We start from the raw sequence: 56,468 nt of genomic DNA, 5'->3' as shown, positions 1-56,468 counted from the left end.
GCACCGCGATGCTGGCCCGCCGCATTCCGGGCGGCAAGGAGCCGGTGCGCATCGAGGAGCTGGCCGCGCTGCTGCCGAAGGTCCTGGAGGAGGACCAGGCGCTGCTGCTGAGCCAGTCGCGCGAGCGCCGCGAGTCCCGTACGACCGATGTGCAGACGATCGAGGAGGCGGCCGAGGCCGCTGTCGCCGGTGGCTGGGCCCGCATCCCGTGGGCCACGCTGGGCGCGGAGGGCGAGGCCAAGCTGGCCGAGCAGGCCGTGACCGTGCGCTGCCTGGTCGCGGAGGACGGCTCGGTGCCGGAGTCCGACGACGCCCCGGGCGCCATCGCCATCGTCGCGCGCGCCTACTGATTCATCCGCCCCTGGGCGTGCGCTGCACAGCGCACGCCCAGGGGTGCACAACGGCCCGTCCGACTTACTCATGGGTCAGTACGTCCCACCTTACGAACAGGTGAGCTACTCATCCGGCTTCGCCGTACCCGCCCTCGTCGGGGCGGATCGGTCGGGAAACTGACTGGTACGTGCAAATTATTTGGGATGGCCCGGTATCGGAACACCGGGCGGCCCCGGCTCGTTGTCACGACGTGAGCACGACACCACCTGTTCTCGCCGCAGAGCTGGCGCAGGCGTGGGCCGACATTCAGCGGTTCCACCCCGAGCTGCCGGATCTAGCCGCGCCCGAATCGTTGATCGGGGAGTCGTCGTCCGCCTGCGGCGCCGAGCTCTCCTTCGAAAGGCTGCTGCACGAGGCAGTGCACGGCATCGCGGCCGCCCGCGGTGTCCGGGACACCTCTCGTGCCGGCCGCTACCACAATCGCCGCTTCCTGGCGATCGCCGAGGAGTTGGGGCTCGACCACAGCGATGAGCCGCATCCCAGCAGTGGCTTCTCGCTGGTCGTGCTCAATCCGGAGGCGCGCAAGCGCTACCGCACCACCATCGACAGACTCCAGCGCGCGCTCAAGGCGCACACCGTCGCCACGACGGCCGACACCTCGCGCACGTTCCGCGGGCCGGCGGCGCGGCACGGCTCGTCGGGCGGCGGGGTGCGGGTGAAGGCGGTCTGCGAATGCGGGCGCAACGTCCGCGTCGTGCCCTCCGTGCTCGCCCAGGCGCCGATCATGTGCGGCGGCTGCGGCCAGCCGTTCCGCATCCCGGAGGCCGTCTCGGTCGGCTGAGGTCGGCCGGGGTGGATCGGTGTGGCACAATGAGTGGCTGTACTCGACAGTCGCATAGGACCCCTCTCTCCTCCGGCTGACGCGTCCATCGGGCACCCCGGGTACCGCAAACCCCACGTGGCATCTCGTTGTGCCCAACCACGTCAAGACCAGGAGACACCACTCCAGTGGCAGTCAAGATCAAGCTGAAGCGTCTGGGCAAGATCCGTTCGCCTCACTACCGCATCGTCGTCGCCGACTCCCGCACCCGCCGTGACGGCCGTGCGATCGAGGAGATCGGTCTGTACCACCCGGTGCAGAACCCCTCGCGCATCGAGGTCAACAGCGAGCGCGCCCAGTACTGGCTGAGCGTCGGCGCCCAGCCGACCGAGCCCGTCCTGGCCATCCTCAAGGTCACCGGCGACTGGCAGAAGTTCAAGGGTCTGCCCGCCCCGGCCCCGATGCTCGTCGCCGAGCCCAAGGACAAGCGCGCCGCGTTCGAGGAGTTCACCAAGGCTCTCGAGGCCGGCGAGGCGAAGGGTGAGGCCATCACCCCGAAGGCCAAGAAGTCGGAGAAGAAGGACGAGGCCGCTCAGGCCGAGTCCGCCGAGTCGACCGAGGCCTGAGGATGCTCGAGGAGGCCCTTGAGCACCTCGTGAAGGGCATCGTCGACAACCCCGACGAGGTGCAGGTCGCTTCGCGCAACCTGCGCCGCGGGCGCGTGCTGGAGGTCCGGGTCCACCCCGATGACCTCGGCAAGGTGATCGGCCGCAACGGCCGCACCGCGCGGGCCCTGCGCACCGTCGTGGGCGCCATCGGCGGCCGTGGCATCCGCGTCGACCTCGTCGACGTGGATCAGGTCAGCTGATCGGCGGCAGAGCACCGGCACGGGCCGGGAAGGAATCTCCTTCCCGGCCCGTTGTCGCGTTCGTGCGAAAATGTGAGAAGGATTAGGGACGTGCAGCTCGTAGTCGGCAGGATCGGCCGCGCCCACGGCATCAAGGGCGAGGTCACCGTAGAGGTGCGTACGGACGAGCCCGAGCTCCGGCTCGGACCCGGGGCCGTACTGGCCACGGACCCCGCGGGCGTGGGGCCGCTGACCATCGAGGCGGGCCGGGTGCACAGCGGCCGCCTGCTGCTGCGGTTCACCGGGGTGAACGACCGCACCGCCGCCGAGGCGCTCCGCAACACCCTCCTCGTCGCCGAGGTGGACCCGGACGAGACGCCCGAGGACCCCGAGGAGTTCTACGACCACCAGCTGATGGACCTCGACGTCGTCACCGTCGACGGTGCCGTCGTCGGCCGGATCGCGGAGATCTCCCACCTGCCCTCGCAGGACCTGTTCATCGTCGAGCGGCCCGACGGCAGCGAGGTCATGATCCCCTTCGTCTCCGAGATCGTCACGGAGATCGACCTGGACGAGCAGCGCGCCGTCGTCGACCCGCCGCGCGGCCTGCTCGACGTCGAGCAGGCCGAGGTGGCGAGCTCCCGCGAGGCCAAGCAGGGCGAGGGTGACGCCTGATGCGCCTCGACGTCGTCACGATCTTCCCCGACTACCTCGAGCCGCTGAACGTCTCGCTCGTCGGCAAGGCCCGCGCCCGGGGGCAGCTGGACGTCCGCGTGCACGACCTGCGCGAGTGGGCGCACGACAAGCACAACACGGTCGACGACACGCCCTACGGCGGCGGGCCCGGCATGGTCATGAAGCCCGAACCGTGGGGCGAGGCGCTCGATGCGGTCATCGCCTCCGGCGAGGGCCGGCCCACGATCGTCGTCCCCACCCCCAGTGGCAAGCCCTTCACCCAGGCCCTCGCCGTCGAGCTGTCCGAGAAGCCGTGGCTGGTCTTCACCCCGGCCCGCTACGAGGGCATCGACCGCCGGGTCATCGAGGAGTACGGCGACCGGCTGGACGTCCGCGAGGTCTCCATCGGCGACTACGTCCTGGCCGGCGGCGAGGCCCCCGTGCTGGTCATGGTCGAGGCCATCGCCCGGCTGCTGCCCGGCGTCCTCGGCAACGCCGAGTCGCACCGTGACGACTCCTTCGCGCCCGGCGCCATGGCCGACCTGCTGGAGGGCCCCGTCTACACCAAGCCGCCCCAGTGGCGCGACCGCGGCATCCCGGACGTGCTGCTCAGCGGCCACCACGGGAAGATCGCCCGCTGGCGCCGCGACGAGGCGTTCCGCCGTACGACCGCGAACCGGCCCGACCTCATCGAGCGCGCCGACCCGGCCGCCTTCGACAAGAAGGACCGCGAAATGCTCTCGATCCTGGGCTGGGGCCCGGGCGAGGACGGTCGATTTGGGCCAGTGGCCACGGACGTGGAAGAATAAGCCGTTGCCTTGCGTCCGGCGCGCGCCCCTGCCACAGGGGGAACGACGCCCGCCCGGCGCCTCGGCACCACTCCACTTCGGCACGATTCCGCTGATGACCTGTGGCATCGGCGAGGAAGCAGACACGCATGTCCTCCCTGCTCGACAACGTCAACTCCGCGTCCCTGCGCACCGACCTCCCGGCCTTCCGTCCGGGTGACACCGTGAACGTCCACGTTCGCGTCATCGAGGGCAACCGCTCCCGCATCCAGCAGTTCAAGGGTGTCGTCATCCGCCGCCAGGGCGCGGGCGTCAGCGAGACCTTCACGGTCCGCAAGGTCTCCTTCTCCGTCGGCGTCGAGCGCACCTTCCCGGTGCACAGCCCGATCTTCGAGAAGGTCGAGCTCGTCACCCGCGGTGACGTCCGTCGCGCCAAGCTGTACTACCTCCGTGAGCTCCGCGGCAAGGCCGCGAAGATCAAGGAGAAGCGCGACAACTGAGCTTCCTGCCGGCGTCCCGGCCCGGCCGGATAGGCTCTGGACCCGATGGACACCGACGCACAGCTTTCGGAGCGCGACCGCTCTTCCGACCCCGACGAGGGGGAGGAGCGGTCGCGCTCCGCGCGTTTTCCGCGCCGTTTGCGGCGCCCGGTACGCGCCGCACGGCAGTGGCTCACCGGCGGCGGCACGCTGCGCCAGGCCGGGGTGCTGCTGGCCGTCTGCCTCGTCGTGCTGCTGCTCGTCAGCAATTACCTGGTCCAGCCCTTCCTCATCCCCAGCGGCTCGATGGAGAACACGCTGCAGGTGGGGGACCGGGTGCTGGTCAACAAGCTGGCCTATGACTTCGGCCGTGAGCCGCGCCGGGGCGACGTGGTCGTCTTCGACGGCACGGACTCCTTCGTGCACGACGCGCCCGCCGAGAACCCGTTGACCGCGCTGGTGCGCAAGGGCGCCTCGGCCGTCGGCCTGATGCGGCCCGCCGAGACCGACTACGTCAAGCGGGTCGTGGGCATCGGCGGCGACCGCGTCACCTGCTGCGACAAGCGCGGCCGCCTCGCGGTCAACGGCGTGCCGGTGATCGAGGACTATCTGCATCCGGGAGACGAACCCTCGCAGGTGCCGTTCGACATCGTGGTTCCGGAGGGCAAGCTGTGGGTCATGGGTGATCATCGCAGTGACTCCCGGGACTCCCGTGACCATCTGGGCGAGCCGGGCGGCGGCACGGTGCCGGTGGACCGGGTGATCGGCCGGGCCGACTGGATCGGCTGGCCGTTGCGCCGGATGACCTCGCTGGACCGGCCGGATGCCTTCGCACACGTACCGGGCCCCGGCCATGGGGCCCATGGGTAGCCGGGGGCGCACGCACGCCCGCACGCGCCCGGCCGAGGCGGTCGTCACCGGACCGGTGAGCGGACCGGCGACCGGCGGCCGCGCCGCCCGGCGGAAGGCGGCCCGCAGGGTCAAGCGGCGGCGCCGCAGGTCCATGGTCAAGGAGGTGCCGATCCTCATAGGGGTCGCGGTGCTGATCGCCCTGGTGCTCAAGACGTTCCTGGTGCAGGCGTTCGTCATTCCGTCCGGTTCGATGGAGCAGACGATCCGCATCGGCGACCGGGTGCTCGTCGACAAGTTCACCCCTTGGTTCGGCTCGAAGCCGCACCGAGGCGACGTGGTGGTCTTCAAGGACCCGGGGGGATGGCTCGCCGGGGAGCAGTCCAAGCCCGGCGCCGACCCGGTGGGGATCCGCCAGGGGAAGCAGGCGCTGACCTTCATCGGCCTGTTGCCGTCCGCGAACGAGCAGGATCTGATCAAACGAGTGATCGGAGTCGGTGGCGATACGGTCAAATGCTGCGACAAGGACGGCAAAATCACGGTCAACGGAACGCCGCTCCTCGAGCCGTACGTTCATCCCGGAAACCCCCCTTCGCAGCTGGCGTTCGAGGTGAAGGTCCCGCAGGGCCGGATCTTCGTGATGGGCGACCACCGCTCCGACTCGGCCGATTCCCGCTACCACTTGACCGAGCCCGGGCAGGGAACGGTCTCCGAAGACCTGGTCATCGGGCGTGCGTTCGTCATCGCGTGGCCGTTCGGGCACTGGCGGGGGCTGGCCGAACCGGACACGTACGCATCCGTGCGAGACGCGCCGCAGGTACGAGCGCAAGGGGACGCTTCGCCGCATAGTGTGTCCCCCACGGATCAAGAAGGAATGGTCCGGCTCCCGACCCCTGCGGAACTCCCGCTCGTTATGGGAGTGGTGGGCCTGCGTCGTATGTACGACAGGCGGCAGCGTGGAGTAAGGAGTGGATGTGGGGGATTTGGCGGTCGGCGCGCATTCCGGTCACGGAGAGCCCGAGAAGCGGCCCGGGAGGACTGACGAGCCGGCCGGGCAGACGCCCGGCGGCGCGCCGGACGAGGCCATGTCCCAGGGCGTCCACGGCCAGGCCGGTGCCCGGCGCGAGGGCGCGCCCGCGGTGCCCGGCCCGGACGCCCGGCACACGGAAGGCGTCGACGGCGCGAAGGAGGAGGGCGGCGGCCGAGGCGGCCGTGGGAGCGAGCCGAAGAAGCAACGTTCCCTCTGGAAAGAGCTGCCGATCCTCATCGTCGTCGCTCTGGTTCTCGCACTGCTCATCAAGACCTTCCTGGTGCAGGCGTTCTCCATCCCGTCCGAGTCGATGCAGAACACCCTGCAGCGCGGCGACCGAGTTCTGGTCGACAAGCTGACGCCGTGGTTCGGGTCGAAGCCCGAGCGCGGCGAGGTCGTGGTCTTCCACGATCCGGGCGGCTGGCTCGGCGAGAGCCCGGCCACCGACAACGGCCCGGTGGCAGGCGGCATCCAAAAGGTCCTCAGCTTCATCGGCCTGATGCCCTCCGCCGAGGAGAAGGACCTGATCAAGCGCGTCATCGCGGTCGGCGGCGACACGGTCGAGTGCAAGGGCAACAACGACCCCGTGGTCGTCAACGGCAAGCCGCTGAACGAGCCGTACATCTTCCCCGGCAACACCCCCTGCGGTGACAAGCCGTTCGGCCCGATCAAGGTCCCCAAGGGCCGGATCTGGGTGATGGGCGACCACCGCCAGGACTCCCTGGACTCCCGCTATCACCAGGACCTCGACCGCTTCCAGGGCACGGTCTCCGAGGACGAGGTCGTCGGCCGTGCGATCGTCGTCGCCTGGCCGCTGAACCGCTGGTCCACCCTGCCCGTCCCCTCCACCTTCGACCAGAAGGGGCTCGGGGCGGCGGGCGCCGCAGCACCGCCCGCGCTCGGCCTCGCCGGCGCCGTGCCGCTGGTGCTGTGGCGCCGCAGGAGGCTGCTCAACCAGGCGGGCGAGTCGGCGAAGGCGTCCCGAAGGGCTGACTGATCCCGTACCGCCGGGTAGTGTGCGCGCAAACCTTCTCGACGACCGGGGGCGCGCCATGGCCAGAGCGGGACACGACGGCGACGGCCACGGCCGCGCGGGCAGAGTGCTGTCCGGGCTGGCCGTGGCCGTCGGCGCTCTGCTCTTCCTCGGCGGCTTCGCATGGGGCGCCGTGCTGTACAAGCCGTACACCGTGCCCACCGACTCCATGGCGCCCACCATTGCCCAGGGCAACCGGGTCCTCGCCCAGCGCATCGACGGCGCCGACGTCCGGCGCGGGGACGTCGTGGTCTTCCAGGACAAGGTCTGGGGCAATCTCCCCATGGTCAAACGCGTCGTCGGCACCGACGGCGACAAGGTCTCCTGCTGTGACGCCAAGGGCCGGCTGACGGTCAACGGTCAGCCGATCGAGGAGCCGTATCTCGAGGACGGCTCCCGCCCCGCCTCCCCGACCGGCTTCTCCGCGACCGTCCCCGAGGGCCAGCTCTTCCTCCTCGGCGACCACCGCTCCGACTCGGTCGACTCCCGGGTCCACCTCGCCGACGGCGGCCAGGGCTCGGTGCCGCGCAGCGCGGTCCGGGCGCGCGTGGACGCCACGGCCTGGCCCATGGCCGGCTGGGGCATGCTCGGCCGGCCGCGCTCCTTCGCCGCCCTGCCCGGCGGCACCTCCAGCCCCGGCCCGCTGCCCTGGGTGGTGAGGTGCGTCCTGGCCGGAGCAGCGCTCATCCTGGGAGGTGCGGCGTACGGGCCGGTGGCACGGCTGCGGGCGGGGCGGGCCGCGCGAGGCGGAAAGGCGGCGATGGCCGGTGGATGATGCGGCCGGCCCGGGCACCGGACGGCGCAAGGCCGCGCGGGTGATCCTGCTCGACCCGTACGACCGCGTCCTGCTGCTGCACGGCTACGAACCCGGCGACCCCTCGACCACCTGGTGGTTCACCCCCGGCGGCGGTCTGGAAGGGGACGAGAGCTGGGAGGAGGCGGCGCGCCGCGAGCTCGCCGAGGAGACCGGGATCACCGAGATCGAGCTGGGCCCGGTGCTGTGGACGCGCACCTGCTCCTTCCCCTTCGACGGCCGGCGCTGGGACCAGGACGAGCGCTACTACCTGGCCCGCACGGAGCAGATGCCGATGTGGACGGGCGGCGGGACGGACCTGGAACGGCGCAGCCTGGCGGGGCTGCGTTGGTGGACCTGCGAGGAACTGCTCGCGGCCCGTGAGACGGTGTATCCGACCAGACTCGCCGGGCTGCTGCGCACGCTGCTCGACGAGGGACCCCCGAGTACGCCGGTGCTCCTGGAGACCGAGCGTGCCTGACGCACAATGGGGGGACGCACGGCTGAAGGGGAACATGCCATGAGCGCCGAGGACCTCGAAAAGTACGAGACCGAGATGGAGCTGAAGCTCTACCGGGAGTACCGCGATGTCGTCGGTCTGTTCAAATACGTGATCGAGACCGAGCGGCGTTTCTACCTCACCAACGACTACGAGATGCAGGTCCACTCCGTGCAGGGGGAGGTCTTCTTCGAGGTCTCCATGGCGGACGCGTGGGTGTGGGACATGTACCGCCCGGCGCGCTTCGTCAAGCAGGTGCGGGTGCTCACGTTCAAGGACGTCAACATCGAAGAGCTCAACAAGACGGACCTGGATCTGCCGGGGGGCTGAGCGCGGGGGCGGGCCTCGGGTCTCGGGGCCTAGGGGCCAGGGGTCCGCTTCACCCTTGGGGGTGAGCGGGTTTTCCACATCACGCCGGTTATCCACCAAGATCCAATGGATCCGGGCGGAGGCGTCACAGTCGGTGCCGGAGGTGGTGCCGATGAACGCCCGACGGGCACTCGGACGCTACGGGGAAGACCTGGCGGCGCGGCGGCTGGTGGAGAGCGGCATAAGAGTCGTGGCCCGCAATTGGCGGTGCCGGGCCGGTGAGATCGACATCGTCGCGCTCGACGGCGACGCCCTGGTCGTCTGCGAGGTCAAGACCCGCCGCCAGGGGGTGTACGAGCATCCGATGGCCGCGGTCGGCCCGGTCAAGGCCGGCCGGCTCAGGCTGCTGGCCGGGCACTGGCTGGAGCGGCACGGCGGCCCGCCGCCGGGCGGGGTGCGCATCGACCTGGTGGGCGTGGTCGTCCCCGAGCGGGGCGCTCCCGTCGTCGAGCACGCCAAGGGGGTGGCGTGATGGGCTTCGCCCGTACGTGCTCGGTGGCCCTGGTCGGAGTCGAGGGCGTGGTGGTCGAGGTCCAGGCCGGGCTGGAGCCGGGCGTCGCCGCCTTCACGCTGGTCGGGCTGCCCGACAAGAGCCTCAGCGAGAGCCGCGACCGGGTGCGGGCGGCGGTGGTCAACTCGGGCGGCGAATGGCCCCAGAAGAAGCTCACCGTCGGGCTGAGCCCGGCCTCCGTCCCCAAGGGCGGCAGCGGCTTCGACCTCGCCGTGGCCTGCGCCGTGCTGGCCGCGGCCGAGCGCATCGACCCCCGGCGGATCACCGATCTGATGATGTTCGGGGAGCTGGGCCTCGACGGCCGGGTCCGCCCGGTGCGGGGCGTCCTGCCCGCGGTGCTGGCCGCCGCCGACGCGGGCTACCGCCACGTGGTCGTGCCCGAGCGCACGGCGGCGGAGGCGGCGCTGGTGCCCGGCGTCTCCGTGCTCGGGGTCCGAAGCCTGCGCCAGCTGATCGCCGTGCTGGCGGACGAACCGGTGCCGGAGGAGGAAGAGGACGCGCCCGGGGAGGGGCGGCCCGATCCGATGCTGGCGGGGCTGGCCGTGCCGGGGGCGGGCACGGGAGCCCTCCCCGAGGAGTGCCGGCCCGACCTCGCCGAAGTCGCCGGGCAGCTCCGGGCCCGGCGGGCGTTGGAGGTGGCGGCCGCGGGGCGCCACCACCTCTTCTTCCAGGGCCCGCCGGGTGCGGGCAAGACGATGCTCGCCGAGCGGCTGCCCGGACTGCTGCCTCCCCTGACGCCCCAGGAGTCACTGGAGGTCACGGCGGTCCACTCGGTGGCCGGCACGCTGCCCGCCGGACAGCCGCTGATCGACCGGGCGCCCTACTGCGCCCCGCACCACTCGGCGTCCATGCCCTCGCTCGTCGGCGGCGGCTCGGGACTGCCCCGGCCCGGGGCGGTGTCGCTGGCGCACCGCGGAGTGTTGTTCCTGGACGAGGCGCCGGAGTTCTCCGGCCGGGTCCTGGACGCGCTCAGACAGCCCCTCGAATCGGGACACGTGGTAGTTGCCCGCACCGGCGGCGTGATGCGGCTGCCCGCCGCCTTCCTGCTCTGCCTCGCGGCCAACCCCTGCCCCTGTGGCAGGCACGGCATGACCGGCGAGGGATGCGACTGCCCGCCCAGGGTGGTCAGGCGCTATCTGGGCCGGCTGTCGGGACCGCTGATGGACCGGGTGGATCTGCGCGTGACGGTGGAGCCGGTGGCCCGCTCCGAGCTCACCGGCGGCGCCAGGTCCGAGCCGACCGCCCACGTCGCCGCGCGGGTCCGCACCGCCCGCGAGCGCGCCGCCGCGCGGTACGTGGGCACGCCCTGGCGCACCAACAGCGAGGTGCCGGGACACGAGCTGCGCACCCGCTGGCGCGCCGCGCCCGGTGCCCTGGCCGAGGCCGAACGGGACATGGGGCGCGGACTGCTGACGGCCCGGGGGCTGGACCGGGTGCTGCGCGTGGCCTGGACGGTCGCGGATCTCGCCGGGCACGGCCGGCCCGACGAGGGGGATGTGGAGCAGGCCCTGGAGCTGCGCACCGGTGTCCAGCGCGGTGCGGTCCTCGCGGGCGGCTGGTCATGAGCCCGCCCAGTCGCGAGGAGGAGCGCCTGGCCCGGGTGGCCCTGACGCGGCTGGCCGAGCCGGGGGACGAGTGCATCGGGAGATGGCTGAGGCAGATGGGGCCGGTGGCGCTGGTGCGGGGCCTGACCGGGGCCGGGCCGCCACCGGCGGGGGCGAGGGCGGACCGCCTCGAAGGATGCCGGGCGCGCGCCGAAGGCCTCGACCCCGTCGGCGATCTCGCCACCGTCGCCCGGCTCGGCGGGCGCTTCCTGTGCCCGGGGGACGCCCAGTGGCCGCGGCAGCTGGACGATTTGGGGGATGCCCGGCCCGTCGGCCTGTGGGTGCGCGGCGCCGCGGACGTCCGGCTGTGGGCGCTGCGGTCGGTGGCCGTGGTCGGCGCCCGGGCCTGCACGGGCTACGGCTCGCATGTGGCGGCCACCCTCGGGGTGGGGCTCGCCGAGCGGGGGTGGGTGGTGGTCTCCGGCGCGGCGTACGGGGTCGACGGGGCGGCGCATCGGGGAGCGCTGGCCGCGGGCGGGGCCACGGTGGCCGTGCTGGCCTCGGGGGTGGACGTGCCCTATCCGCGCGGCCACGCCGAGTTGCTGGAGCGGATCACGGAACAGGGCTTGGTCCTGGCCGAGTTGCCGCCGGGCGGGCATCCGACGCGCAGCCGTTTTGTCCTGCGCAACCGCGTCATCGCCGCCCTGACGCGGGGGACGGTGGTGGTGGAGGCCGAGTACCGCAGCGGGTCGCTGGTCACGGCGCGGCGGGCGCTGGGGCTGGGGCGGCACACCATGGGGATTCCCGGGCCGGTCACCTCGGGGCTCTCGGCGGGGGTGCACGAAATCCTGCGCGAGGGCGCGTGCCTGGTGACCGACGCCGACGAAGTCGCCGAGCTGGTCGGCGGCATGGGCGAACTGGCGCCCGAGCGGCGCGGCCCCGTCGTGCCCCGCGATCTGCTGGAGCCCATGGCCGCCCGAGCGCTGGAAGCCGTGCCGGGTCGCGGTGGTGCGGATGCGGGCCTCATCGCCCGTCAGGCCGGGATGAGCGGGCCCCGGGCGCTCGCCAAGCTGTACGAACTCCAGGCCCTGGGCTTTGTGGAACGGCAGGGTGATCTCTGGCAGTTGGCTGACGCTGCGTCAACATCCGGCATCCCCAAGCCCCCCGGACGGCGCCCCGGTGTGCGGCGAGGCGGTGCTTGACCTGGGGTGATCGGGTGAAAGGGTTAAGGCGACGACCGCGGCCGCCGATACGGCGTGCTCCATGCGGCCGACGGGCGCCCCCGCGGCCGCTGCCGCGGGGCACCGGCAGAGGAAACGCAGCCAGGCAAACCGAAGGGGTTTTCTCCTCGCTCACCGCATCGCTTCAGTCACGCTACGCTCACCGGATTCCCTTCCTTCGTACCACCCGATGCGCATCACCCGATCCAACGCCACAGCAGAACGGCTCAAGACGACGAATGCCCCAGCACACATCCGGTTCCGACCGCGCGGCGGCGCCGCCCGCCGCCCGCGGCGCCGTGCGCCCTCCCGCACCCTCGACGCTCGACGAGCTGTGGCGGTCGTACAAGGCATCGGGTGACGAACGGCTGCGGGAGCAGCTGATCCTGCACTACTCGCCCCTGGTGAAGTACGTGGCGGGGCGCGTCAGCGTGGGCCTGCCGCCCAACGTCGAACAGGCGGACTTCGTCTCCTCCGGGGTCTTCGGTCTCATCGACGCCATCGAGAAGTTCGACCCCGACCGTTCGATCAAGTTCGAGACGTACGCCATCACCCGCATCCGCGGCGCCATGATCGATGAACTCCGCGCGCTGGACTGGATCCCCCGCTCGGTCCGGCAGAAGGCCCGTGCCGTCGAGCGCGCGTACGCCACCTTGGAGGCGGCCTTGCGCCGCACCCCCTCCGAGGCCGAGGTGGCCGCGGAGATGGGCATTCCGCTCGACGAACTGCACTCCGTGTTCAGCCAGTTGTCGCTGGCCAACGTCGTCGCCCTGGAAGAACTGCTGTACTCCGGTGGCGAGGGCGGCGACCGGCTGAGCCTGATGGACACGCTCGAGGACACCGCGGCGGACGACCCGGTCGAGGTGGCCGAGGACCACGAGCTGCGGCGGCTGCTGGCCAGGGCCATCAACACCCTGCCCGAGCGCGAGAAGACCGTGGTCACGCTCTACTACTACGAGGGCCTCACCCTCGCCGAGATCGGCCACGTCCTCGGTGTCACGGAGAGCAGGGTGAGCCAGATCCACACCAAGTCGGTACTCCAGCTCAGGGCGAAGCTGGCGGACGTAGGACGCTGAATCGTCCCTCCAGCGTCGTCCCGGCCGGGGTGGGTCCGTAAAGTGGGAACGTGCCCAGGATTCGAGCGGCCTCCGTGGCCGAGCACCGGACGATGCAGCGCGGCGCCCTGCTGGACGCCGCCCGTTCCCTGCTGTCCGAAGGCGGTACGGAAGCACTGACCTTCCCCGCTCTCGCCGAGCGCACCGGACTGGCGCGGTCCTCCGTCTACGAGTACTTCCGCTCGCGCGCGGCCGTGGTCGAAGAGCTGTGCGCCGTGGACTTCCCGGTCTGGGCGGCGGAGGTCGAGGCCGCCATGGAGCGCGCCGGCACCCCCGAAGACAAGATCGAAGCGTATGTGCGCCGACAGCTCGCCCTGGTCGGCGACCGCCGCCACCGGGCCGTCGTCGCCATCTCGGCGGGCGAGCTCGACGAAGGCGCCCGGGAGAAGATCCGCGCCGCGCACGGCGGGCTCGTGGCGATGCTCGCCGAGGCGCTGATGGCGCTCGGACACGACGAGCCGCGGCTGACGGCCATGCTGCTGCAGGGCGTCGTCGACGCGGCCGTCCGCCGCATCGAGCTCGGGGCGGCCGAGGAGCCGGACCGCATCACGGAGGCAGCCGTGGCCATGGCCCTGCGAGGCGTGCGGGGCTGAAACCGGCCCACCCGCCGCCCGTCAGCGGCAGCAGGCGCGATGGCCCGCGCCGCAGCATCCACGGCGGCAGCAGGCTGAGCGGGTCCAGATACTCCTCCCCGCGCAGCAGGCCCCAGTGCAGGCAGCCCGCCGGACAGTGGGACAACGGCCCGGGCTCCAGCACGCCCACCACGTCTCCCGCCGCCACCCGCTCGCCCTCGCGCACCCCCGCGCGCACCGGCTCGTACGTCGTGCGCAGCGGCGGGCTGCCCGTGCCCGTCAGCTCCACCGAGACCACGCCCCGCCCCGCGACCGTGCCCGCGAAGGACACCGTCCCCGGCGCGGCCGCCCGCACCGCGGTGCCCGCGCCCGCCGCGAGGTCCACTCCGCGGTGCCCCGCCGCCCAGCGCACCGGGGGCGGCTCCCACGCCCGTAGGACCAGCGGCCGGGCGCCCCGCACCCCCGGCACGGGCCAGGATCGGTCGCCGCGCACCGGAGCGGGCGCCGCCCGGGCCCCGGCGACCACAGAAGCACCGGCGCTCGCAGGAACACAGAGCGTGAGCGCGCACAGAAGTGCCATGACCGTCACGAGTCGTCGCATGCCGTCACCGTGCCCCATCCCGCCCCGCCGGGTGGATCTTGCTCGGGATCTGTGGACTACTCGCGGGTTGTGGACAACGCCGTCACCCGGTGGTTCTCCGGTCCCGTACACTTCTCATGGCGATCCGGGTCACCGGGTCGACTTCGCACGCCCCGCCACCGGCGCGACAGCCCCTTTCCGGGTACGCACGGTGGCCGTGTCTCTCGGTCCGTGAAACGGCTCCTCGCAAGGGCGCCGTCAGCGGCAGGCGCGTCGGGGCGTCAGGAGCGGCGGCCGCCCGGCCGTCGTGGAACCGAGTATTTCAAGGAGCGCGGCCATGGCCGTCGTCACGATGCGGGAGCTGCTGGAGAGCGGCGTCCACTTCGGTCACCAGACCCGTCGTTGGAACCCGAAGATGAAGCGTTTCATCTTCACGGAGCGCAACGGCATCTACATCATCGACCTGCTCCAGTCGCTGTCGTACATCGACCGCGCCTACGAGTTCGTCAAGGAGACCGTCGCGCACGGCGGCTCCATCATGTTCGTCGGTACGAAGAAGCAGGCCCAGGAGGCCATCGCCGAGCAGGCGACGCGCGTCGGCATGCCCTACGTCAACCAGCGCTGGCTGGGCGGCATGCTCACCAACTTCTCGACCGTCTACAAGCGCCTGCAGCGCCTGAAGGAGCTCGAGCTCATCGACTTCGAGGACGTGGCCGCCTCCGGCCTCACCAAGAAGGAGCTCCTGGTCCTCTCCCGCGAGAAGGCCAAGCTGGAGAAGACCCTCGGCGGTATCCGCGAGATGCAGAAGGTGCCCAGCGCCGTCTGGGTCGTGGACACCAAGAAGGAGCACATCGCCGTCGGTGAGGCGCGCAAGCTCCGCATCCCGGTCGTCGCCATCCTCGACACCAACTGCGACCCCGACGAGGTCGACTACAAGATCCCGGGCAACGACGACGCGATCCGCTCCGTCACCCTGCTCACCCGCGTGATCGCCGACGCCGTCGCCGAGGGCCTCATCGCCCGCTCCGGTGCCGCCACCGGTGACGCGAAGGCCGACAAGGCCGCCGGCGAGCCCCTCGCCGAGTGGGAGCGCGACCTGCTCGAGGGCGAGAAGAAGGCGGAGTCCGAGGACGCCGCCGAGAAGCCGGCCGAGGCCGCTGCCGAGACCCCGGCCGCGGACGCCGAGCAGGCCTGACGCCCTGCCGTACCGGACGGCGGGGGCATGGCCTTCGCCGTCCGCGGTGTCGACCGCCGGTGGCTCCCCGGGAGCCCCGGCGGCCGTGGTGACCTCAAGACGGACAGCCTGCCCGGTGTTCACTGGCACCGCCAGGCGTAGTGCACAAGAAGGATTCAAGGATGGCGAACTTCACCGCCGCTGACGTCAAGAAGCTCCGTGAGCTCACCGGCGCCGGCATGATGGACTGCAAGAAGGCGCTCGACGAGGCCGAGGGCAACCTCGAGAAGGCCGTCGAGCTGGTCCGCGTCAAGGGCCTCAAGGGCGTTGCCAAGCGCGAGAGCCGCACCACCGAGAACGGTGCCGTCGTCTCCGTCATCGCCGACGACAACACCTCCGGTGTCATCGTCGAGCTGAAGTGCGAGACGGACTTCGTCGCCAAGGGCGAGAAGTTCATCGCCGTGGCCGAGACCCTGGCCGCCCACGTCGCCAAGACCGCTCCGGCCGACGTCGAGGCCCTGATGGCCTCCGAGATCGAGGCCGGCAAGACCGTCCAGGCGTTCGTGGACGAGGCCAACGCCACCCTCGGCGAGAAGATCGTCGTCGACCGCTTCGCCCAGTTCGGCGACGGCCAGGTCTACGCCTACATGCACCGCACCGCCGCGGACCTGCCCCCGCAGGTCGGCGTGCTGGTCGAGCTGGACAAGGCGAACGCCGAGGTCGCCAAGGACGTCGCGCAGCACATCGCCGCCTTCGCGCCGAAGTTCCTCTCCCGTGACGCCATCCCGGCCGACGTCGTCGAGAACGAGCGCCGCGTCGCCGAGGCCACCGCTCGCGAGGAGGGCAAGCCCGAGGCCGCCCTGCCGAAGATCGTCGAGGGTCGCGTCACCGGCTTCTTCAAGGAGCAGGTCCTGCTGGACCAGGCCTTCGCGAAGGACAACAAGAAGACCGTCCAGAAGATCCTGGACGAGGCCGGCGTCACCCTGAAGCGCTTCGCCCGCATCCGCGTCGGCGCCTGAGCCGACGCAGGGCAGCGAACGACCCGCGACCCGCTAGGGTCGTATGCAGCCGACCGTCCACCGGCCGGCCGCTGATGTGACGAGGAGGCCATTGCCGCAGAGGAACCGCAAGGATCCATCCGGCAATGGCCTTCTTCGTATGTGCACGAGGAGAACTCCAATGAATCAGGGCGCGGACGCCAAGAAAGCCGACGACAAGGGCACCGGCCTCGGCAAACGCCGTCGGTTCCTGCTGAAACTGTCGGGCGAGGCCTTCGCCGGCGGCGGAGGGCTCGGAGTCGACCCCGATGTCGTGCACGCCATCGCCCGTGAGATCGCGGCCGTGGTCCGCGACGGCTACGAGATCGCCGTGGTCATCGGCGGCGGCAACTTCTTCCGTGGCGCCGAGCTCCAGCAGCGCGGCATGGACCGGGCCCGCTCGGACTACATGGGCATGCTCGGCACGGTGATGAACTCCCTCGCGCTCCAGGACTTCCTGTCCAAGGAGGGCGTCGAGACCCGGGTCCAGACCGGCATCACCATGGGCCAGGTCGCCGAGCCGTTCATCCCGCTGCGCGCCGTGCGCCACCTGGAGAAGGGCCGCGTCGTGATCTTCGGCGCGGGCATGGGCATGCCCTACTTCTCCACCGACACCACCGCCGCCCAGCGCGCTCTGGAGATCCACGCCGAGGCGATCCTGATGGGCAAGAACGGCGTCGACGGGATCTACGACTCGGACCCGAAGAAGAACCCCGACGCGGTGAAGTTCGACGCCCTCGAGTACAGCGAGGTGCTCGCCCGCGGCCTCAAGGTCGCCGACGCCACCGCCATCAGCCTGTGCATGGACAACAAGCTGCCGATCCTGGTCTTCGAGCTGCTGGCCGAAGGCAACATCGCCCGTGCCGTCAAGGGTGAGAAGATCGGCACGCTCGTGAGCGACCAGGGCACGCGGGCCTGACGGGCCCGCCGCCGTCCGCACCGGCCCGCCGAGGGCCGCCGGGCGGCAACTCCGTGCCGTGGGAAGACCTCGGCACGGGGATGGACAACTGCCTGCCGGTCGGACACCGTGCAGGAGAAGACGCGCGCAGGGGCGAGGCTCTGCTTACTGATAACACCAGGAGCAAGTGGTGATCGAAGAGATCCTCCTCGAGGCCGAGGAGAAGATGGAGAAGGCCGTTGTGGTCGCCAAGGAGGACTTCGCGGCGATCCGCACCGGGCGTGCGCACCCGGCGATGTTCAACAAGATCGTGGCGGACTACTACGGTGCGCTGACGCCCATCAACCAGCTGGCGTCGTTCTCCGTGCCGGAGCCGCGCATGGCCGTGGTGACCCCGTTCGACAAGAGCGCCCTGCGCAACATCGAGCAGGCGATCCGCGACTCGGACCTCGGCGTCAATCCGAGCAACGACGGCAACATCATCCGGGTGACGTTCCCCGAGCTCACGGAGGAGCGCCGCCGGGAGTTCATCAAGGTCGCCCGCGGCAAGGGCGAGGACGCCAAGGTCTCGATCCGTTCCGTCCGCCGCAAGGCCAAGGACACCCTGGACAAGCTCGTCAAGGACAAGGAGTCCGGCGAGGACGACGTGCGCCGCGCGGAGAAGGAGCTCGACGACACCACCGCCAAGTACGTGGCGCAGGTGGACGAGCTGCTCAAGCACAAGGAATCCGAGCTGCTCGAGGTCTGATGAACGACGCATCCTGGGGAGCCGCGCCGAGCACCGGGCACCGGCGGGCCGCCGACCGGGGATCCGCCCCCGGCTACCGCCGCGAGGTGCCTCCTCCGGCGGGTCCTCTGCACGAGGCGGGCGCCGCGGCGCAGACTCGGCCCATGCCCATCGTGCCCGACGCAGGCGGAGACCAGGACGACCGTGAGCGGGGGGCCGCTCATGTCGGCGGTCCCCTCTTCCGCGATGAACAGGAGCCCGACATCCGGCCGCAGCAGCCTGACGCCCCCGAGGCGCCCAAGGCGAAGAAGAGCGCGGGCCGTGACCTGCGGGCCGCGATAGGGGTGGGGGTCGGCCTCGGCGCCGTCATCCTCGCCTCCCTGTTCATCTACAAGCCCGTCTTCCTCGGCGTCATCGTGCTGGCCGTGGTCGTCGGGCTGTGGGAGCTGACCTCCCGGCTCGCGGAGCGCAAGGACATCAAGGCTCCCCTGGTGCCGCTGGCGGTCGGTGGCGCCGCGATGATCATCGCGGGCTACGCCAGCGGTGCGGAGGGCGCATGGGTGGCCATGGCCTTCACCGCGCTCGCCGTGCTCGTCTGGCGGATGACCGAGCCGCCGGACAACTACCTCAAGGACGTCACGGCGGGCCTTTTCGCGGCCTTCTACGTGCCGTTCCTCGCCACCTTCGTCGCGCTGATGCTGGCCGCCGGAGACGGCGCCTGGCGGGTCCTGACGTTCCTGATCCTCACGGTCGTCAGCGACACGGGTGCGTACGCGGTCGGCTGGCGGTTCGGCAAGCACAAGCTCGCGCCGCGCATCAGCCCCGGCAAGACCCGCGAGGGCCTGGTCGGCGCCGTGGTCTTCGCCATGGTCGCGGGCGCGCTGTGCATGCACTTCCTGATCGACGACGGCGAGTGGTGGCAGGGCCTGCTGCTGGGTCTTGCGGTGGCGGTCAGCGCCACCCTGGGCGACCTCGGCGAATCCATGATCAAGCGGGACCTGGGCATCAAGGACATGGGCGCCCTGCTGCCCGGCCACGGCGGGATCATGGACCGACTGGACTCGCTGCTGCCCACCGCGCCGGTGGTGTGGGTGCTGATGGTGGCGTTCGTCGGCAGCGCATAACGTCGCTGACCTGCGGTTTTCGGCCGAGGGCCCGCTTGTCCACAGGGACGAGCGGGCCTTTGCCGTACATCTGCGACACTGGATGAACCATGCCTGCACCTGGAGAACTCACTTTCGTCGCGCCGCGCGGGGCCAAGCTGCCCCCGCGGCACCTTGCCGACCTCACGCCCGCCGAGCGCCGGGAGGCCGTTGCCGCGATCGGCGAGAAGCCGTTCCGCGCGAAGCAGCTGTCCCAGCACTACTTCGCCCGGTACGCGCACGACCCGGAGGCATGGACGGACATCCCCGCGGCCGCCCGCGGCAAGCTCGCCGAGGAGCTGCTGCCGGATCTGATGAAGATCGTCCGGCACATCTCGTGCGATGACGACACCACCCGCAAGACCCTGTGGCGCCTGCACGACGGCAAGCTCGTCGAGTCCGTGCTGATGCGCTACCCCGACCGGGTGACCATGTGCATCAGCTCCCAGGCGGGCTGCGGCATGAACTGCCCGTTCTGCGCCACCGGCCAGGCCGGTCTGGACCGCAATCTGTCCACCGCCGAGATCGTGCACCAGATCGTCGACGGAATGCGGGCGCTGCGCGACGGAGAGGTACCGGGAGGCCCCGCGCGCCTGTCCAACATCGTCTTCATGGGCATGGGCGAGCCGCTGGCCAACTACAAGCGGGTCGTCGGCGCCATCCGCCGGCTGACCGACCCCGAGCCGGACGGCCTGGGGCTCTCCCAGCGCGGCATCACGGTTTCCACGGTCGGCCTGGTCCCCGCGATGCACCGGTTCGCCGACGAGGGCTTCAAGTGCCGCCTCGCGGTCTCCCTGCACGCGCCCGACGACGAGCTGCGCGACACCCTGGTGCCGGTCAACACCCGCTGGAAGGTCCGCGAGGTCCTCGACGCCGCCTGGGAGTACGCGGAGAAGTCCGGCCGCCGGATCTCCATCGAGTACGCCCTGATCCGCGACATCAACGACCAGGCGTGGCGCGGCGACCTGCTGGGCCGGCTGCTCAAGGGCAAGCGGGTGCACGTCAACCTCATCCCGCTCAACCCCACCCCCGGCTCCAAGTGGACGGCGTCCCGGCCGGAGGACGAGCGGGCCTTCGTCGCGGCGATCGCCGCGCACGGCGTCCCGGTGACGGTCCGTGACACCCGTGGCCAGGAGATCGACGGAGCGTGCGGCCAGCTGGCCGCCGCCGAGCGCTGATACTGTCCACCTGCATTACTTCGCACAAATGAACAATCCGACAGGGGAGCGCACACAGCGCTGAGAGTGCGGCACGGCCCGCAGACCCTCGGACCTGATCCGGTTAGTACCGGCGTAGGGAGTCAGCTCAACCATGAACACCAACCTTCGGCGTGCCGTCGTGGCGGCGGCCGTCGCCGCCCTCGGCCTTCCGGCGCTCGCCGCCTGCGGCGGCTCGGGGGACAAGGGCTCCGCCGGGGCCGGTGGCGGCAAGACCGTCACCCTCGTCTCGCACGACTCCTTCCTCGTCTCGGACTCCGTCCTCAAGGAGTTCACGAAGCAGACCGGCTACACCGTCAAGGTCGTCAAGGGCGGCGACGCGGGCCAGGCCGTCAACCAGGCGATCCTCTCCAAGAGCCACCCGCAGGGCGACGTCTTCTTCGGCGTCGACAACACCCTGCTCTCGCGGGCGTTCGACAACGACCTGTTCACCCCGTACGAGGCCAAGGGCCTGGACCGCGTCCCCAAGGACGTGCAGGCTGACGCCGCCCGGCACCGCGTCACGCCCGTCGACTCCGGCGACATCTGCGTCAACTACGACCGCGCCTATTTCGCGGACCACAAGCTGGCGCCGCCGCAGTCCTTCGACGACCTGATCAAGCCGGAGTACAAGAACCTGCTGGTCACCGAGAACTCCGCCACCTCTTCGCCGGGCCTGGCCTTCCAGCTCGCCACCATCGCCAAGTACGGCGAGGACAACTGGCAGGACTACTGGAAGAAGCTGAAGGCCAACGACGTCGAGGTCGTCAACGGCTGGGAGCAGGCCTACAACGAGCGCTTCTCCGGCTCCGCCGGTGGCAAGAAGGCCAAGGGCGACAAGCCGCTCGTCGTCTCCTACGCCTCCAGCCCGCCCGCCGAGGTGGTCGGCGTCAACCCGCTGCCCAAGGAGAGCCCCACGGGCGTCGCGACCGGCACCTGCTTCCGGCAGATCGAGTTCGCCGGACTGCTCAAGGGCGCGAAGAACACCGAGGGCGGCAAGGCGCTGATCGACTTCATGCTGGGCAAGGCGTTCCAGGAGGACATGCCGCTCCAGATGTACGTCAACCCCGTCAACGAGGACGCCAAGCTGCCCGAGGTCTTCACCAAGTACGGAGCGAAGATCGCCGACTCGCAGACCCTGGCCCCGGAGAAGATCGCCAAGAACCGCGACCAGTGGGTCAAGGCATGGTCCTCGATCGTCCTGAAGTAGAACCCCGGAGCGCCGCCCGCACGGGCGGCGCACGGCGCACGGCGACGCGGCTCGGCCTGATGGCCCTGCCGCTCGCCTTCTTCGCCGTCTTCTTCGCCTACCCGGTCGCCTCCATCGTCTCCCGCGGCCTCAAGGACGGCGGGCAGTGGCGGTTCGGCCGCATCGGCGAGGTGATCACCGACCCGCACATCGGCCACGTCCTGTGGTTCACCACCTGGCAGGCGGCGGCTTCCACGGCGCTCACGCTCGCCTGCGGGCTCCCCGGCGCATACGTCTTCGCGCGCTTCGACTTCCCCGGCAAGAGGCTGCTGAGGGCGGTCGTCACCGTCCCCTTCGTGCTGCCCACCGTCGTCGCCGGATCGGCCTTCCTGGCGCTGCTCGGCCACGGCGGGCTGCTGGACGAGCTGTGGGGGGTGCGGCTGGACACCACCGTCTGGGCCATCCTCCTCGCCCACGTCTTCTTCAACTACGCCGTCGTCGTCCGCACCGTCGGCGGCCTCTGGGCCCAGCTCGACCCCCGCCAGGAAGAGGCGGCCCGCGTGCTGGGCGCCGGCCGGCTGGCCGCCTGGTGGCGGGTGACGCTGCCCGCGCTCGGCCCGGCGGTGGCGGCGGCCGGCCTGATGGTCTTCCTCTTCACCTTCACCTCCTTCGGCGTCGTCCAGATCCTCGGCGGACCCCGCTACGCCACCCTGGAAGTGGAGATCTACCAGCAGACCGCGCAACTGCTCGATCTGCCCACCGCCGCCGTCCTGACCCTCGTGCAGTTCGCGGCCGTGGGCGTCCTGCTCGCCGTGCACGCCCGCACCGTGCGGCGGCGCGAGGCCACGCTGCGCCTGGTGGACGCGGCCCGCACCGCCCGCCGCCCGCAGGGCGCGGGCCAGTGGGCGCTGCTCGCGTCCGTGCTCGTCTTCATCACGCTGCTGATCCTGCTGCCGCTCGCGGTGCTCGTGCTGCGGTCCTTCGACGGGCCCGACGGCTACGGCCTGGCGTTCTATCGCGCCCTGGCCTCCGCAGGCGACAACGGCGGCACGTTCGTCGTCGCACCCCTGGAGACGATCGGCAATTCGCTGGCCTACGGGCTGGCCGCCACCGCCATCGCGGTCGTGGTGGGCGGCCTGGCCGCGGCCGCGCTCACGCGGCGCGAGGGACGGCTGGTGCGGGGCTTCGACGCGCTGCTGATGCTGCCGCTGGGCACCTCCGCCGTGACCGTGGGCTTCGGCTTCCTGATCGCCCTGGACGAGCCCCCGCTGGACCTGCGCACCTCATGGATCCTGGTGCCGCTCGCGCAGGCGCTGGTGGGCGTGCCGTTCGTCGTACGGACCATGCTGCCGGTGTTGCGCGCGGTCGACGCCAGGCTGCGCGAGGCGGCCGCCGTGCTGGGCGCCTCACCGCTGCGCGCCTGGCGCGAGGTGGATCTGCCGCTGGTCGGCCGCGCGCTCGGGGTCGCGGCGGGCTTCGCCTTCGCCGTCTCGCTGGGCGAGTTCGGGGCGACCGTCTTCATCGCCCGCCCCGACAGCCCCACCCTGCCGGTGGCCGTGGCCCGGCTGCTCGGCCGCCCCGGCGAACTCAATTACGGGCAGGCGATGGCCCTGAGCACCATCTTGATGCTGGTGTGCGCGGCGGCGCTGCTGGTCCTGGAGCGCGTCCGCACCGACCGTACGGGGGAGTTCTAGGTGTCCATGCTGAGACTGGACGGGGTGACCGTCGGCTTCGGCGGGCGGGCCGCGCTGGACGCCGTCGATCTCGACGTCGCCGAGCACGAGATCGTGTGCGTGCTCGGGCCGAGCGGCAGCGGCAAGTCCACGCTGCTGCGGGTGGTGGCCGGGCTGCAGCGGGCCGACGCCGGACAGGTGTACCTCGCGGGCAAGGACCAGAGCGGGGTGCCCGTGCACCGGCGCGGCGTGGGCCTGATGTTCCAGGACCACCAGCTCTTCCCGCAGCGCGACGTCGGGGGCAATGTCGCCTTCGGTCTGCGCATGCGCGGGGTCGCCCGGGCCGAGGCGGAGCGCAAGGTCGCCGGACTGCTCGATCTTGTGGGCCTGCCGGGTGCGCAGCGGCGCGCGGTGGCCGCGCTGTCCGGCGGCGAGCAGCAGCGGGTGGCGCTCGCGCGGGCGCTGGCGCCCGAGCCGCGGCTGCTGATGCTCGACGAGCCGCTGGGCCAGCTCGACCGCACGCTGCGCGAGCGCCTCGTGGTGGAGCTGCGCGGACTCTTCGGCCGACTCGGGACTACGGTGCTGGCCGTCACCCATGACCAGGGCGAGGCGTTCGCCCTGGCCGACCGGGTGGTGGTGATGCGCGACGGGCGCATCGCGCAGGCCGGTTCGCCGCTGGAGGTCTGGCAGCGGCCCGCGTCCGAGTTCGTGGCGCGCTTCCTGGGTTTCGACAACGTCGTCGAGGCGAAGGTGCGCGGGGAGCGGGCGGAGACGGTGTGGGGCGGGATACCGGTGCCGACCGGGACGCCGGAGGGGGCGTGCCGGGTGCTGGTGCGGCCGGCCGGAGTGCGCTTCGCCTCGGAAGGGCTGCCGTGCGTGGTGTCCGGGCGGACCTTCAGGGGCGACCACGTCGCGCTGACGCTGCGACCGGAGGCCGGGCCGGAGCTGGAGGCGGCGGCCGCGCTGCAGACGGCGCCCGGGGTGGGGGAGCGGATGCGGGTCGCGTTCGATGCGGCCGAGGTCGTCGTTCTCCCCTGACCGTCCCTGAATGCTGAAACCGACCGTCCTGAATGCCGAAACGCCGGCCGGGCTGCATGCAGCCCGGCCGGCGTTTCAGGAAGACGACCCGATCGTCACCCCACCGCTGCCCGTTCCGGCTCCTTCGCCTCCGCCACGGGCGGTCCCGCATGGCCGTCCGGCTCGCCGAACCAGGCCACCGCCACCGCGCCCGCCACCGCCAGAAGGAAGCCCAGGACGGCCACCCAGGCGAAGCCGTTGCGGGAGGCGTCGCCGAGCCAGAGCACGCCGATGATGCCCGGCAGCACCGTCTCGCCGACGACCAGGGCCGCCGTCGCACCGTTGACCGAGCCGATCTGCAGGGCGACGGTGTGCAGGTACATGCCGACGGCGCCGGATATCAGGATCGCGTACACGGCCGGGTCGGTGACCAGCGCGGAGAGGTCGAACGGGTTGATGCCGTTCAGGATGCGCACGCCCACGCCGATCGCACCGAAGCCCAGTCCCGAGAGCAGACCGGCCAGGATCGCCGCCTTGGAGCCGAGCAGGCGTACGGCCACGGTGCCGCCGGCCATCAGCACGACGGAGATGATCAGCAGCCACCAGTGGGTGGACATCGCGGTCTCGCCGCTGCCCTCGTGACCGGCCGCCGTGGCGAGCAGCACCAGCGCCGAGCAGACGACGGCGATGGATGCCCACTCGCGGCGGGTCAGGCGGATGCCCAGGAGCTTGATGCTGAGCAGGGCGGTGACGATCAGATTGGCGCTGATGACGGTCTGGGAGAGGAAGAGCGGCAGCAGCCGGGCGGCCAGTGCGCCCAGCCCGAAGCCGATGAAGTCCAGCACCGTGCCGACCATGAACTCCCACGTCACCGCGGCCTTGGCGGTGGACGACAGACTCGGTCCGCCGTGCTGCGTGGTGCCCGAGGTGGAGGCCGCCGCAGCCTCCCTGTGGGCCGATTTGCGCGAGCCCACGGCTTGCAGGACCGAGCCCGTGCCGTAACAGGCCGAGGCCGCGACAGCCGTCAGAAGGCCGATGATCACCAATAGCTCCGTTCGCCCGTAAATCCGTCGTGCTTCTGGCAGACGTACTTTTCGGCGTCGGAGTTGCCTTGAGTCAAGAACTGGTCAAAATCGGTGACCTCCGGTGCTTCTCACCTCGTCAGGGGCAGCGCCGTCAGCTCGGCGATCAACCAGGTGAGCGGCGCGAGGACGGCCAGCAGGACACAGGTCCGTACGGCCGCCGCGCCGCGCAGCATCGAGGCGGGGATGCCCAGCCGCAGGATGGCCGCGTTGGTCTCGGACCGGGCCTGGCGGGTGTCCAGGGCGGCCGTGACGGCGGTCGCCGTGACACAGGCCATCACCACGGCCGCCCCCAGCCCCGTGAGCGGCCCGAACGGGCTGGGCTCCGTGCCGTCCCAGGCCGCCCCGTAGAGCTCGACGGCCGCCAGCGTGCCCGCGGCGACCGCGCACAGCACCCCGAGCGGGCGGCCGGTCCGCTGGGCCGCGTCCTGCAGTATCCGCCCGGCCAGCATCCGCACCGGTCCGGGCCGCCCGGCCGCGAGCAGCGCCCCGCACCAGTGCGTCAGCCCGGGCCCGGCCAGCACCAGCCCCATGGAGGCGAGCAGCCAGCCGCCGAGCAGCCCCGGCGAGGCGCCGCCGGACTGTCCGGGCAGCGCCAGCAGCGCGTCCGGCTTGGGGACCGGGGCGTGGCCGACGTACGCCTCCAGGGCCAGCCCGCAGGCGATGATCGTCACCCCCCAGGGCAGGCCCGCGTAGACGGGCCGGGCGGCCTCCGGGGCGGCCACGGACTGCTCCGGCGGCACGGGCAGGGTGGGGGCGGGGGCGGTCGCATGCCGGGCAGCGCTCCTGCGCTGCTCCCTGCGCGGGCGCAGTGCGACCGCGCACGCGCCTGCGGCCAGCGCCGGCAGCAGCCCGAGCAGCGTGAGCGTCGCGGCCCAGGGCAGCGGGGCCCCGCCGTCCAGCAGCCCCGCCGCGGCACCGCTCAGCGGGGTGCCGCCGAGGCTGCCGCGCAGTTCCAGATAGACGAGGAGAGCGGCGGCGCTGCCCAGTGAGCAGGAGACGGCCGTGGAGGCCGCCGCGAGCAGCGACAGCCGGACCGGCCCCAGCCCGATCGCATCCAGCCCGTCGCGCGGTCTGGTGGCCGGGTCGGTGCGGGCGACGGCGACCGCGAAGTGCACCACGGCCGCCAGGGGCAGCACGCACCACATCAGCCGGACCAGGGACTCCCCGGTCGCCTTGGGGTCCGCCACCGCGTGCCCCAGCGCGCACAGCAGCAGAAAGGCGACGCCCGCCGCGGCGATGGCCACCAGCAGCCGCCGCAGCAGGACGAGCGGGTGCGCACCGCGCGCTAGGCGGAGACTGAGCACGCGGCCCTGCCCTCCCCTTCGGCCGGGTCGGGTGCCGGGAAGGCGCCTCCGCGGCGGCCGTCGACGAGGGTGACCGTACGGTCGGCGAGGGACGCGCTCTCCTCGTCCAAGGTGGCGAGCACCACGGTGATCTGGTGGGAGCGCGCGGCCGTGGTCAGGGTGCGCAGCACCTGGGCGCGGTCGGCGGTGTGCAGTGGGGCGGTCGGTTCGTCCGCGAAGACGACGGTCGGCTCGGCGGCCAGGGCGCGCGCGATGGAGATGCGCTGGCGCTCGGCCTGCATGAGCGCGCCGGGGCGCTTGCGGGCGCAGTCGCCCACGTCGAGGCGCTCCAGCCATTCGAGGGCCGTCTGTTTGGCGGCCCGGTGGCCGGCACCGCGGGCGAGCAGGGGCAGGGCGGCGTTCTCCCAGCCGCTGAGCTCGGGCACCAGGTGCGGCTCGCTGCCGATCCAGCCGAACCGCTCGCGGCGCAGGCGCTCGCGGGCGCCGCGGGAGAGGGTGTGCACGGGGGCGCTGTTGAACCACACTTCGCCCGGGTCCGCCAGGAGCTGGCCCGAGAGGCATTTGAGGAGCGTGGTCTTCCCGGAGCCGCGCGGCCCGGTCACGGCGAGGACCTCGCCTTCGCGGACGCCGATGGAGACACCGGTCAGCGCGGGGGAGCCGTTGTACGAGTAGTGCAGACCACGTGCCCAGAGCACGTCGTTGTCCGGCGGGGCCACCATATCGAGCACCTCGGGTCGCTTGAGTGGGTCCGTTCCCCTGTCCGGGTGAACGAACCGGAGGCCATTGGGTCACTGGCACCGTACGGAACCGGGATCCTAGCCCTCGCCCAGGCTCGGCGCTGGAGTGCCTCACTTTCCTCCCATCGGGCTCATGGTCCGGGGTTTGCGCGGGCATGCCGCGGCCCACGCACGTGGGGGGAGCGGGGGCGCGTGCGTGGGCCGGGGCGGGGAGACGGGCCGGAGCGGGTGTGGGAGGTGCCCGTCGTGCTGTGCAGGGGGTGCGGTGGGGTCAGATCTTGGCCCAGGCTTCGGTGAGCACCCCGCGGAGGATCTGCTCGATCTCGTCGAACACCGCTTGGCCGGAGATCAGTGGCGGGGACAGCTGGATGACCGGGTCGCCGCGGTCGTCGGCCCGGCAGTACAGGCCGTTCTCGAAGAGCTGCTTGGAGACGAAGCCGTACAGCAGCTGCTCGCACTCCTGCGGGGTGAAGGACTCCTTGGTGGCCTTGTCCTTCACGAGCTCGATGCCGTAGAAGAAGCCGTTGCCGCGCACGTCGCCGACGATCGGCAGGTCGTGCAGCTTCGACAGGGTGGTGTGGAAGGCCGCCTCGTGGTCCAGCACGTGCTGGTTGAGGCCCTCGCGCTCGAAGATGTCGAGGTTGGCGAGCGCGACCGCCGCGGAGACCGGGTGCCCGCCGAAGGTGTAGCCGTGCAGGAAGGTGTTGTTTCCCTTGAAGAACGGCTCGGCGATGCGGTCGGAGATGACGGCCGCTCCGATGGGGGAGTAGCCGGACGTCATGCCCTTGGCGCAGGTGATGATGTCCGGCACATAGCCGAACTTGTCACAGGCGAACATCGTGCCCAGACGGCCGAAGGCGCAGATGACCTCGTCGGAGACGAGCAGCACGTCATAGGTGTCGCAGATTTCGCGGACCCGCTGGAAGTAGCCGGGCGGGGGCGGGAAGCAGCCGCCCGCGTTCTGCACGGGCTCCAGGAAGACGGCGGCGACGGTGTCGGGGCCCTCGAAGAGGATCTGCTGCTCGATCTGGTCGGCGGCCCAGCGGCCGAAGGCCTCGGGGTCGTCGCCGTGGATCGGCGCACGGTAGATGTTGGTGTTGGGCACCTTGTGCGCGCCGGGCACCAGCGGCTCGAAGGGCGCCTTCAGGGCGGGCAGGCCGGTGATGGACAGGGCGCCCTGCGGGGTGCCGTGGTAGGCGACGGCGCGGGATATGACCTTGTACTTGGTGTGGTTGCCCGTCAGCTTGTAGTACTGCTTCGCCAGCTTCCAGGCGGTCTCCACGGCCTCGCCGCCACCGGTGGTGAAGAAGACCTTGTTCAGGTCGCCGGGGGCGTAGTGGGCCAGCCGCTCGGCCAGCTCGACGGCCTTGGGGTGGGCGTAGCTCCACACCGGGAAGAAGGCCAGCTCCTGCGCCTGCTTGTTGGCGGCCTCGGCGAGCTCGGCGCGGCCGTGCCCGGCCTGGACCACGAACAGCCCGGCGAGACCGTCGAGGTAGCGCTTGCCCTTGTCGTCGTAGATGTACGTGCCCTCACCGCGCACGATGGTGGGCACCGGGGCGTTCTCGTACGACGACATGCGGGTGAAGTGCATCCACAGGTGGTCGTACGCAGTCCTGCTGAGGTCCTTGCTCACGGCTATCGGGTTCCCCATGTGTAGGTCTGTTTACGGAGCTTGAGGTAGACGAAGCTCTCGGTGGAGCGCACGCCGGGCAGGGTGCGGATGCGCTTGTTGATCGTCTCCAGGAGGTGGTCGTCGTCCTCGCAGACGATCTCGATGAGGAGGTCGAAGGAGCCGGCGGTGACGACGACGTACTCCACCTCGTCCATCGCGGTCAGGGCCTCGGCGACCGGGTCGAGGTCCCCCTCGACGTTGATCCCGACCATCGCCTGCCGCCGCAGGCCCACGGTGAGCGGGTCCGTGACGGCGACGATCTGCATCACGCCCTGGTCGAGCAGCTTCTGGACCCGCTGGCGGACCGCCGCCTCGGACAGCCCGACGGCCTTGCCGATCGCCGCGTACGGGCGGCGCCCGTCCTCCTGGAGCTGCTCGATGATCGCCAGGGAGACGGCGTCGATCGGCGGCGTGCTCTGCACGCCCTTCGGGTCTGCGCTACGAGTTGCCACGTTTCCCACTGTGCAGGAGGACTCGACTGTGTGGCAACCCTTATTCAATGAAATTCGTTGCCGACCATTGTCTGAGTAACTGATTCCGTCGTTCATGGGTGGCGGGTATGTCGAAAGCGTGGCCTTAGTGACTAGGCTGGGCGTCTCACCCATCGGACCGAGACAGGAGGGGTGGCACGTGACCACCGAACTGCGTCGTCTGCGCAATTTCATCGACGGGGAGTTCCGGGACGCCGCCGACGGGCGGACCACGGAGGTGGTCAATCCGGCCACGGGCGAGGCGTATGCCACCGCTCCGCTGTCCGGGGCCGCCGACGTCGACGCCGCCATGGCCGCCGCCGCGGCCGCGTTCCCCGTCTGGCGCGACCTGGTCCCCGGCGACCGCCAGAAGGCGCTCTTGAAGATCGCCGACGCCATCGAGGCGCGCGCCGAGGAGCTGATCGCCGCCGAGTCGGAGAACACCGGCAAGCCGCTGGCGCTCACCCGCAGCGAAGAGGTCCCCCCGATGGTGGACCAGATCCGCTTCTTCGCGGGCGCCGCCCGGATGCTGGAGGGCCGCTCCGCCGGCGAGTACATGGAGGGGATGACCTCCATCATCCGGCGCGAGCCGGTCGGCGTCTGCGTGCAGGTCGCCCCCTGGAACTACCCGATGATGATGGCGGTGTGGAAGTTCGCCCCGGCGCTCGCCGCGGGCAACACCGTCGTCCTCAAGCCCTCGGACACCACCCCGGCCTCCACCGTGCTGCTCGCCGAGATCATCGGCGGGGTGCTGGAGGAGCTGGGGCACCCCAAGGGCGTCTTCAACGTGATCTGCGGCGACCGCGAGACCGGCCGCCTCATGGTCGAGCACCCGGTGCCCGCCATGGCCTCCATCACCGGCTCCGTACGGGCCGGCATGCAGGTCGCCGAATCCGCCTCCAAGGACCTCAAGCGCGTCCACCTGGAGCTCGGCGGCAAGGCGCCGGTCGTCGTCTTCGAGGACGCCGACATCGCCAAGGCCGTCGAGGAGATCTCCGTCGCGGGCTACTTCAACGCGGGCCAGGACTGTACGGCCGCGACCCGCGTGCTCGTCCACGAGTCCGTCCACGACGAGTTCGTCACCGCCCTCGCCAAGGCCGCGGCCGACACCAAGACCGGCCTGCCGGACGACGAGGACGTGCTCTTCGGCCCGCTGAACAACGCCAACCAGCTCAAGCAGGTGGCCGGCTTCATCGAGCGGCTGCCCTCGCACGCCAAGGTCGAGGCGGGCGGCCACCGGGTCGGCGAGACGGGCTACTTCTACGCCCCCACCGTCGTCTCCGGGCTCAACCAGGACGACGAGATCGTCCAGCACGAGGTCTTCGGCCCGGTCATCACCGTGCAGTCCTTCTCCGACGAGCAGCAGGCCGTGAGCTACGCCAACGGCGTCGAGTACGCGCTGGCCTCCTCGGTATGGACCAAGGACCACGCCCGCGCCATGCGGATGTCCAAGGCCCTGGACTTCGGCTGCGTGTGGATCAACACCCACATCCCGCTGGTCGCCGAGATGCCGCACGGCGGCTTCAAGAAGTCCGGCTACGGCAAGGACCTCTCGTCCTACGGCTTCGAGGACTACACCCGCATCAAGCACGTGATGACGTCGCTGGGCTGACCCGCGGCCCACGGGGCACACGAGCAGGCGGCGGCCCGCACCGGGGTTACGGTGCGGGCCGCCGCGCGTCGTATCATCGTCCGCCGGACGCGGGCCCGCCGCCCGCCGGCACCGGCAGACTGCCGAGGGGCAGGGGCGGCTGCCGGACAGGATGTCCCTTGTCCGCGAAGATCCGCCCCGCCATCCTGCCGGAATGCGAGAGAAGCCCGTGAAGCCCCTGTCCCGCCGTACCCTGCTGCGCGCGCTCGGCGCGGGCGCGGGAGCCGCAGCACTCGCCGGATGCGGGGTGCCCGCGGCCTACGTGGCCCCCCGCGACCGGGCCGCGACGGACCGCTCCGCCACGGACAAGCGCCTGGTCTTCGCCAACTGGCCGCTCTATATCGACACCGACGAGAAGAACCCCCAGCGCCGTCCCACGCTGGACGACTTCGAGAAGCTCAGCGGCATCTCGGTGAAGTACACCGAGGAGATCAACGACAACGACGAGTTCTTCGGCAAGGTCAGCCCGGCACTGATGAACCATCAGGAGACCGGCCGGGACATCGTCGTCATCAGCGACTGGATGGCCTCCCGCTACGTCCGGCTCGGCTGGGTCCAGGAGATGGACCGCGCCCGGCAGCCGCACGTCGCCCGCGAGCTGGACCCCCTGCTGCGCAAGCCCTCCTTCGACCCCGGGCGGCGGCACAGCGTCCCCTGGCAGTCCGGCATCACCGGCATCGCCTACAACCGCAAGAAGCTCGGCCGCGAGATCCGGCACACCTCGGAGCTGTGGCAGGACGACCTGCGCGGCCGCGTCACCCTGCTGGCCGGGATGGACGAGGCGTACGCACTGCTGATGCAGGGCAACGGCGCGGACGTCACCCGCTGGACCGCCGACGACTTCCACACCATGACCGACCAGCTGCGCCACCTGGTCCGCAAGCGGCACATCCGCCGCTTCACCGGCAACGACTACATCAAGGACCTCTCCTCGGGCGACGTCCTGGCCTGCCAGGCGTACTCCGGCGACATCATCCAGCTGCAGGCCGACAACCCCGACATCGAGTTCGTGGTGCCGCAAGAGGGCGCCGAGCTGTGGGCCGAGAGCCTGATGATCCCCAACCTCGCCCGGCACAAGGCCAACGCCGAGGCGCTCATCGACTACTACTACCGGCCCGAGGTCGCCGCCCGGCTCGCCGCCTCGGTCAACTACGTCTGCCCGGTCCCGGCGGCCCGCGAGGTCCTCGCCTCGTCCAAGGACAAGGACCTGGCCGCACTCGCCGAGAACCCGCTGGTCTTCCCCAGCGAGGACATGCGCAGGCGGCTGGCCACCGCCCGCGACATGACGGCCAGGGAGCGCCCCGGCTTCACCAAGGAGTGGAACGAGATCGTCGGGCTGTGACCGCCTGCCGCCCGCCTCAGCCGGTCACCAGCGAGCGGAGGGTGCCGATGCGGTTGGTGGTGATGGAGTCGACGCCCGCGCGCAGCAGCCGCCGCATGGTGCGGCGGGTGTCGGCGGTCCAGGCCGAGACGAGCAGCCCGTCGGCGTGGTTGCGGGCCACCAGCTCCTCGCTGACCAGCCCGAAGCGGTAGTTGAGCCAGCGCGGGCGGACCTCGGCGAGCAGGGTCACGCGGGGCGGGGCCAGCGTGGTCCAGGTGAGCGCGATCTCGGCGTCGCCGTCCGCGCGGCGCACGGCGAGCATCGCGGCGGGCGAACCGCAGTAGTACACGCGCCCCTGTGCCCCGGCCGCCCGTACCTCGGCGACGGCCGCGGGCGCGGCGGATGCGTCCGGCAGGTCGACGAAGAGCCGCCCGCCGTCGGCCGCGGCGAGCGCCTCCGCGAGGGTGGGCACGCCGCCGCCGGTCAGAGCGCGCAGCTCGGCCGCCGAGAGCGAGCCCACCAGCCGGGTGTGGCCCCACAGCCGCTCCAGCGTCACGTCGTGCAGCAGCACGGGGACGCCGTCGCGGGTCAGCCGGACGTCGATCTCCACCGCCCCCGCGCCCGCCCGCAGCGCCGAGCGGATCGAGGGCAGGGTGTTCTCGCGGTGGACGTACGGGTCGCCGCGGTGGGCGACGGCGGTGAAGGCGGTGTGCATGGGCCCATTGTGGCGGGAACCCCCGGTGCGCGCCGGGCTTCGGCCGGTCGCGCGGTAACCCGTCAGCCCCGCCAGGCCGCCGTGTAGGTGTCGATCTCGGCGCGCAGGGCGGCCTTCCCCGCCGGGTCCAGGAACGACGCGTCGACCGCGTTCTTGGCGAGGGCCGCGACGCCCTGGGCGTCCAGCTCCAGCAGCCGGGCCGCGACGCCGTACTCGGTGTTGAGGTCGGTGCCGAACATGGGCGGGTCGTCGCTGTTGATCGTGACGAGCACGCCTGCCGCGACCATCTCCTTGACGGGGTGCTGCTCCAGGTCGGCCACGGCCCGGGTGGCGAGGTTGGAGGTGGGGCAGACCTCCAGCGGGATGCGGTGCTCGGCGAGGTGGGCCAGCAGCTTCGGATCCCGGGTGGCGCTCGTGCCGTGCCCGATGCGCTCGGCGCGCAGCTCGACGAGGGCGTCCCAGATGGTCTGCGGGCCGGTGGTCTCCCCGGCGTGCGGCACGCTGTGCAGTCCGGCGGCGATGGCCCGGTCGAAGTACGGCTTGAACTGCGGGCGCGGGACGCCGGTCTCGGGCCCGCCGAGCCCGAACGAGACCAGGCCCTCCGGCCGCAGGTCGCAGGCGATGCGGGCGGTCTCCTCGGCGGCCTCCAGACCGGCCTCGCCGGGGATGTCGAAGCACCAGCGCAGCACCACGCCCAGCTCCGACTCGGCCGACTTGCGGGCGTCCTCGATGGCCTCGACGAAGGCCGTGTCCGGGATGCCGCGGCGGGTGGAGCTGTAGGGGGTGACCGTCAGCTCCGCGTAGCGGATGTTCTGGCGGGCCATGTCGCGCGCGACCTCGTAGGTCAGCAGACGCACGTCCTCGGCGTCGCGGATCAGGTCGACGACGGAGAGGTAGACCTCGACGAAGTGCGCGAAGTCACGGAAGGTGAAGAAGTCCGCGAGCGACTCGGGGTTGGTGGGCACGGGGGAGTCGGGGTGCCGGGCGGCGAGCTCGGCGACGATGCGCGGGGAGGCCGAACCGACGTGGTGCACGTGGAGTTCGGCCTTGGGGAGCCCTGCGATGAACGAATCGAGGACGGGCATACGGGCCTCCAGGGCTGCTCGGTCGAACGGTCGTCGGGTGCCGATCATCGTATGCGCGGCGGGCGCGGCCGCTGTGCCCAGGCCTTAGCATGACGGGATATCGACTGGGGAGGGTCATGTCCGACAAGGACGACGCGCAGCCGGAGCCGCGGGACCGCGATCCTTGGGCTCCGCCGGAGCGGCGGGTGCCGCTCGACAAGCCGGCCGCCGGGCCGCAGCCCCCTGTACCGCCCGCGCCGCACGGGCCGGTCGCGGGTGCCCCCGGCATGCCCCCGGCCGGGCCCGGGATGCCGCCCGCCGGGGCGGCGCCGGGCGTGCCGCCCGTGCCCCTCGCGCCGAGCGGTCCGGGCACACCGAGCGCCTATCCGGGCGGCCCGTACGGCTACGGCCAGGGCGGTGCCCCCGGGCAGTCGCAGGCCCCGTACGGCCCGGGCCCCGGCCAAGGTCCGTACCCCCAGGGCCCCTACGGGCAGACCGCCTACGGCACGGGCGCCTACGGCTACCCCGGGCCCGCCTACGGGCAGGGCTGGCAGGGTGCCCGGCAGCCGGACAACGGCCTCGGCGTCGCAGCCCTCGTCCTCGGCATCGTCGGCTCGGCGCTGTCGATCACCCTCTTCTTCGGCGTGATCTGCGGCGTGCTGGCGATCATCTTCGGCGCCATCGGGCGCGGCAAGGTGAGCTCGGGACACGCGACCAACGGCGGCCAGGCGCTGGCCGGGCTGATCCTCGGCGGTGTCGCCCTCGTGCTCTCCGCGGTGATGTTCATCCTGATCATCGCGAGCAACGACCAGCCCGCGCCCGGCGACGATCCCGATGATGCCACCTATGGCGCCTATATGGCCGCGCCGCCCGCCCCCGGACCGTTCCCGGCCGTCGCCGCCAGGAGCTGACGGGCCTCCATGAGGGCGAAGCCCAGCAGATTCAGCCCGCACCAGTGGGCCGGGTCCTGGGCTCGCTCGTCGTCGGCCGCGAGCCCGATGCCCCAGACCCGGTCCAGCGGGCTCGCCTCGACCAGCACCCGGGAGCCGGTGCCCAGCAGATAGGCGCCCAGCTCGGGGTGCTGTCCAAACTTGTGCACGCTGCCCTCGACGACCAGCGCGAAGCGGTGGCGGTGCCACTCCTCCTCGTCGAACCCGCGCACCGAACGGCCCGCGTCCTTCGCCTGCTTGGGATGGCCCGCCGCGATCGCCCGGGCCTCGGCCTCCGCGTCGCCGAAGAGCCGCGCCTTGCGGGCCATCATCCAGTGCTCCGCCGTGGCGTAGACGGTGCCGTCCACCGTGAAGGGCGACGGCCACCACTGGCTGAAACAGCTCGGCCCCACGCTGCCGTCCCGCCGCGGCCGGTGGCCCCAGAAATACACGTACTTCGCGCGCTCGCCGCGGGCGGCGGCCGCCGCCGTCAGCTCCGCCACCGACCGCGGGCCGTCGGCCTGTTGTTTCTCCCCCGTGTGTGTCATGCCGCCGATTCTGGCATCCGGCACCGACACCGGCCTCAGGCTATTCCGCAGCCGGTCGGCCACGGCTTTTTACGGCCACACCGATTCCGTCGCGGAATGAAAACTCTGCGACGGAATCCCTTGTTGTGAGCCCACCCCTCTGCCAGGATCGGCAACCAATTCCGGTGGGAGCTATCGGAGCTGCTCCCGGCTGTGCCCTGCAGCGCCGTGCGCTGCACGGCCCGTATCCGGCCACGGGCCGTCGTATGTCACTCTTGTCTGCTCTTAAATCCCCGACCCCCCTGGACCCAGACCCATGACGGCAATCGCGACCACCGGCACCGACGTCCGCCTCACCGGGATCAGCAAGACCTACGGCAGCTTCACCGCCGTCCACCCGCTCGATCTCTCCGTCCCCGCGGGCTCCTTCTTCGCCCTGCTCGGCGCCTCCGGCTGCGGCAAGACCACCACCCTGCGCATGATCGCCGGCCTGGAGGACCCCACCTCCGGCACCGTCGAGCTCGCGGGCCGCGACGTGACCGCCCTCCCCCCGTACAAGCGGCCGGTCAACACCGTCTTCCAGAGCTATGCGCTCTTCCCGCACCTGGACATCTACGAGAACGTGGCCTTCGGCCTGCGCCGCCGGGGCGTGAAGTCCGTCAAGAAGCAGGTCGACGACATGCTCGAGCTCGTCCAGCTCGGCGACCTCGCCCGCCGCAAGCCCCAGCAGCTCTCCGGCGGCCAGCAGCAGCGCGTCGCCGTCGCGCGCGCGCTTATCAACCACCCGCAGGTGCTGCTCCTGGACGAGCCCCTCGGCGCCCTCGACCTCAAGCTGCGCCGCCAGATGCAGCTGGAGCTCAAGCGCATCCAGACCGAGGTCGGCATCACCTTCATCCACGTCACCCACGACCAGGAAGAGGCGATGACCATGGCCGACACGGTCGCGGTGATGAACGCCGGCCGGGTGGAACAGCTCGGCGCCCCCGCCGAGCTCTACGAGACCCCGCGCACCACCTTCGTCGCCAACTTCCTGGGCACCTCCAACCTCATCGCCGCCGACGTCCTGGACACCTCCGGCGACGACATCCTTCTGCGCGCCTGTGATACCAAACTCGCCCTTCCGGCGACACGATGTACAGCCACCGCCCGCACGGGCGAGAAGCTGCTCGTCGGCATACGGCCCGAGAAGATCACCCTCACCCACGCGGACGACGCCGCCTCCGTCCCCGACGGCCGCAACCGCATCACCGGCCGGATCACCCAGGCCGGCTTCATCGGCGTCTCCACCCAGTACCTGGTCGACAGCCCCGTCGCCCCCGGCCTGTCCGTCTACGCGCAGAACATCGAGCGCGACGCGCGCCTGGCGCCCGGCGCCGAGGTCGTCCTGCACTGGAACCCCGGCCACGGCTTCGGCCTGGACGCCGCGCAGAGCATCGAGGCGGGAACGGACGCGGGAGAGGCAGGCACGTGATGACCGACCCGACCCCCACCGGCCTGCCCCCCGCGGCCCCGGCCCTCGCGCCCGCACCCCACCCGGCCGCCCGGCGCAAGAAGCTCGTCCCGTACTGGCTGCTGCTCCCCGGCATCCTCTGGCTGCTCGTCTTCTTCGCGGCCCCCCTCGTCTACCAGGCCTCCACCTCCGTACAGACCGGTTCGGTCGAAGAGGGCTTCCAGGTCACCTGGCACTTCGCCACCTACTGGGACGCGCTCGGCGAGTACTACCCGCAGTTCCTGCGCTCCGTCGGCTACGCCGCGACCGCCACCGCTCTCTGCCTGGCCCTCGGCTACCCGCTCGCCTACCTGATCGCCTTCAAGGCGGGCCGCTGGCGAAACCTCCTGATGGTGCTCGTCATCGCACCCTTCTTCACCAGCTTCCTCATCCGCACCCTCGCATGGAAGACGATCCTCTCCGATGGCGGCCCGGTCGTCTCGGCCCTCGGCTCCCTGCACGTCCTCGGCCTCACCGACGCGCTCGGCGTCACCGAGGGCCACCGTGTGCTCGCCACCCCGCTGGCGGTGGTCTGCGGACTGACCTACAACTTCCTGCCGTTCATGATCCTCCCGCTCTACACCTCGCTCGAACGCATCGACGGCCGCCTCCACGAGGCCGCGGGCGACCTCTACGCCCGCCCGCTGACCACCTTCCGCAAGGTGACCTTCCCGCTGTCCATGCCGGGCGTCGTCGCCGGGACCCTGCTGACCTTCATCCCCGCCGCGGGCGACTACATCAACGCGGAACTGCTCGGCTCCACCGACCAGAAGATGATCGGCAACGTCATCCAGTCCCAGTTCCTGCGCGTCCTGGACTACCCCACAGCCGCCGCGCTGTCCTTCATCCTCATGGCCGCCATCCTCGCCATGGTCACGCTCTACATCCGCAAGTCCGGGACGGAGGAACTGGTCTGATGACGTCTCCCGTGCGCTGGCTGCGCCGCAACCTCGTGGTGATCGCGGGACTGGGCACGCTCGCCTATCTGATCCTGCCCAACGTCATCGTGACGGTCTTCTCCTTCAACAAGCCCAACGGCCGCTTCAACTACGAGTGGCAGCGCTTCTCCACCGACGCCTGGACCGACCCCTGCGGCGTCGCCGACCTGTGCGGCTCGCTCTCGCTGAGCCTGCGCATCGCGGTGTGGGCGACGCTGGGCGCCACCGTCCTCGGCACGATGATCGCCTTCGCCCTGGCCCGCCACCGCTTCCGGGCCCGCTCCTCGGTGAGCACCCTGATCTTCCTGCCGATGGCCATGCCCGAGGTCGTCATGGCGGCCTCCCTGGCCACGCTCTTCCTCAACATGGGCGTCAGCTTCGGCTTCTGGACCATCCTCATCGCCCACATCACGTTCTGCCTGAGCTTCGTGGTCACCGCCGTCAAGGCGCGCGTGATGAGCATGGACCCCCGCCTCGAACAGGCCGCCCAGGACCTCTACGCCACCCCGCTGCAGACCTTCCTGCGGGTCACCCTGCCGATCGCCGCCCCCGGCATCGTCGCGGGGGCGCTGCTCTCCTTCGCGCTGTCCTTCGACGACTTCATCATCACCAACTTCAACGCCGGTTCCACCGTGACCTTCCCCATGTACGTCTGGGGCTCCGCGCAGCGGGGCACCCCCGTCCAGATCAATGTGATCGGCACGGCGATGTTCGCCGTCGCCGTGCTGTGCGTCCTCGTCGCCCAACTCGTCGGGGGACGCCGAAAAAGGAGCTGAGAACCATGGCCACCAGCGCCATGAACCCTGTCCAAGCACTTTCCGACGCCACCCCCCGTCCCTACTGGCTCGACGACCCCGCCCGCCCGCCGGCGCTGCCCGCGCTCGTCGGCGACGAGCACTGCGACCTGCTCGTCGTCGGCGGCGGGTACGCCGGCCTGTGGACCGCGCTGCTGGCCAAGGAGCGCGACCCCGGCCGCGACGTCGTCCTGATCGAGGGCCAGGAGTGCGGCTGGGCCGCCTCCGGCCGCAACGGCGGCTTCTGCGCCGCCTCCCTCACCCACGGCCTGGGCAACGGCCTCGCCCGCTGGCCGGCCGAGCTCCCCCTCCTCGAGGAGCTCGGCCACCGCAACCTCGACGGCATCGAGGCCGCCCTCGCACGCCACGGCATCGACTGCGACTTCGAACGCACCGGTGAGATCGACGTCGCCACCGCCCCGCACCAGGTGGACGAACTGCACCGGACGGCCGAAGAGGCCGCCGCCCTGGGCCTGACCGGCCACGCGTTCCTCGACCGCGACGCCGTACGCACCGAAGTCGCCTCCCCGACCTTCCTCGCCGGCCTGTGGAACCGCACCGGCGTCGCCATGCTGCACCCCGCCAAGCTCGCCTGGGGCCTCAAGAACGCCTGCCGCGCCCTGGGCGTCCGCATCTACGAGCACACCCCCGGCACCGCGCTCTCCTCGCGCGGCGCCGGCGTGGCCGTGCGCACCCCCTACGGGCGGGTCTTCGCCCGCCAGGCCGCGCTCGGCACCAATGCCTTCCCCTCCCTGGTCAAGCGCCTGCGCCCGTACATCGCCCCCGTCTACGACTACGCGCTGACGACCGAGCCGCTCACCGCGGAGCAGCTCGCCGCGATCGGCTGGCAGCGGCGGCAGGGGCTGAGCGACAGCGCCAACCACTTCCACTACTTCCGGCTCACCGCCGACCACCGCATCCTGTGGGGCGGTTACGACATCGTCTACCGCTACGGCGGCGGCGTACGGGCCGAGTACGACCACCACCCGGCCACCTACCAGCGTCTCGCCGGGCACTTCTTCCGCTGCTTCCCCCAGCTCGAAGGGGTGCGCTTCTCCCATACCTGGGGCGGCGCCATCGACACCTGCGCCCGCTTCTCCGCCTTCTTCGGCACCGCACACCGCGGACGCGTGGCCTACGCGCTGGGCTTCACCGGCCTCGGCGTCGGCGCGACCCGCTTCGGCGCGGACGTGATGCTCGACCTGCTGAGCGGCCGCCGCACCGAGCGCACCGCACTGGAGATGGTCCGCAACAAGCCGCTGCCCTTCCCGCCCGAACCGGTGCGCTCCCTGGGCATCGGCATCACCCAGTGGGCGATGACCCGCGCCGACGAGAACGGCGGCCGCCGCAACCTGTGGCTCAAGGCGATGGACAAGGCCGGGCTCGGCTTCGACAGCTGACGGCCTCACACCGCCGCCCTGCCGCGCCGCCGGACGGCGTAAGAAACCCGCGTAATGATCCGCCATTGGCAGCCTCTCATCCGTGAAACGCACGACGGACGACACGGACGGAGGAAATCGCCGATGGAGGAAGCGTCATGAGCGCGGGCGCGGATGCACGGGCCCGGAGGGCGCTGGAGTGGCTGGCCTCGGCCGCGCCCGATCCGCGGACCTGCCGGCGGGAGTGGGACCGCAACCCCCTGGGGGTCGCCCTGCTGCCCGCGGGCAGGCTCTGGGACGTCCTGATCCTCGCCAGCGGTCCGGGCTACGCCACCTTGGACGTGCTGACCCGGCGGGTCGAACCCGGCCCGGTCATCGCCGACTTCGGCGATGCCCGGCTGGGGTTCTTCGTCCCGCCCGGGACGGCCGCCCACTGGGTGGCCACCGGCGTACGGGGCGTCGGAGCCGGCACCTGGGTCGTCGTGCCGCACCCGGAACGCGCCCGGTGCGGGGTGCGGTGGGTCGTACCGCCGGACGGGTCGGGCAGGCTCACGGACCCGGCCGAGCTGGAGGCGGCGATGCACGAGGCGGCCGCGGGCCCGGCGCACGGCCGGGACGGCTGACCACGAGGGCGAGGCACCACAGCAGCGCCCCCGACAGACACCAGGCGCCGAGCACGTCCAGCGGCCAGTGGTAGCCCCGCCGTACGAGCCCCACCCCCACGCCCGCGTTGAGCAGTACATAGGCGAGGGCCGCCGGCAGCCGCCGGGGGAGCAGGAGCAGGGCCGCGGCACCGTAGGCGACCGCGGCCGTGGCGGCGTGCCCTGACGGGAAGAAGCCCTCGTGCACCCCGCCCGCCATGACGGGCGGCCCGGGGCGGGCCAGCCACGCCTTGAGCGGGACGACCAGCGCGGGCACCGCCGCCATGGCCAGCGCGGCGGCCAGCGGCGGCAGCCACCGCCGGGAGGGCGCGGCCGGGCGCAGGGCGGAGAAGAGCAGGGCGGCGCCCAGCACGGGCAGCGCCACGGCCGTGTTGCCCAGGTCGGCGAGGAAACCGCAGACGCCCCACGGGAGGGCGCCCGCGCCTTCGGCGCCGCGCCCCAGGCGCTCGTCGAGGGCGCGCAGCGGGCCGTGTGCGGCGATCTGCCAGGCGAGCAGGGCGAACAGCGCGATGCAGAGCGCGGGGAAGAGGACCGTGCGCGGCCGAAAGGCCGACGGCCCCGGAACAGGGGGGGAGGTTCCGAGGCCGCCGTGCCGACCGGCGCGCCGCGCGCCCCGGGGGGTATGGGGCGGGCGGGCGTCCGATCGGTGAGGATTTCCGGAGCCCAGGGCTCCAGTGGTGTGCGCGAGGGCACGACCGGTCCGGCACTGGGGAAGTACCGGCACGGCGTCGCCCGCAGTCCCCTGCGGACGGGGTGTTTCCTTCATCTGCAGAAACCGTACGGCAGGCCCAGCGGCTCCGATAGTCGGATCACCCGTCCACCACCCGCCCCGCACATGTTCTTCACGCACACAGCAGGCGTACAGCCGCCGGACAGTCGCCTCACAGACGGGCGAACGCGGCCTCGATGATGTCCAGGCCCTCGTTCAGCAGGTCCTCGCCGATGACCAGGGGCGGCAGGAAGCGCAGCACGTTGCCGTAGGTGCCGCAGGTGAGCACCAGCAGGCCCTCGGCGTGGCAGGCCTTGGCGAGCGTGCCCGCGGCCTCGGCGTTCGGCTCCTTGGTGGCCGCGTCCTTGACCAGCTCGATGGCGATCATGCCGCCGCGGCCGCGGATGTCGCCGATGATGGCGAACTTCTCCTGCATCGCGGCGAGGCGGCCCTTCATGACCTCCTCGATGCGCTTGGCCTTGGCGTTGAGGTCCAGCTCGCGCATGGTCTCGATCGCGCCGAGCGCCGCGGCGCACGCCACCGGGTTGCCGCCGTAGGTGCCGCCCAGGCCGCCCGCGTGGGCCGAGTCCATGATCTCCGCGCGGCCGGTGACGGCGGCGAGCGGCATGCCGCCCGCGATGCCCTTGGCCGTGGTGATCAGGTCCGGGACGACGCCCTCGTCCTCGCACGCGAACCACTGGCCGGTGCGGCAGAAGCCGGACTGGATCTCGTCCGCGACGAACACGATGCCGTTGTCCTTGGCGAACTCCGCGATGCGCGGCAGGAAGCCCTTGGCCGGCTCGATGAAGCCGCCCTCGCCCAGCACCGGCTCGATGATGATCGCGGCGACGTTGTCCGCGCCGACCTGCTTGGTGATCTGGTCGATCGCCTGGGCGGCGGCCTCGGGGCCGCAGTTCTCCGCGCCGGTCGGCCAGCGGTAGCCGTACGCCACCGGCACCCGGTAGACCTCGGGGGCGAACGGGCCGAAGCCGTGCTTGTAGGGCATGTTCTTGGCGGTGAGCGCCATCGTCAGGTTCGTCCGGCCGTGGTAGCCGTGGTCGAAGACGACGACGGCCTGGCGCTTGGTGTACGCACGGGCGATCTTGACGGCGTTCTCGACGGCCTCGGCGCCCGAGTTGAACAGCGCGGACTTCTTGGCGTGGTCGCCCGGGGTCAGCTCGGCGAGCTGCTCGCAGACCTCCACGTAGCCCTCGTACGGGGTCACCATGAAACAGGTGTGGGTGAAGTCGGCCAGCTGCGCGGACGCCCGGCGCACCACGGCCTCGGCGGAGGCGCCGACCGACGTCACGGCGATGCCGGAACCGAAGTCGATCAGGCGGTTGCCGTCGACGTCCTCGATGATGCCGCCACCGGCGCGGGTGGTGAAGACCGGCAGCACGGAGCCCACGCCGCCGGCCACGGTGGCAATGCGGCGGGCCTGCAGCTCCTGCGACTTCGGGCCGGGGATCGCGGTGACGACGCGGCGCTCCTGGGGAATCGCGCTCATGAGGGGCTCCTGGGGGTGTTTTCGGACGCTTCCGTGATGTTTCCTCGCAGGCTAGGTGCGCGGGCCGGGGTGCGGCATGCGCCGTTCGGTAGTGGTCCGCTCGTGTCGTTGTCCGCGGCGGACATGGCGCCTGCGTTCCCCGGGGACGGCGTGGGCTCCGCCCAAAACACCGGAACTGTCGGTGGCGGGCACTAGATTGAGCGTTTGCAGGCGCGGAACGGACCTGGCAGGTCAGGGGGCAAGGGGTCGATGGACACCGAAGGCACGTACGACGCACGCGGCATCCGTGCCAACCCGGTGCCGCGCCCGGCCGCACCGCCCCCCATGCCCCCCGTGCCGCCCATGGCCCCACCCCGCCCCGCGCACGCCCCGGCCGCCCGCCCCGCGCTCGCCGACTGGCTGGACGCCCCCCGGCGCCCGGCCGCCCCCGGCGTCTGGAGCTTCCGCCATGTGCCCCGTCCGCGCCGGGAGCCGGACCGCGTCCCCGACCGCGCGCTGCTCTCCGGGGCACTGATCTCGCTGCTCTCCGGCGTCCTGGCGTGGACCCTCCTGTGGAACGGCTACATCCCGTACTGGCGGGTGCCGATGAAGCTGGTGACCCCCACCGAGTGGTGGTACGCGGGCGCGCTGGGCGGACCGGCGACGCCGTCCGCGATCGAGGCCACCGTCGTCTACCGCGGCGTGCTCGCCGTCCTGCTCGTCTACGTCTTCGGGCGCCTGGGCAACTGGCCCGAGGTCCTGGAGCGCTTCGTCGGCAGCCGCGAACAGCCCTTCAGAGCCGTGGCCGCCGCCCTGCTCGCGGCCCTGACCCAGCTCCTCGCCTGGAACGGCACCCTGCCTGTCGTCGACCCGGTCTTCATCCTGGTGCCCAGCAGCTGGCTGCAGGGCGGGGGCGATCACTATCTGGCGGCGCTGGTCGCCTATCTCCTCTACGCCCTGATCGCCGCGGCCCTGCTGTGGCCGTTCGCCCGGCTGGGCGGCTGGGCGGCCCTCGCGCGCCGCCGCCGTGCCCCCGCCCCGGCGGACGTCACCGCGGGCCCGGCCCCCGCCACCTGGCCGGAGCTCAGAGCGGCCGGTCTGGCCCGGGCCGCCGACCGGCTCGCCGCCGAGCTGCCCACGGGCCGGATGAACGACGTCGACTGCGTCCGCATCCGCCACGCCTGGGCCTGTGCGCAGCACGACCGCACACGGCTCGCCGCCTTCGAGGAGACCGTCGAGCGGGAGGGCGCGGCCGCCTGGGCCCACCCCTCCGGCGAGCGCGACCTGCCGCTGCGCACCGCCACCCACGACCTGCTGGCCGGCCAGGTGCGCATCGGCACCTGCGTCGACCACCCCCGCAATCCCTACGCCCGCCGGGAGACCGGCCTCGCCCTGGAGCCCGCGCTCCTCGGCACCTCGCTGCTGGCGGTCGGCCCGCCGGGCTCGGGGAAGACCCGCAGCCTGGTCCGGCCCGTGGCCGAGGGCCTCTCCCTCCAGGCGCTCGCCGGGCAGTGCAGCGTCATCGCCGTCTGTGCCGCCGGCACACCGCTCGGCCCAGACGAGGCGTACGACGTGGTGGTCAAGCCCGGCGACCCCGCCTCCGACCACGACCTCGACCTCTACGGCGGGACCACCGACCCCGACGAGGCCGCCGCCTGCCTGGCCGAGGGCCTGGTCGGCGATCTGGAGACCGTCGACAGCCGCCGTGCCGCCACCGCCCTCGCCCAGCTGATCGGTCCGTACCACGCCGCCCACGGCCGGTTCCCCGCGCTGCCCGACCTGTTCGAGCTGCTGCACGGCACCCCCGCCGTCCTCACCGCGCTGGACGAGGCGCTGGAGGCGGGCGGCCACCACGCCATGCGGCGCGAGCTCGCCGCCCGTGTGCGCCAGATGGGCTCGGCCGGCGACCCCTGCCCGGCCCTCGCCGACCGGGTCGCGCTCCTGGACCGGCCCGCCTTCGCCGGATTCTTCGACGTCGGCGGCGCGACCCGGCCCTTCTCGCTGCGCTCCCTGCGGCACCACCCGATGCGCGTCCGCATCGACCTGCCGGAGCGCGGCCACCGGGAGGCCTCCCGGGTGCTTGCCCGGCTGGTCCTGGCCCAGTTCACGACGGTCGCCGCCACCCGCACCGACCGCTCGCTCTTCACCTGCCTGGTCCTCGACGACGCCACCGCCACCGTCACCACCGAGACCGTGCGCGGCATCCGGCGCCTGCGCTCGGCCAACGCGGGCGTCGTGCTCGGCCTGCGCACCCTCGACGACGTGGCCGGGCCCCTGCACATCCCGCTGCTCGGCGCGGTCGGCTGCCACATGGCCTTCAGCGGGGTCACCACCTGGGACGGCAAGCGGTTCGCGGAGGCGTGGGGCACGGAGTGGGTCGAGACCAGGGACGTCGCCCAGCACACCGTCTTCGCCAATCAGCCGCTGACCCGGGCCGTGCACGCGCTGCGCAAGCTCGTCACCGGAAAGGCGGTGACCACGGACGCCGTGACCGTCCGGAAGGTGGAGCGCGAGCGGTGGCCGGCCTCCGAGCTGGCGCGCCAGGTGCCCGCCGGGCACGCCGTGGTGGCGCTGACGACGGTCGGCGGCGAGCACGCGCCGCCGCTGCTGGTGGACCTGCGCAGCCGAGACAACGCTGAGAAAGGCTGAGGGAAGACTGGAGGAAGGCTGAGGAAGGGACCCGCGCACCCTGCCGCCCTGGCAGAATTGAGGGGAGCCGTTCATACGGGACGGCGAAGTTTCGGACATCCCCTCCCGCCAAAGGTTCCCCGGTCCCATGCCGCCCACGCTCGCCTCGCTTGTCCAGCACTCTGCGCTCAAGCTCACTGTGCTCGCGGGCGGGGACCGGCTGGACACCCCCGTCCGCTGGGCGCACGTCAGCGAGCTGGCCGACCCCGTGCCGTGGATGGACGGCGGGGAGCTGCTGCTGATCACCGCCATGAAGATCGACGCCGACGACCGGCAGACGATGCGGCACTACGTCCGGCGGCTGGTGCGCGCCGGAGTGGCGGGCCTCGGCTTCGGCGTCGGCGTCAATTACGAGCAGGTGCCCGCGGCGCTGGTACGGGCGGCCGAAGAAGAGGGCCTGCCCCTGCTGGAAGTGCCCCGCCGCACGCCGTTCCTCGCCATCACCAAGGCCGTCTCGGCGGCGATCGCGGCCGACCAGTACCGGGCCGTGACCGCGGGCTTCGAGGCCCAGCGCGAGCTGACGAAGGCCGCGCTCGCCCCCGAGGGGCCCACGGCGCTCCTCGCCCGGCTCGCCGCCCACCTCGACGGCTGGGCCGCGCTGTACGACGCCTCGGGCGCGGTGGTCGCCGCCGCACCCGAGTGGGCGGCGCGGCGCGCGGCCCGGCTGAGCGCGGACGTCGCCCGGCTGCGGGAGCGGCCCGCGCCCGCCAGCGCCGTCGTCGGCTCCGACACCGCGGAGGAGGGCGCCGACCGCGTCGAACTCCAGTCCCTGGGCACCGGACGCCGCAGCCGCGGCGTCCTCGCCGTCGGCACGGGCGCCCCGCTGGGCACGGCCGAGCGCTACGCCGTGCACTCCGCGATCGCCCTGCTCACCCTCACCACCGAGCGCTCGCGCGCCCTGCAGGACGCCGAGCAGCGGCTGGGTGCGGCCGTGCTGCGGATGCTGCTGGCGGGCGAGCCGGACCATGCGCGGGCCGTGGCGGGCGAGCTCTACGGAGGCCTGCTGGACGCGCCGTTCCGGGTGCTGGTGGCGGAGGAGATCGAGGGCGCCGAGGCCCTGGGGGTGCTCGTCGAGGAGGTGGAGACCGCCGCCGGGCGGGCCGGTGAGCCGGTGCTCACGGTCCCCGAGGGCACACGGCTCACGGTCCTCGCGCGGGACGGGGGCGCGGCGGCCGGCGCGGTGGTGGAGTACGCGCGGGCGGCCGAGGCGCGCCGGGCGGCGCGCGTTCGTGAGCGCGAGCGGGGTGCCACCGCTCCCTCCGACGGACAGGACGCGGTCGTCGGCCTCTCCGCTCCGGCCGGGCCGACCGGAGCCGCGGCGGCCTTCCGACAGGCGGAGCAGGCGCTGTCGGTGGCCCGCCGCCGGGGACGCGTGCTCGTCGAACACGAGGAGGTCGCGGCGGGCTCGGTCCTGCCGCTGCTGGCGGACGACGCGGTGCGCGCCTTCGCCGAGGGGATGCTGCGGTCGCTGCACGACCACGACGCGACGGGCCGCGGCGACCTGGTCGCCTCCCTGCGCGCCTGGCTCTCCCGCCACGGCCAGTGGGACGCGGCCGCCGCCGACCTCGGCGTCCACCGCCATACGCTGCGCTACCGCATGCGGCGGGTGGAGGAGATCCTCGGACGCTCCCTCGACGACCCGGACGTCCGCATGGAGCTGTGGCTGGCGCTCAAGGCGACCTCGCCCGACGAGGGCTGACCGGCCTTCGGCACGGGCGCCCCTGCGTGGGAGCCGCAAACCGGCGTCGCACCGCCCCCATCGCGCCATTGCGGAGCGCACAAGCCACGGCATGCTCCATTGCGGACAAGCGCCCCCGATGCGTCGCAGACCTACCGTGGGGGAGCCCAACAACGTCTGCACCCCCGGAGGAATCCGTGACTGCTCCCCACGCGTTCTGGCTGGCCGGCCGCGAGGCCACCGGCGAGGAGACCTTCGAGGTCACGAACTCCTGGGACGGTCGTCTCGTCGGCACCGTGAGCGTGCCCACCGAGGCGCAGGTCGAGGAGGCCGTGGCCGCCGCGCACGCCGTGCGCGACGAGTTCGCGGCGACCCCCGCGCACGTCCGCACCGCGGCCCTCGACCACGTCGCCAAGCGGCTGACCGAGCGCACCGAGGAGATCGCCCAGCTGATCTCCGCCGAGAACGGCAAGCCCATCAAGTGGGCCCGCGGCGAGGTCGGCCGTGCCGTCTCCGTCTTCCGCTGGGCCGCCGAAGAGGCGCGCCGCTTCAACGCCGGCGACGCCCAGCGCCTGGACACCGACGCCGGCGGCACCGGCCGCCTCGCGCTGACCCGCCGCTTCCCCCGCGGCGTCGTCCTCGGCATCGCGCCCTTCAACTTCCCGCTCAACCTGAGCGCGCACAAGGTCGCCCCGGCCATCGCCGTCGGCGCCCCGATCATCCTCAAGCCCGCCCCGGCCACCCCGATCTCCTCCCTCGTCCTGGGCGAGATCCTCGCCGAGACGGACCTGCCCGCGGGCTCGTGGAGCGTGCTGCCCGTGCCGAACGACCGGATGCCCGCCCTCGTCCAGGACGAGCGGCTGCCGGTCATCTCCTTCACCGGCTCCGGCCCGGTCGGCTGGTCGATCCTCGACTCCGCCCCGCGCAAGCACGTCACCCTGGAGCTCGGCGGCAACGGCGCGGCCGTCGTGCTGGCCGACTGGTCCTCCGAGGCGGACCTGGACTGGGCGGCGCAGCGCATCGCCACCTTCTCCAACTACCAGGGCGGCCAGTCCTGCATCTCCGTGCAGCGCGTCATCGCCGACGCCTCGCTCTACGAGCGGCTGCTGCCGAAGGTCGTCGCCGCCGTCGAGGCGCAGGTGACGGGCGACCCGTCCGACGCCGCCACCGACGTCGGCCCGCTGGTCAGCGAGGACGCCGCCAAGCGCGTGGAGTCCTGGGTCGAGGAGGCCGTCGCCGCGGGCGCCACCCTGCTCGCCGGCGGCAAGCGCGAGGGCGCCACCTACGCCCCGACCGTGCTCGCGGACGTCCCCGCCGATGTGACGATCGCCTGCGAGGAGGTCTTCGGCCCGGTGCTGACCATCGCCAAGGCCGACGACGAGGACGCCGCCTTCGCCGCCGTCAACGACTCCCCGTACGGCCTCCAGGCCGGCGTCTTCACGCACGACGTGCAGACCGCCTTCCGCGCGCACCGCGCGCTGGAGGTCGGCGGCGTGGTCATCGGCGACGTGCCGTCCTACCGCGCCGACCAGATGCCCTACGGCGGCACCAAGCAGTCCGGCGTGGGCCGCGAGGGCGTGCGCTACGCCATGGACGACTACACCTACGAGCGGGTGCTCGTCCTCACCGGCCTCGGCCTCTGACACCTGTTCACACCGCAGTGCGCTCCGGAGCCCCCGCGGCCCGGAGCGCACTGCTTCCCCCGTTGCCGCCGGCACGTCCCCCGTGCGTTCCCCCGTGTCCGCAGTCCGTGCCGGCAGACAGGACGCTACGGGCCCGGGGCGCACCCGGTCGTCCCGTAACGGGTGGAATTCCGCCTCAACTTACGCGGTAGCCGCTCTTCCGCCTACAACCAGCGCAGTAGGCGCGACCCCGTCCGCCCGACCGATGCCGGGCCCTTCGCCGCGCCGCTACGCTGCGGCGATGCGGACGGTGCGGGCGCTGGAACGGCACGTCGCGAGGTGGCCGCGTGCGGTCTTGGACCTGCCGCTGGCGGTCGCATTCCTGGTGGTGGCGCTGCTGGTGGGGCGCCAGCGGCCGCCCGAGGGCTGGCAGGCCCTGGACGCGGGCAGCTGCGCGCTGACCGCCGCCGCCAATCTGGCCGTCGCGGCCCGCAGGAGAGCCCCCGTCACCGTGTTCGCCGTGGTCGGCGCGTTGTGGCTGGCCCTCATCGTCACGGGCTACTGGCCCATCGTCGACGCGGGAGCGGTCATGCTCGCCGCCTACACGGTCGCCGCCTCCCGCCCGCCCCGCGCCGCCGCCCTGTGCACGGCGGCCACCAGCGGCCTGTGGATCGCCGCCGGGCTGTCGAACCCCTACATCGACAGGGCGGCGGTGATCGCCGAGGCCGTCGTCGCCCCCCTCGCCCTGTGGTGGTTCGGCAACGCCGCCCGGCAACTGTCCCTGCGCAACACCCAGTTGACCGCCGTCAGCGGCCAGCTGCGGCGCGAGCAGGCGCTGGGCGCCCGCCGGGCGGTCGCCGAGGAGCGCGTACGCATCGCCCGCGAGCTGCACGACGTCGTCGCCCACCACATGTCCGTGATCTCCGTGCAGGCCGGCCTCGCCCACTACGTGTTCGCCTCCGACGCCCGCACCGCCCGCGCCGCGCTGGGCGCCGTCTCGGCCGCCAGCGGCGAGGCCCTGGAGGAGCTGCGCCGGCTGCTGGCCGTGCTGCGGGTGGGTCCCGAGGGCGTCGGCGAGAGCCCGGGCGACGGCCCGTACCAGCCCACGCCCGGCCTGGACCGGCTGGAGGAGACCGCCGAGCGCGTCCGGGCCGCGGGCGTCCGGGTGGAGCTGGAGATCGTGGGGGAGCGGCGGCCGCTGCCGCCGGGGCCGGACCTCTGCGCGTACCGCGTCGTGCAGGAGGCGCTCACCAACGTCATCAAGCACGCCCGCCCCGCCTGCGCCGCCGTCCGCGTCGAGTTCCGGCCACACCAGCTGTTCGTGCGGGTCACGGACGACGGGCGGGATACGGTTCCGGCCAACCGCGAACCGTCCGCCGGACACGGGTTGATCGGCATGCGCGAGCGCGCCAGGATCTACGGGGGAACCCTGGCCGCCGGCCCGCGCGACGAGGGCGGGTTCGAGGTCCGGCTCACCCTTCCCCTCCAGCCGGGGCACGGGAGAGGGACGACCGGAAATGACCGGGATGGCCGATGACAGACAGGCCGGGGCTGCCGCGCACGGCGAAGCCGTCATACGCGTCCTCGTCGTGGACGACCAGATCCTCATCCGCGCCGGGGTGGCCGCCCTGCTGCGCGCCGCCCCGGGGATGACCGTCGTCGGCGAGGCGGCCGACGGGGCCGAGGCCATCGCGCTGGCCGCCGAACACCGGCCCGACGTGATCCTCATGGACATCCGGATGCCCGGCCTCAGCGGCATCGCCGCCACCGAGCGCATCCTGGAGCACGCCGCCGACCCCGCCCCCCGCGTCCTGGTCCTGACCACCTTCGACCTCGACGAGTACGTCTACGCCGCACTGCGCGCCGGTGCCGCGGGCTTCCTGCTCAAGGACGCCGGACCGCAGCGGCTGCTGGCCGCCATCGCGGCCGTCGCGGGCGGCGACACCCTCTTCGCGCCCACCGTCACCCGCCGGCTCGTCGAGGCGTTCAGCCGCCGGCCCGAGGCGGCCCCCGGCCCGGAACAGCCGGCCCCGGCGGCCCTGGACGCCCTGACCGGCCGCGAGCTGGAGGTGCTCCGGCTGACCGGCCGCGGCCTGTCCAACGTGGAGATCGCCGCCGAGCTCGTCATCAGCGAGGCCACCGTCAAGACGCACCTCAACCGGGCCATGACCAAGCTGGGCCTGTGCAGCCGCGCGCAGGCGGTCGTCGTCGCCTACGAGAGCGGACTGGTCACCCCCGGCGCGGGCCGCTGAGGTCCGCGGGCCGGAACCTTGCACGGGGTCTGGTAGAGAGGTAGAGGATCGGGTAGGTACATACGGACGAGTAGCACCGGTCGGTAGTCGACCGGCAAACCGCCCCGACTCGAAGCGGTGAGGTGCCCGATGACCGCACCATCCGTACGACCGGTCTCCGAGCGCGAAGCGCGCCAGGTCGCCGAAGCGGCCCGGGAGACGGACTGGAAGAAGCCCAGCTTCGCCAAGGAACTCTTCCTCGGCCGGTTCCGCCTCGACCTGATCCACCCCTACCCGGACGCCGACCCCGAGGACGTCCGGCGCGGCGAGCAGTTCCTGGCCAAGCTCCGCGACTTCTGCGAGACCCGCATCGACAGCGCCCGCATCGAGCGCGAGGCCAAGATCCCGGACGAGACGGTCGACGGGCTCAAGGAGCTCGGCGCCTTCGGCATGAAGATCGACACCAAGTACGGCGGGCTCGGTCTCACCCAGCTCTACTACAACAAGGCGCTCTCCCTCGTCGGCTCCGTCAGCCCTGTCGTCGGCGCCCTGCTCTCAGCGCACCAGTCCATCGGCGTCCCGCAGCCGCTCAAGCTCTTCGGCACCCAGGAGCAGAAGGAGACCTTCCTGCCGCGCTGTGCGCGCACCGACATCTCCGCCTTCCTGCTCACCGAGCCGGATGTCGGCTCCGACCCGGCCCGCCTGGCGACCACCGCCGTGCCCGACGGCGACGACTACGTCCTCGACGGCGTCAAGCTGTGGACCACCAACGGCGTCGTCGCCGACCTGCTCGTCGTCATGGCCCGGGTGCCCAGGAGCGAGGGGCACAAGGGCGGCATCACCGCCTTCGTCGTCGAGGCCGCCGCCGAGGGCGTCACCGTCGAGCGCCGCAACGCCTTCATGGGCCTGCGCGGCATCGAGAACGGCGTCACCCGCTTCCACCAGGTCCGCGTCCCCGCGGCGAACCGCATCGGCCCCGAGGGCTCCGGCCTGAAGATCGCGCTGACGACGCTCAACACCGGCCGGCTGTCCATCCCCGCGATGTGCGTCGCCGGCGGCAAGTGGGCGCTGAAGATCGCCCGCGAGTGGTCCACCGCCCGCGAGCAGTGGGGCAAGCCCATCGCCAAGCACGAGGCCGTCGGCTCGAAGATCTCCTTCATCGCGGCCACCACCTTCGCGCTGGAGGCCATCCTCGACCTCTCCAGTCAGATGGCCGACGAGGACCGCAACGACATCCGCATCGAAGCGGCCCTCGCCAAGCTCTACGCCAGTGAGATGGCCTGGCTGATGACCGACGAGCTGGTCCAGATCCGCGGCGGCCGCGGCTACGAGACCGCCGCCTCCCTCGCCGCCCGCGGCGAGCGCGCCGTGCCCGCCGAGCAGATGCTGCGCGACTCCCGCATCAACCGCATCTTCGAGGGCTCCACCGAGATCATGCACCTGCTGATCGCCCGCGAGGCCGTCGACGCCCACCTGTCGGTGGCGGGCGACCTGATCGACCCCGAGAAGTCCCTGGGCGACAAGGCCCGCGCCGGCGCCCGCGCGGGCGGCTTCTACGCCCGCTGGCTGCCCAAGCTGGTGACCGGCCCCGGACAGCTGCCGCGCACCTACGCCGAGTTCCACCCCGCCGGCCACCGCGATCTCTCCACCCATCTGCGCTACGTCGAGCGCTCCTCGCGCAAGCTCGCCCGGTCGACCTTCTACGCCATGTCCCGCTGGCAGGGCCGGATGGAGACCAAGCAGGGCTTCCTGGGCCGCATCGTCGACATCGGCGCCGAGCTGTTCGCGATGAGCGCCGCCTGCGTACGGGCCGAGAGGCTGCGCACCGAGGGCGGCCACGGCCCGCAGGCCTACGAGCTCGCCGACGCCTTCTGCCGCCAGTCCCGCATCCGGGTGGAGGAGCTGTTCCACCGGCTGTGGACCAACACCGACGACGTCGACCGCAAGGTCGTCTCCGGCGTGATGTCCGGCTCCTACGAGTGGCTGGAGAGCGGCATCGTCGACCCCAGCGGTGACGGCCCCTGGATCGCCGACGCCACCCCCGGCCCCTCCAAGGCCGAGAACGTCCACCGGCCGATCCGCTGAGGGTGGCCCCCATGGCGGCATCACCGGGACGCCCCTGTCGGGCCGCACCGGCGATGCCGCCACAATGGTGGAATGACGGACTCCCTCGCTGACCCGCACCTGCGCTACTCCGCCGGCATCCACGCCGGTGGCGGACCGCGCGAGATCGTGATCCTCGGCTCGACCGGTTCGATCGGCACCCAGGCCATCGACCTGGTCCTGCGCAACCCCGACCGCTTCACCGTGACGGGCCTGTCCGCCGCGGGCGGCCGGGTGGCGCTCCTGGCCGAGCAGGCGCACCGGCTGCGCGTGCGCACGGTCGCGGTGGCGCAGGCCGACAAGGCGCCCGCGCTGCGCGAGGCGCTGGCGGAGCAGTACGGGAGCGAGCCGCTGCCCGAGATCCTCGCGGGCCCCGAGGCGGCCACCGAGCTGGCCCGCAGCGAGTGCCACACGGTCCTCAACGGCATCACCGGCTCCATCGGCCTCGCCCCGACGCTGGCCGCCCTGGAGGCGGGCCGCACGCTGGCCCTGGCCAACAAGGAGTCGCTGATCGTCGGCGGGCCGCTGGTGAAGGCGATCGCCAAGCCCGGCCAGATCATCCCGGTGGACTCCGAGCACGCGGCGCTCTTCCAGGCCCTCCTCGGCGGCGCCCGCTCCGAGGTCCGCAAGCTCGTGGTCACCGCCTCCGGCGGCCCCTTCCGCGGCCGTACGAAGGCCGAGCTGGCGTCCGTCACGCCGCAGGACGCCCTGGCGCACCCCACCTGGTCCATGGGCCCGGTGATCACGATCAACTCCGCCACCCTGGTGAACAAGGGGCTGGAGGTCATCGAGGCGCACCTGCTCTACGACATCCCCTTCGAGCGCATCGAGGTCGTGGTCCATCCGCAGTCGTACGTCCACTCGATGGTGGAGTTCACCGACGGTTCCACGCTGGCCCAGGCCACCCCGCCGGATATGCGCGGCCCCATCGCCATCGGCCTGGGCTGGCCCGACCGGGTGCCGGACGCCGCCCCCGCCTTCGACTGGTCCAAGGCCTCCACCTGGGAATTCTTCCCGCTCGACGACGACGCCTTCCCCTCGGTGGGCCTGGCCCGGCACGTCGGCTCCCTCGGCGGCACCGCGCCCGCGGTGTTCAACGCCGCCAATGAGGAGTGCGTCGATGCGTTCTTGAGCGGACACCTGCCGTTCAATGGGATTGTGGACACCGTCGCCGAGGTGGTGGCAGAGCACGGGACCCCCGCAGCGGGAACCCGGCTGACCCTCTCGGACGTCCTGCAAGCGGAGACCTGGGCCCGTGCCCGGGCCCGTGAACTGGCGGCCCGCACGGCCGCCCGTACGGCGCAAGCGACCTCGGAGGCCCGCGCATGACGACACTGATGACCATCCTCGGGATAGTCGTCTTCGTGGTGGGTCTGCTCTTCTCCATCGCCTGGCACGAGCTGGGCCACCTCTCGACCGCCAAGATCTTCGGCATCCGCGTGCCGCAGTACATGGTCGGCTTCGGCCCGACGGTCTTCTCGCGCAAGAAGGGCGAGACGGAGTACGGCATCAAGGCCATCCCGCTCGGTGGCTACATCCGCATGATCGGGATGTTCCCGCCCGGCGAGGACGGCCGGATAAGCGCCCGCTCCACCTCGCCCTGGCGCGGCATGATCGAGGACGCCCGCTCGGCCGCCTACGAGGAGCTCCAGCCCGGCGACGAGACGCGGATGTTCTACACGCGCAAGCCGTGGAAGCGCGTGATCGTGATGTTCGCGGGCCCCTTCATGAACCTGGTGCTCGCCGTCGTGATCTTCCTCGGCGTGATGATGTCCTTCGGCGTCAACACCCAGACCACCACGGTTTCCACCGTCTCCGACTGTGTGGTCTCGGCCAGCGCCAAGACCGACAAGTGCCCCAAGGGCGCCAAGGACTCCCCGGCCAAGGCCGCGGGCCTGCAGCCCAAGGACAGGATCGTGGCCTTCGACGGCCACAGGACCACTGACTGGTCCACGCTCCAGAAGGACATCCGCAAGACCACCGGCCCCGCCACGATCACCGTGATCCGGGACGGTGAGCGGAAGACCCTCACCGCCGACCTGATCTCCAACCAGGTCCAGAAGTACGACGGCAAGGGGGCCCCCCTCCAGGGCCAGTACGTCACCGCCGGCTTCCTGGGCTTCACGCCTGCCACCGGTGTCGTCCAGCAGTCCTTCGGGCAGTCCGTCAACCGTATGGGCGATATGGTCCAGTCCGGCGTCGAGTCCCTGGTGGCCCTGCCCGGCAAGATCCCCGACCTGTGGAACGCCGCCTTCGACGGCGGCGAGCGCAAGGCCGACTCGCCCATGGGCGTCGTCGGCGCGGCCCGGGTCGGCGGCGAGGTCTTCAACCTCGACATCCCGCCGTCCCAGCAGGTCGCGACCATGCTCTTCCTGGTCGCCGGCTTCAACCTCTCGCTGTTCCTGTTCAACATGCTGCCGCTGCTGCCGCTGGACGGCGGGCACATCGCCGGGGCGCTGTGGGAGTCCGTGCGGCGGCACGTCGCCAAGGTCTTCCGGCGCCCCGACCCGGGCCCCTTCGACGTGGCGAAGCTGATGCCGGTGGCGTACGTGGTGGCGGGCATCTTCGTCTGCTTCACGCTGCTGGTGCTCATCGCCGACGTCGTGAACCCGGTACGGCTGACGTAGCCGGTGGCTTCGGGGGTGCCCCCACCCCGCCCTTTCGCCGTTCCCGAAGGGGCTGCTGCCCCTTCGGGACCCCGCTTCCGGGGGTGCGAGGGGGCGTAGCCCCGCTCGGAAACGGTGAAAGGGCGGGACCGGGGCGCAACCCGCCGCGAGCGCGCCCCTCCCCAGCGGGGACCGGCAATGTGCTCGGAAGGGATCCGGTGCCGTAACCTCGGATGCCGGAGCCCGCCGATCTCGGGACCATGATTCATACCTTGGGGTTGCTCGCCAGATGACAGCGATTTCGCTTGGAATGCCTTCCGTTCCGACCAAGCTCGCCGACCGCAGGGTCAGCCGCAAGATCCAGGTCGGATCCGTGGCCGTCGGCGGCGACGCCCCCGTCTCCGTCCAGTCGATGACGACGACCCGCACGTCGGACATCGGTGCGACGCTGCAGCAGATCGCCGAGCTGACGGCCTCCGGCTGCCAGATCGTCCGGGT

55 protein-coding genes and 1 riboswitch (1 of these 56 running past the window's edge) are annotated in these 56,468 nt (G+C 72.0%); of the genes, 44 read left to right on the top strand and 11 right to left on the bottom strand.

Translation table 11 applies throughout. The annotated features are described in order from the left end of the window. The 18 genes from proS to FHS39_RS00190 all read left to right on the top strand — a co-directional run. On the top strand, positions 1-350 hold the 3' end of the coding sequence (gene proS / locus FHS39_RS00275; protein WP_184345724.1) for a proline--tRNA ligase. It extends 1,066 nt beyond the left edge of the window; the window shows 350 of its 1,416 coding nt (coding positions 1,067-1,416); its start codon lies off the left edge, out of view; its stop codon occupies positions 348-350. Positions 351-583: 233 nt separating this feature from the next. After that, on the top strand, positions 584-1,174 hold the full coding sequence (locus tag FHS39_RS00270) for a hypothetical protein (protein ID WP_045933089.1): 591 nt from the start codon (positions 584-586) through the stop codon (positions 1,172-1,174). Positions 1,175-1,341: 167 nt separating this feature from the next. Continuing rightward, positions 1,342-1,779 (top strand): 30S ribosomal protein S16, encoded by a 438-nt coding sequence (gene rpsP / locus FHS39_RS00265; protein WP_184345723.1) that lies wholly within the window; start codon positions 1,342-1,344, stop codon positions 1,777-1,779. A 2-nt stretch (positions 1,780-1,781) separates the two neighbouring features. Continuing rightward, positions 1,782-2,021: an RNA-binding protein gene (locus FHS39_RS00260; RefSeq protein WP_045933091.1), complete on the top strand. Its 240-nt coding sequence runs from the start codon at positions 1,782-1,784 to the stop codon at positions 2,019-2,021. A gap of 90 nt (positions 2,022-2,111) precedes the next feature. Further along, positions 2,112-2,675 carry a ribosome maturation factor RimM gene (rimM, locus tag FHS39_RS00255; protein WP_184345722.1) on the top strand — a complete coding sequence of 188 codons (564 nt, stop codon included), beginning with the start codon at positions 2,112-2,114 and terminating at the stop codon, positions 2,673-2,675. Next, positions 2,675-3,484 (top strand): tRNA (guanosine(37)-N1)-methyltransferase TrmD, encoded by an 810-nt coding sequence (gene trmD / locus FHS39_RS00250; RefSeq protein ID WP_184345721.1) that lies wholly within the window; start codon positions 2,675-2,677, stop codon positions 3,482-3,484. The genes rimM and trmD overlap by 1 nt, the downstream gene beginning before the upstream one ends. A gap of 128 nt (positions 3,485-3,612) precedes the next feature. Further along, on the top strand, positions 3,613-3,963 hold the full coding sequence (gene rplS / locus FHS39_RS00245) for a 50S ribosomal protein L19 (protein ID WP_045933094.1): 351 nt from the start codon (positions 3,613-3,615) through the stop codon (positions 3,961-3,963). 45 nt (positions 3,964-4,008) lie between these two features. Next, positions 4,009-4,812, top strand: coding sequence for a signal peptidase I (lepB, locus tag FHS39_RS00240; protein WP_045933095.1), 804 nt, complete (start codon positions 4,009-4,011; stop codon positions 4,810-4,812). Next, positions 4,805-5,833 (top strand): signal peptidase I, encoded by a 1,029-nt coding sequence (gene lepB, locus FHS39_RS00235; RefSeq protein WP_184345720.1) that lies wholly within the window; start codon positions 4,805-4,807, stop codon positions 5,831-5,833. The genes lepB (FHS39_RS00240) and lepB (FHS39_RS00235) overlap by 8 nt, the downstream gene beginning before the upstream one ends. Next, on the top strand, positions 5,775-6,818 hold the full coding sequence (lepB, locus tag FHS39_RS00230; protein WP_184346592.1) for a signal peptidase I: 1,044 nt from the start codon (positions 5,775-5,777) through the stop codon (positions 6,816-6,818). Before lepB (FHS39_RS00235) ends, lepB (FHS39_RS00230) begins: the two co-directional genes overlap by 59 nt. Positions 6,819-6,873: 55 nt before the next feature. Beyond that, positions 6,874-7,629, top strand: a complete 756-nt coding sequence (gene lepB, locus FHS39_RS00225; protein WP_184345719.1) for a signal peptidase I — start codon at positions 6,874-6,876, stop codon at positions 7,627-7,629. Next, positions 7,622-8,128 (top strand): NUDIX domain-containing protein, encoded by a 507-nt coding sequence (locus FHS39_RS00220; RefSeq protein WP_184345718.1) that lies wholly within the window; start codon positions 7,622-7,624, stop codon positions 8,126-8,128. Before lepB (FHS39_RS00225) ends, FHS39_RS00220 begins: the two co-directional genes overlap by 8 nt. Before the next feature lie 39 nt (positions 8,129-8,167). Continuing rightward, positions 8,168-8,476: a DUF2469 domain-containing protein gene (locus FHS39_RS00215; RefSeq protein WP_007821609.1), complete on the top strand. Its 309-nt coding sequence runs from the start codon at positions 8,168-8,170 to the stop codon at positions 8,474-8,476. Positions 8,477-8,627: 151 nt separating this feature from the next. Further along, positions 8,628-8,987, top strand: coding sequence for a YraN family protein (locus tag FHS39_RS00210; RefSeq protein ID WP_184345717.1), 360 nt, complete (start codon positions 8,628-8,630; stop codon positions 8,985-8,987). Then, positions 8,987-10,591: a YifB family Mg chelatase-like AAA ATPase gene (locus FHS39_RS00205; protein WP_184346590.1), complete on the top strand. Its 1,605-nt coding sequence runs from the start codon at positions 8,987-8,989 to the stop codon at positions 10,589-10,591. Before FHS39_RS00210 ends, FHS39_RS00205 begins: the two co-directional genes overlap by 1 nt. Further along, the gene (dprA, locus tag FHS39_RS00200; RefSeq protein ID WP_184345716.1) at positions 10,588-11,772 is read left to right on the top strand and encodes a DNA-processing protein DprA; all 1,185 of its coding nucleotides are present in this window, start codon (positions 10,588-10,590) and stop codon (positions 11,770-11,772) included. Before FHS39_RS00205 ends, dprA begins: the two co-directional genes overlap by 4 nt. Positions 11,773-12,029: 257 nt before the next feature. Continuing rightward, on the top strand, positions 12,030-12,866 hold the full coding sequence (whiG, locus tag FHS39_RS00195; RefSeq protein ID WP_184345715.1) for an RNA polymerase sigma factor WhiG: 837 nt from the start codon (positions 12,030-12,032) through the stop codon (positions 12,864-12,866). Between the two features lie 74 nt (positions 12,867-12,940). Next, a complete protein-coding gene (locus FHS39_RS00190; protein WP_045933102.1) occupies positions 12,941-13,498 on the top strand; it encodes a TetR/AcrR family transcriptional regulator in 558 nt (185 codons plus the stop codon). Here FHS39_RS00190 and FHS39_RS00185 read toward each other — a convergent pair. Then, a complete protein-coding gene (locus tag FHS39_RS00185) occupies positions 13,452-14,078 on the bottom strand; it encodes a M23 family metallopeptidase (protein ID WP_184345714.1) in 627 nt (208 codons plus the stop codon). The two genes, FHS39_RS00190 and FHS39_RS00185, sit on opposite strands and share 47 nt — an antisense overlap. 316 nt (positions 14,079-14,394) lie before the next feature. On the opposite strand from FHS39_RS00185, the gene rpsB reads away from it, so the two are divergent. The 9 genes from rpsB (at position 14,395) to FHS39_RS00140 (ending at position 24,131) form a co-directional block, all read left to right on the top strand. Beyond that, the gene (rpsB, locus tag FHS39_RS00180) at positions 14,395-15,252 is read left to right on the top strand and encodes a 30S ribosomal protein S2 (RefSeq protein ID WP_184345713.1); all 858 of its coding nucleotides are present in this window, start codon (positions 14,395-14,397) and stop codon (positions 15,250-15,252) included. A 161-nt stretch (positions 15,253-15,413) separates the two neighbouring features. Next, positions 15,414-16,250, top strand: coding sequence for a translation elongation factor Ts (tsf, locus tag FHS39_RS00175; protein WP_045933104.1), 837 nt, complete (start codon positions 15,414-15,416; stop codon positions 16,248-16,250). Between the two features lie 160 nt (positions 16,251-16,410). After that, the gene (gene pyrH / locus FHS39_RS00170; protein ID WP_045933105.1) at positions 16,411-17,187 is read left to right on the top strand and encodes a UMP kinase; all 777 of its coding nucleotides are present in this window, start codon (positions 16,411-16,413) and stop codon (positions 17,185-17,187) included. A gap of 169 nt (positions 17,188-17,356) precedes the next feature. Continuing rightward, entirely contained in the window at positions 17,357-17,914 is a 558-nt protein-coding gene (gene frr / locus FHS39_RS00165; RefSeq protein WP_045933112.1) for a ribosome recycling factor, read from the top strand. Further along, positions 17,914-19,017, top strand: a complete 1,104-nt coding sequence (locus FHS39_RS00160) for a phosphatidate cytidylyltransferase (protein WP_184345712.1) — start codon at positions 17,914-17,916, stop codon at positions 19,015-19,017. The genes frr and FHS39_RS00160 overlap by 1 nt, the downstream gene beginning before the upstream one ends. Before the next feature lie 89 nt (positions 19,018-19,106). After that, positions 19,107-20,213: a dual-specificity RNA methyltransferase RlmN gene (gene rlmN / locus FHS39_RS00155; protein WP_184345711.1), complete on the top strand. Its 1,107-nt coding sequence runs from the start codon at positions 19,107-19,109 to the stop codon at positions 20,211-20,213. A gap of 32 nt (positions 20,214-20,245) precedes the next feature. Next, a riboswitch (TPP riboswitch) is annotated at positions 20,246-20,351 on the top strand. Beyond that, entirely contained in the window at positions 20,347-21,441 is a 1,095-nt protein-coding gene (locus tag FHS39_RS00150) for a thiamine ABC transporter substrate-binding protein (RefSeq protein ID WP_184345710.1), read from the top strand. (Overlaps the previous riboswitch by 5 nt.) A 59-nt stretch (positions 21,442-21,500) precedes the next feature. Then, positions 21,501-23,114 carry an ABC transporter permease gene (locus FHS39_RS00145; protein WP_184346588.1) on the top strand — a complete coding sequence of 538 codons (1,614 nt, stop codon included), beginning with the start codon at positions 21,501-21,503 and terminating at the stop codon, positions 23,112-23,114. Between the two features lie 6 nt (positions 23,115-23,120). Continuing rightward, positions 23,121-24,131: an ABC transporter ATP-binding protein gene (locus tag FHS39_RS00140; RefSeq protein ID WP_184346586.1), complete on the top strand. Its 1,011-nt coding sequence runs from the start codon at positions 23,121-23,123 to the stop codon at positions 24,129-24,131. Positions 24,132-24,226: 95 nt separating this feature from the next. On the opposite strand, the gene FHS39_RS00135 is transcribed toward FHS39_RS00140, so the two are convergent. The 5 genes from FHS39_RS00135 to FHS39_RS00115 all read right to left on the bottom strand — a co-directional run bounded on the left by FHS39_RS00135 (position 24,227) and on the right by FHS39_RS00115 (position 29,360). Continuing rightward, entirely contained in the window at positions 24,227-25,153 is a 927-nt protein-coding gene (locus FHS39_RS00135) for a hypothetical protein (RefSeq protein ID WP_184345709.1), read from the bottom strand. A 110-nt stretch (positions 25,154-25,263) separates the two neighbouring features. Further along, positions 25,264-26,499, bottom strand: a complete 1,236-nt coding sequence (locus tag FHS39_RS00130) for a hypothetical protein (protein WP_184345708.1) — start codon at positions 26,497-26,499, stop codon at positions 25,264-25,266. Beyond that, entirely contained in the window at positions 26,481-27,218 is a 738-nt protein-coding gene (locus tag FHS39_RS00125) for an ABC transporter ATP-binding protein (protein ID WP_184345707.1), read from the bottom strand. The genes FHS39_RS00130 and FHS39_RS00125 overlap by 19 nt, the downstream gene beginning before the upstream one ends. Before the next feature lie 289 nt (positions 27,219-27,507). Beyond that, positions 27,508-28,887, bottom strand: a complete 1,380-nt coding sequence (locus tag FHS39_RS00120; protein WP_184345706.1) for an aspartate aminotransferase family protein — start codon at positions 28,885-28,887, stop codon at positions 27,508-27,510. Next, positions 28,872-29,360: an Lrp/AsnC ligand binding domain-containing protein gene (locus FHS39_RS00115; protein ID WP_184345705.1), complete on the bottom strand. Its 489-nt coding sequence runs from the start codon at positions 29,358-29,360 to the stop codon at positions 28,872-28,874. The genes FHS39_RS00120 and FHS39_RS00115 overlap by 16 nt, the downstream gene beginning before the upstream one ends. A 178-nt stretch (positions 29,361-29,538) precedes the next feature. Here FHS39_RS00115 and FHS39_RS00110 point away from each other — a divergent pair, with 178 nt between their 5' ends. Further along, positions 29,539-30,990 (top strand): aminobutyraldehyde dehydrogenase, encoded by a 1,452-nt coding sequence (locus FHS39_RS00110; RefSeq protein ID WP_184345704.1) that lies wholly within the window; start codon positions 29,539-29,541, stop codon positions 30,988-30,990. Between the two features lie 217 nt (positions 30,991-31,207). Then, positions 31,208-32,371: a polyamine ABC transporter substrate-binding protein gene (locus FHS39_RS00105; RefSeq protein ID WP_184346584.1), complete on the top strand. Its 1,164-nt coding sequence runs from the start codon at positions 31,208-31,210 to the stop codon at positions 32,369-32,371. Positions 32,372-32,387: 16 nt separating this feature from the next. On the opposite strand, the gene FHS39_RS00100 is transcribed toward FHS39_RS00105, so the two are convergent. After that, positions 32,388-33,065 carry a glycerophosphodiester phosphodiesterase gene (locus FHS39_RS00100; RefSeq protein WP_184345703.1) on the bottom strand — a complete coding sequence of 226 codons (678 nt, stop codon included), beginning with the start codon at positions 33,063-33,065 and terminating at the stop codon, positions 32,388-32,390. Positions 33,066-33,127: 62 nt separating this feature from the next. Continuing rightward, positions 33,128-34,150, bottom strand: a complete 1,023-nt coding sequence (locus FHS39_RS00095; protein WP_184345702.1) for an adenosine deaminase — start codon at positions 34,148-34,150, stop codon at positions 33,128-33,130. Between the two features lie 116 nt (positions 34,151-34,266). On the opposite strand from FHS39_RS00095, the gene FHS39_RS25625 reads away from it, so the two are divergent. Next, positions 34,267-35,040, top strand: a complete 774-nt coding sequence (locus FHS39_RS25625; RefSeq protein ID WP_184345701.1) for a DUF4190 domain-containing protein — start codon at positions 34,267-34,269, stop codon at positions 35,038-35,040. Here FHS39_RS25625 and ybiA read toward each other — a convergent pair. Continuing rightward, positions 34,983-35,606, bottom strand: a complete 624-nt coding sequence (gene ybiA / locus FHS39_RS00085) for a riboflavin biosynthesis intermediates N-glycosidase (protein WP_184345700.1) — start codon at positions 35,604-35,606, stop codon at positions 34,983-34,985. The two genes, FHS39_RS25625 and ybiA, sit on opposite strands and share 58 nt — an antisense overlap. A gap of 295 nt (positions 35,607-35,901) precedes the next feature. Here ybiA and FHS39_RS00080 point away from each other — a divergent pair, with 295 nt between their 5' ends. The 5 genes from FHS39_RS00080 (at position 35,902) to FHS39_RS00060 (ending at position 40,808) form a co-directional block, all read left to right on the top strand. Beyond that, the gene (locus FHS39_RS00080; protein WP_184345699.1) at positions 35,902-37,056 is read left to right on the top strand and encodes an ABC transporter ATP-binding protein; all 1,155 of its coding nucleotides are present in this window, start codon (positions 35,902-35,904) and stop codon (positions 37,054-37,056) included. After that, positions 37,056-37,991 carry an ABC transporter permease gene (locus FHS39_RS00075; RefSeq protein ID WP_246469734.1) on the top strand — a complete coding sequence of 312 codons (936 nt, stop codon included), beginning with the start codon at positions 37,056-37,058 and terminating at the stop codon, positions 37,989-37,991. The genes FHS39_RS00080 and FHS39_RS00075 overlap by 1 nt, the downstream gene beginning before the upstream one ends. Further along, positions 37,991-38,788, top strand: a complete 798-nt coding sequence (locus FHS39_RS00070) for an ABC transporter permease (RefSeq protein WP_184345698.1) — start codon at positions 37,991-37,993, stop codon at positions 38,786-38,788. Before FHS39_RS00075 ends, FHS39_RS00070 begins: the two co-directional genes overlap by 1 nt. A 5-nt stretch (positions 38,789-38,793) precedes the next feature. Beyond that, positions 38,794-40,206, top strand: coding sequence for an NAD(P)/FAD-dependent oxidoreductase (locus tag FHS39_RS00065; protein ID WP_184345697.1), 1,413 nt, complete (start codon positions 38,794-38,796; stop codon positions 40,204-40,206). Positions 40,207-40,343: 137 nt separating this feature from the next. Then, a complete protein-coding gene (locus FHS39_RS00060) occupies positions 40,344-40,808 on the top strand; it encodes a hypothetical protein (protein ID WP_184345696.1) in 465 nt (154 codons plus the stop codon). On the opposite strand, the gene FHS39_RS00055 is transcribed toward FHS39_RS00060, so the two are convergent. Both FHS39_RS00055 and gabT read right to left on the bottom strand, forming a co-directional pair. After that, a complete protein-coding gene (locus FHS39_RS00055; protein ID WP_184345695.1) occupies positions 40,735-41,613 on the bottom strand; it encodes a phosphatase PAP2 family protein in 879 nt (292 codons plus the stop codon). The genes FHS39_RS00060 and FHS39_RS00055 overlap by 74 nt on opposite strands. Before the next feature lie 115 nt (positions 41,614-41,728). Continuing rightward, on the bottom strand, positions 41,729-43,063 hold the full coding sequence (gabT, locus tag FHS39_RS00050; RefSeq protein ID WP_184345694.1) for a 4-aminobutyrate--2-oxoglutarate transaminase: 1,335 nt from the start codon (positions 43,061-43,063) through the stop codon (positions 41,729-41,731). A gap of 249 nt (positions 43,064-43,312) precedes the next feature. Here gabT and FHS39_RS00045 point away from each other — a divergent pair, with 249 nt between their 5' ends. The 9 genes from FHS39_RS00045 to FHS39_RS00005 all read left to right on the top strand — a co-directional run. Then, positions 43,313-45,691 carry an ATP/GTP-binding protein gene (locus tag FHS39_RS00045; protein ID WP_184345693.1) on the top strand — a complete coding sequence of 793 codons (2,379 nt, stop codon included), beginning with the start codon at positions 43,313-43,315 and terminating at the stop codon, positions 45,689-45,691. Positions 45,692-45,818: 127 nt separating this feature from the next. Continuing rightward, positions 45,819-47,429, top strand: coding sequence for a PucR family transcriptional regulator (locus FHS39_RS00040; RefSeq protein WP_184345692.1), 1,611 nt, complete (start codon positions 45,819-45,821; stop codon positions 47,427-47,429). 176 nt (positions 47,430-47,605) lie between these two features. Beyond that, complete coding sequence (locus FHS39_RS00035) at positions 47,606-49,051, top strand: aldehyde dehydrogenase family protein (RefSeq protein ID WP_184345691.1); 1,446 nt, start codon at positions 47,606-47,608, stop codon at positions 49,049-49,051. A 280-nt stretch (positions 49,052-49,331) separates the two neighbouring features. Further along, entirely contained in the window at positions 49,332-50,567 is a 1,236-nt protein-coding gene (locus FHS39_RS00030) for a sensor histidine kinase (protein ID WP_246469733.1), read from the top strand. Continuing rightward, positions 50,557-51,282, top strand: coding sequence for a response regulator (locus FHS39_RS00025; RefSeq protein ID WP_184345689.1), 726 nt, complete (start codon positions 50,557-50,559; stop codon positions 51,280-51,282). Before FHS39_RS00030 ends, FHS39_RS00025 begins: the two co-directional genes overlap by 11 nt. Positions 51,283-51,411: 129 nt before the next feature. Further along, positions 51,412-53,346, top strand: a complete 1,935-nt coding sequence (locus tag FHS39_RS00020; protein ID WP_184345688.1) for an acyl-CoA dehydrogenase family protein — start codon at positions 51,412-51,414, stop codon at positions 53,344-53,346. A 72-nt stretch (positions 53,347-53,418) separates the two neighbouring features. Beyond that, the gene (gene dxr, locus FHS39_RS00015) at positions 53,419-54,693 is read left to right on the top strand and encodes a 1-deoxy-D-xylulose-5-phosphate reductoisomerase (RefSeq protein ID WP_184345687.1); all 1,275 of its coding nucleotides are present in this window, start codon (positions 53,419-53,421) and stop codon (positions 54,691-54,693) included. Then, complete coding sequence (locus FHS39_RS00010; protein ID WP_184345686.1) at positions 54,690-55,991, top strand: M50 family metallopeptidase; 1,302 nt, start codon at positions 54,690-54,692, stop codon at positions 55,989-55,991. Before dxr ends, FHS39_RS00010 begins: the two co-directional genes overlap by 4 nt. A 268-nt stretch (positions 55,992-56,259) precedes the next feature. Further along, the coding region (locus FHS39_RS00005; RefSeq protein ID WP_184345685.1) for a flavodoxin-dependent (E)-4-hydroxy-3-methylbut-2-enyl-diphosphate synthase at positions 56,260-56,468 on the top strand (209 nt) is incomplete at its 3' end.

Origin of the sequence: Streptomyces olivoverticillatus, assembly GCF_014203555.1 — a bacterium.
Classification (GTDB): Bacteria; Actinomycetota; Actinomycetes; order Streptomycetales; family Streptomycetaceae; genus Streptomyces; species Streptomyces olivoverticillatus.
Note: the sequence above shows the minus strand (reverse complement) of the source record. Positions and strands in the feature narration are given on the sequence as shown.

Coding starts and splice junctions, on each gene's coding strand:
- FHS39_RS00260 (WP_045933091.1), top strand. CDS start 1,782: ATGCTCGAGGAGGCCCTTGAGCACCTCGTGAAGGGCATCGTCGACAAC.
- trmD (WP_184345721.1), top strand. CDS start 2,675: ATGCGCCTCGACGTCGTCACGATCTTCCCCGACTACCTCGAGCCGCTG.
- rplS (WP_045933094.1), top strand. CDS start 3,613: ATGTCCTCCCTGCTCGACAACGTCAACTCCGCGTCCCTGCGCACCGAC.
- lepB (WP_045933095.1), top strand. CDS start 4,009: ATGGACACCGACGCACAGCTTTCGGAGCGCGACCGCTCTTCCGACCCC.
- lepB (WP_184345720.1), top strand. CDS start 4,805: ATGGGTAGCCGGGGGCGCACGCACGCCCGCACGCGCCCGGCCGAGGCG.
- lepB (WP_184345719.1), top strand. CDS start 6,874: ATGGCCAGAGCGGGACACGACGGCGACGGCCACGGCCGCGCGGGCAGA.
- FHS39_RS00215 (WP_007821609.1), top strand. CDS start 8,168: ATGAGCGCCGAGGACCTCGAAAAGTACGAGACCGAGATGGAGCTGAAG.
- FHS39_RS00210 (WP_184345717.1), top strand. CDS start 8,628: ATGAACGCCCGACGGGCACTCGGACGCTACGGGGAAGACCTGGCGGCG.
- FHS39_RS00205 (WP_184346590.1), top strand. CDS start 8,987: ATGGGCTTCGCCCGTACGTGCTCGGTGGCCCTGGTCGGAGTCGAGGGC.
- dprA (WP_184345716.1), top strand. CDS start 10,588: ATGAGCCCGCCCAGTCGCGAGGAGGAGCGCCTGGCCCGGGTGGCCCTG.
- whiG (WP_184345715.1), top strand. CDS start 12,030: ATGCCCCAGCACACATCCGGTTCCGACCGCGCGGCGGCGCCGCCCGCC.
- FHS39_RS00185 (WP_184345714.1), bottom strand. CDS start 14,078: ATGCGACGACTCGTGACGGTCATGGCACTTCTGTGCGCGCTCACGCTC.
- rpsB (WP_184345713.1), top strand. CDS start 14,395: ATGGCCGTCGTCACGATGCGGGAGCTGCTGGAGAGCGGCGTCCACTTC.
- tsf (WP_045933104.1), top strand. CDS start 15,414: ATGGCGAACTTCACCGCCGCTGACGTCAAGAAGCTCCGTGAGCTCACC.
- pyrH (WP_045933105.1), top strand. CDS start 16,411: ATGAATCAGGGCGCGGACGCCAAGAAAGCCGACGACAAGGGCACCGGC.
- FHS39_RS00160 (WP_184345712.1), top strand. CDS start 17,914: ATGAACGACGCATCCTGGGGAGCCGCGCCGAGCACCGGGCACCGGCGG.
- rlmN (WP_184345711.1), top strand. CDS start 19,107: ATGCCTGCACCTGGAGAACTCACTTTCGTCGCGCCGCGCGGGGCCAAG.
- FHS39_RS00150 (WP_184345710.1), top strand. CDS start 20,347: ATGAACACCAACCTTCGGCGTGCCGTCGTGGCGGCGGCCGTCGCCGCC.
- FHS39_RS00145 (WP_184346588.1), top strand. CDS start 21,501: ATGGCCCTGCCGCTCGCCTTCTTCGCCGTCTTCTTCGCCTACCCGGTC.
- FHS39_RS00140 (WP_184346586.1), top strand. CDS start 23,121: ATGCTGAGACTGGACGGGGTGACCGTCGGCTTCGGCGGGCGGGCCGCG.
- FHS39_RS00125 (WP_184345707.1), bottom strand. CDS start 27,218: ATGGTGGCCCCGCCGGACAACGACGTGCTCTGGGCACGTGGTCTGCAC.
- FHS39_RS00120 (WP_184345706.1), bottom strand. CDS start 28,887: ATGGGGAACCCGATAGCCGTGAGCAAGGACCTCAGCAGGACTGCGTAC.
- FHS39_RS00100 (WP_184345703.1), bottom strand. CDS start 33,065: ATGCACACCGCCTTCACCGCCGTCGCCCACCGCGGCGACCCGTACGTC.
- FHS39_RS00095 (WP_184345702.1), bottom strand. CDS start 34,150: ATGCCCGTCCTCGATTCGTTCATCGCAGGGCTCCCCAAGGCCGAACTC.
- FHS39_RS25625 (WP_184345701.1), top strand. CDS start 34,267: ATGTCCGACAAGGACGACGCGCAGCCGGAGCCGCGGGACCGCGATCCT.
- ybiA (WP_184345700.1), bottom strand. CDS start 35,606: ATGACACACACGGGGGAGAAACAACAGGCCGACGGCCCGCGGTCGGTG.
- FHS39_RS00080 (WP_184345699.1), top strand. CDS start 35,902: ATGACGGCAATCGCGACCACCGGCACCGACGTCCGCCTCACCGGGATC.
- FHS39_RS00075 (WP_246469734.1), top strand. CDS start 37,056: ATGACCGACCCGACCCCCACCGGCCTGCCCCCCGCGGCCCCGGCCCTC.
- FHS39_RS00070 (WP_184345698.1), top strand. CDS start 37,991: ATGACGTCTCCCGTGCGCTGGCTGCGCCGCAACCTCGTGGTGATCGCG.
- FHS39_RS00065 (WP_184345697.1), top strand. CDS start 38,794: ATGGCCACCAGCGCCATGAACCCTGTCCAAGCACTTTCCGACGCCACC.
- FHS39_RS00060 (WP_184345696.1), top strand. CDS start 40,344: ATGAGCGCGGGCGCGGATGCACGGGCCCGGAGGGCGCTGGAGTGGCTG.
- FHS39_RS00055 (WP_184345695.1), bottom strand. CDS start 41,613: ATGAAGGAAACACCCCGTCCGCAGGGGACTGCGGGCGACGCCGTGCCG.
- gabT (WP_184345694.1), bottom strand. CDS start 43,063: ATGAGCGCGATTCCCCAGGAGCGCCGCGTCGTCACCGCGATCCCCGGC.
- FHS39_RS00045 (WP_184345693.1), top strand. CDS start 43,313: ATGGACACCGAAGGCACGTACGACGCACGCGGCATCCGTGCCAACCCG.
- FHS39_RS00040 (WP_184345692.1), top strand. CDS start 45,819: ATGCCGCCCACGCTCGCCTCGCTTGTCCAGCACTCTGCGCTCAAGCTC.
- FHS39_RS00030 (WP_246469733.1), top strand. CDS start 49,332: ATGCGGACGGTGCGGGCGCTGGAACGGCACGTCGCGAGGTGGCCGCGT.
- FHS39_RS00025 (WP_184345689.1), top strand. CDS start 50,557: ATGGCCGATGACAGACAGGCCGGGGCTGCCGCGCACGGCGAAGCCGTC.
- FHS39_RS00020 (WP_184345688.1), top strand. CDS start 51,412: ATGACCGCACCATCCGTACGACCGGTCTCCGAGCGCGAAGCGCGCCAG.
- dxr (WP_184345687.1), top strand. CDS start 53,419: ATGACGGACTCCCTCGCTGACCCGCACCTGCGCTACTCCGCCGGCATC.
- FHS39_RS00010 (WP_184345686.1), top strand. CDS start 54,690: ATGACGACACTGATGACCATCCTCGGGATAGTCGTCTTCGTGGTGGGT.